Raw genomic sequence first — 57,671 nt, forward strand, 5'->3', positions numbered from 1 at the left:
ATTTTTATAAGCACGCCAAATGGCATAGCGATTATCAACCGCCACCGGATAAGTGACATTTAATTTTTGCGCAGCGTTTTTGATGTTATTGACATCACGCTCAAAAGCAAATTCAGGGGAGTGAACGCCAATAACAACTAAACCCTGATCCTTATATTTTTCTGCCCAAGCACGAATATAGGGAATGGTTCGCAAGCAATTAATGCAAGAATAGGTCCAAAAATCCACCAATACCACTTTGCCTTTAAGGTTAGCAAGGTCAAGCGGCGGTGAATTTAGCCACTCGGTAGCGCCGGTAAAATCGGGGGCTGCGCCTTCAATCGGTAATTGCGGCGTGGCACTTTGCTCACGATTGCCACTCATCATCATGGAATTATTGCCGGCCATCATTGCCGGATTTGCCGCCATCATGGCATTGCTTGCACCATCATTATTGGGCGCATTATTATCGAAGGTTTTATTACCGCTGGCAAAACGCGACATCAAATTTTGCTCAATCGCATTGGTGCTAGCGGTTGATATTTGGGTCAAATAGCCCGTATCAAGGCCGCTAGCAATCGCCCCCACCGCCAATAATACTACAATGCCAAGGACGCGCCGCGCCCAATCGGTAACGCCAAATGAACGCTTTAATAAGTTAACCAAACGGCCACCCACTAATAAAATAACTGCAAGCGATGTGATGGCCCCTAAAGCATAGGCAAGCAGCAAAATAGACGTATTGGCATTGGGGCCATTAATCGCCGCACCAGTAAGGATAAGCCCAAGTATAGGGCCCGCACAAGGCGCCCATAAAAGCCCCGTTGCCACACCCAAAAGCGCGGAGCACCAGATATTACCCTTTTTTGCATTATTGTCGACATCATTGGAAAGACGGTTGCCAAGTGCCACAAAGGGCGCGGCTAATTTAGTTGCAAGGCTTGGAAAAAGCAGCGTTATCGCAAAAAGGGCTAATAGGATAAGTGCAAATAAACGCCCATATTGATTGGCTGCAACCACCCAGCCACCCGCAACGGCCGCGAGTGACGCAACAATTGCAAAGCTTATTGCCATACCAAGCAACATGGGCAAGCCAGAGCGCATGAAAGGCTGACCGGTGCGCGTAAATACGAAGGGCAAAACCGGCAATATGCATGGGCTGATGACGGTTAAAACGCCGCCAAGATAGGCAATTACAAATATCAGCATATTTATCTCAATTCTATAAGTTAAAACAGTTATGATTGCATCCCTGTTTATGTCGCGTGTAGGCTTTCAACAAAATTGCAAAACCAATCGCGTATTAATTAGATCATATTGCTTTAAAGGTCATAGCATCGCCATTCATACAATAGCGCAAACCGGTTGGCTTTGGCCCATCATTAAAAACATGGCCTAAATGGCCACCACATTGCGCGCAATGTACTTCAACGCGCACCATGCCATAAGATGTGTCTTGTGTTTCACCAACCGCATTTTTAAGTGGCGCCCAAAAGCTTGGCCAACCTGTACCACTGTCAAATTTGGTGCTTGACGCAAAAAGATCACTTGCACATCCCGCGCAAGCAAAAGTGCCACGGCGGTGCTCGTCATTTAATGGGTTAGAATAAGGACGCTCAGTGCCATGTTGACGTAAAACTTGATATTGGCGATCATTAAGACGTTTTTTCCACTCATCTTCACTCATTGACACGGGGAAGGCGGCGGCACCTTGTGATGCCGCATTGGCCGAACGATTTACTTGCCACGCAAGACCAAGTGCCCCTGCACCAATAGCCCCGCTTAATAAAAAACCACGTCGGTTGATCATAGACTTTTCCTTTTAATAGGGCTTTTCCTAAATGTTTAGGATTGCCTACAATTAATTTGGCTGTTTCATATGATAGTAAGACTATTGGCGCGCGGTTTTATTCCCCATTAAAAAAATTTAATGGTCATTGGCGTTATTTTGGCAATTGATGGTATTTTAAAAATAAAAAGTGAGCTTTAATAAATATTTTGGATACAAATAGACCCGCAGAAACAATTTTTTAAAATTTGAAGCGGAGAATTTTAGATATTATTTGTTTATCGCTGAAGCGAGAAGCGAAGGGTGAGGGTAGCTTTTTGATGAAATTACCAACATAATTTGTGATCGAGTTTAATTTTAAATACTGGTTTGAGGCTCACTTTATAGAAAGCGGATCCATTATAATGCGGCATGTTTTAAAAGATACCCTTAAAATTTTAAATAAAATCCCGATTTGACAATTTCAGATCGGGATTTTTTATTTTTTTAAAAGCTATCCATTAATCTTCTTTTTTAAGGACAAAACGTCCATCCTTATCAAGATATTTAATTGCCAAATAGCAAATAGTAAGCCAAGCAAGCCAGATAAGGCCGACCCAAAGCGCAGCCCTAGTACTTTCCACTACGCCTAATAAAACAATGATAAATACCATGAATAAGATGGCGACAACTGGACCAATTGGCCAGAAAGGAATTGGATATTTAAGCGCAGCAGCTTCTTCCTTGGTCATTTTCATACGCATGAAGAATTGTGATAAAAGGATCATTAGCCAGACAAAAACCGTTGCAAAAGTTGCCATAGCCGCAATTAAAAAGAACAAATCATCATGGAAGAAATAATTAAGAACAACACCGGCAATTAACACAATAAACATCACGCTAATTGCTAATACTGGCACACCATTTGGTGCAACATGGCGCAAATGCTTCAGCGCATGGCCTTCTTCGGCAAGGCCATGCATCATACGACCTGCTCCATAAAGATCGCTATTAATCGCTGAAATTGCAGCAGTTACCACAACAATATTCAATATATTAGCTGCATAGCTTACGCCTAGGCTTTCAAAAATTAATGTAAATGGACTGCCGCCTAAACCAATTTGATCCCAAGGATAAATTGACATTAATACGGCCAAAGTCATAACGTAGAAAAGCAAAATGCGAAATGGAATGGCATTAATAGCTTTTGGAATATTTTTATCAGCATCTTGTGCTTCTGCTGCGGTAAGGCCAATAATTTCAATACCACCAAAAGCAAAAACCACAACGCTAAATGCTGCTAAAAAGCCAAACCAACCGTTTGGAAACCAACCGCCATGAGACCAAAGATTATGAATACCTGTTGGTTGTCCACTTGTGGTTGAAAACCCAAAAAGAATAATTGCAATACCACCAATAATCATTGCAACAATAGCTGCAACTTTAATAAATGAAAGCCAAAACTCTAGCTCACCAAATAATTTAACTGAGGTAAGATTTAAACCGCAAATAATCAAAGTGACGCCAAGTGTCCAAAGCCAAGGTGACACATCAGGGTACCAAAAAGCCATATAGGTAGCAAAAGCGGTAATATCAGCAAGGCATACAAGCGCCATTTCAAAAATATAGGTCCAACCAGTAACAAAGCCTGCCCAAGGGGAAATATAATTGGCTGCATAGCGGCCAAAAGAACCAGGTTGCGGTTTGCGCATAACCATTTCGCCAAGGGCGCGCATAACCATAAAAGCAATAAGACCTGAAATAATATAAGCAAATAAAACACTAGGGCCGGCAAGGTTAATGGCTTTAGCCGATCCGTAAAACAACCCCGTACCAATTGCCGAGCCTAGGGCAATGAAAAGTATGTGGCGCCGTGACAGGCCTTTTTTTAAACCATGATCGCTCATCTCGTCCTCCTCCTTGATAAATCAATAAACATGAATGGGAAATGAGCCGTGTGACTCAAGACTTCCGCATATCTTGCCGCCTTTGCCCTTAGCTTTTTAATCAAATTTGTTTAAAACGCTAGTGCGCTTGTGTATTTATCCGTTGACGGTTTGACGCAGTCTTTAAACCCTAGTCATTATTGATACAAGATCAACAAAATAATGAAACAATCCCTCAATCAAGTTGAACATGTCTTATAACAAGGATTACAGTTTGTTACGCCTTATCAAGATATATATTCAGTCTCCCTTGCGTTTAATGTATATACATAATTAAAAAGGCGCAAGTTTTTTACGATTTCGTTTTAAAATAAATTTAAAAGCAATAATGCGCGCTTCAAAAATTGTGGCAAAAATGAGAATAATTTTTTAAAATCAATGATTAATCATAGCTTGCCTAATGTGGAAAACTTAAAAAGGCCGATAGCGTCATGCTATAGACCTTTTAAATATTGCTAAAAATAAGGGTAGATTAAATATTTTGGCGAATTTGTCGGCGCACCTCATTAGCCAAGGGGTGCAATATTTGCGGATTTAATTCACTAACCACGCTATAACCAAGCCCTGCATCAGCCCACATGAAACCATGAATATTATCCATGCTAACTGCCTCCATATTGCTAACTTTTTCGCGCGGCATTGGCCGGGTTAAAATGGCTAAGCGATTACCATTTTTATTGCTATACATAAATAAAACCGCAGCGCCTTGCACAGTTGGCACCATTTGTCCGCCAATAAAATCATAACCAGTGCCAGTTAAATCGGGAATATTAAAAGGATGGCCGGTTGTATTGCTAACAAGGCTGATAAGCTCTTGCTTTTGTGCTGCATTTATAGTGCCAAAAGTGGTTTTTTCGGGGGCAAAAATATTATAGCTCACGGCGGCCATGCGGCTTAAATTTGGAAGATCACTTTTATTGGCCATCTCCATACCACGCATGGTCCAACCAGAAAGAGAGCCTATAGCAATAAAAAATATTGCCGCCGCAATTTTAGACCAATATCCGCTCCAATCGGGTAATTTCCACCAAGTGGATTTTATTTTTTTTACGCCTTTATGATTATACTTTGCTCTTTCTCCAATAAGCGTGCGCAAATTAAGAGCGCATGGGATTGGCTCATCAATAATTGGGGCAAGGGCTTGGCGCAGCACTGCCGCTTCTTGGCGAAAATGGGCAATATTATCAGCCATGTCGCTGTGTTTTGCCAAATAATCAGTAACTTCGGCTTGCCGCACGCCATCAAGGCGGTTGTCAATAAAGGCTTGCAGATCATCTTCAGTGATTGGAGTTGTGGGGCGATCTGTCATTTTATTCTCCGCAAATGGCTGTTCGCATCATCTTTTATGCTGTTTTGAAGAGTGCTTTTGGGAGCGGTTAATATTTTATGCAATTGAATGCGCGCCCGTGATAAGCGCGACATTACCGTGCCAAGTGGAATTTGCTGCATTTGCGCCACTTCACTATAAGAAAATCCTTCAACCGCCACTAATAATAAAAGTGTTTTATGTTCAGCGGTTAGTTGGTCAATCGCTGCCATGACATCCTTATAATAAAGATCATTTTCTTGGGCTGCCGCATAACTTGCACTATTTGCTTCATCTAATTTGATAAGATGGGGCTGGTTTTGCACGCGCTGTAACCGCGTGATGGCAAGATTATGCAAAATAGTAAATAGCCAAGCGCGTGCACTTTTATCACTTTGGCGTTGGTGCCAGCGGTCTATTGCGCGTTCAAGACAATCTTGCACCAAATCATCTGCGCTTTCCTTATTACGCATTAAAGCGCGGGCATATCGGCGCATCGCAGGAATATGCGGTTCGATTATGCCTATCATGTCTTCATTCATTACTGCAGCCTTACTATCATGCCCCAACGATGATCATCATATCGAAAGCATTGATTTAATTAGCCTCGTTAAAGGGTTAGACATTTTTTTGGTAATTTTATTCCCTAAGGCGGTATTTTTTGTAAATTATTGTTGTATTGAAAATGTGGAATGTATTTTTTAAATAGCCTATATATAGTATTAAATATCCTAAATATTTGTATTGAATGATATATTTTGTAATAAAATTACCATGATCGATATTTTATTAAAAATCTAGCTATTGTTTGATGTTAAAACTAAAATTTACGTGGTTTTTTATAATAGCATAGGCATTACAGCGCGTAAAAATGAAGCTGCGAAATGTTATAAATTAGCCGCTGATTAGGGCTATATAGCTACGCAAAATACTTCACAGTTTTCAAGGCGTGGATGCTTGATGGCATTGATTATTTAATTCTGCTTTGCATCTATGCGCTTTGTCTTTTGCCTTGTCGCGCTTTTGCCGGCGCGTATTGTCAATCGCTAGTTCATTTTGATAGTACCATTGGTTTCGTTAATAAATAGGCGTAAAAAATTCATGTGTCTTACATTTTTTATTTCATGTTAAGGCAAATTGGCAAATAAGGATATTATAAATGTATAAAAAAACCTGATAACCCTTGGCCAATATATTTAAGTGATGAGCGTTATTGCTATATTAATTCACCAGATGGTAAAACTAAACAATGGATTATTTTTTATGCTCGATCTTGTACTCATGATGATATTGAATGGAAGATTAAAAATGATATATTTGAACATTCGGATTTGCAATTTCAAATAGAAAAAATTGGTCGCCCATTACGAGATGACCTTTATTGGATATATACAGTGATGGCTTTTGTGGTGTGGAATAAAGACTATGATGACTATGATGACTATGACGTTATGATTGACGAAGCACCAGAAACAGAACCATTTTTCGTAAGAGACTATTTTGATGATTATCATGAAATGTTGGATTTCAAAAAAAACATATAAGCTTGAATTAGAGGATTTTGGTTTTCATGGTAATAAAAACTTTCCACGTGATGCACATTTTAGAGATTCATACCATGTTAATTACATATGATAATATTGTATAATGAAAGTCGTTGTATTTAGGCTTGGTTAATTCTAACTTGAACGATTGAGGGAAATCTATCCGAGCCACAAAAAAGGTTCAAATCTGCAATCGACAAAAATTCTACGATTAAAAAAGTTCCATAAGATATCTTATGTGATTTTTTTATTGTAAAATGACACGATTATTCAATCTCATAATTATAGATTGCGAATGGGTAAAATTGGACGAAGGCAATAGCGCCCCTGAAGCCCAATAATTGTTAAACGCTGATTAATGCCAGTAATTAGGTCGAGCAGATGTAGGATAATATTTTTGTTTTCAGTATAGAAAACAAATTCCAAAATCGTTTCGCTATCGCAATTATTGGTTACTTGACAAAGGCTTTGTTCACCATAATAAATAGATGACAGACAATCTAACACCGCATTGCCGTTATTACCAAAGCCACTAAAAAAGCCAAAGGCGTTATTAAGTGCTGTATAAAGCTTTTGCGCTGTATCGACATCGCGTAAATCAAGCTCAATAACAAGGTTTTGCGCGCTCATTTCTTTAACTTTGCACTTTGTTTGATTGCACCATTCATCGCATAGACAATATCACCCATGTCCCGCTCTACCCTTGCCGGCGCACCAATAAGCCCTATTGCACCGCGCGAAAAATGTTGTATTTTTTCACGCATTTTCACAAAAAAGCGGTCGGTAATAATAAATAAATTATCATCAATCATTAAAAAATCACACTTAAAATCAACAAATATTAACACATCGCCAAGATCAAAGCAGTGCCATTTTTCTTCATCAATAGTTTCAATAAAATATTTTTCTAAGCAATAAAAATTATCCCAAGGTCGCCCGATGAAGCCAAATGGAAATATTGGCGTAACATGTTGACCAATAAGCTTAGAAAAATTGAAGGGCATTTACGCGGTCCTTGCAAATATAAGGGAATAATTGGTCAATCAATGACCGATTTATGCCCCATAAATTGATTCAGCATCGAAAGCTGTACTGCTATTTAGTTTTAATATAGCCTCAATAAAATCGGTTGGCGGTAAATAATCATGGCAATCAACCAAATGATGAATGGTACCATAGGTGAAGTAAAAGCACCTATCATCTTTGGCTGATGGAATGATTATTTCCAAATGGTTAAGTAACATATCGTTAAAATAGTAAAGCTCGATCCATGGTGGATCAACAAGGCGTGGACAACACGGGCAATAATAATACCCGCGTATCCTACCGCTAATAATATTAACATTGGCAATTTTTCCTTGTATAAGCATCGCCAATTTTTCTTTAAATTCTTGCGATGTTTTACCTTGAGTAAAAGGCATGGTTTTATCAAAACGTCCAATATTAAGTAATTTGATATTTTCTTCTAGCGGAAACTCATAAGGGGTTAAATCCGCATAGTTCATCAAAACCGCTCCATTTCATTTTGGTTTTTTAAATTTTATTCGCTTTCATCAGTTACTCGATGTCCGTTTTGATCTTTTTGATCAATAAGTTTTTTTTGTAAAGTCAAAATCTGTTTAATAAATTGGTCATCCTCTTTGAAACCGTTGATTATTGAAACTTATAAATTAGTATATTAAAAAAATACAATTTTAAGAATGCTTTTTGATTTTCTCAAAAAGCAGAAAACTAGCTATTTGTTATCTAACCTAGTTCTCTCAAGACCGTCGGAAATACCTTCAAATTCAATCTCCTTCGTATTATATTTTCCCTTTAGAGATCCTTTTAAAAAACTATAAAAATCTCCAAACAATGTTAAGTGATCTTTTCCATCACCACAGACATAAGCTGAAACGAATCTATATATATTGGCATTCCCATCAACAAACATATCGGCTTCTGGAATCGCAAAACCTATTGGTGTCATTTGGAATAAACCATTATTTTTAAACCGATTAGAGTCATCCTCATCATATTCATTTGTCTTATAAAAATCAATCATGTATGTGGGTGTAGCAAAATTTCTCGAATTTTTTCCCATCTCTACGCCTGTAAAATTTTTTAATATTGGCAACGCGTAGGGACTAATGTCAATATAGTTTGCTGCCATATCTTTGATTATATCTTCAGCACAAATTTTTCTATCCGGATCCCAACCAAATTTTACAAGTTGATCTATTTCTTCAGCATTTAAGTCTAACTTTATATCATATATTTCAATAATTTTAGGCATATTCAATCACTCCTTTTTTCTTATAAAAACATTAAGGCGTTCTGTAGCCTTAACACAAAATGGACACCCAACCCCCGGTGTCCACACACCTCTACGAAGAAAGCCGCCACCAATATGACCCCCAGCCGATGGGATCCCTGCATTTTGGGCTTGCTGCATAATTTTAGCCTCGTAACAGGCCTTGTCGCAAATACTATTAGTAATCTGCGTAAACTAAAAAATATGAAAACTTGAGGCTATGCCTGCCTATTTTAAGGAGCCATAGATGCTAGCAAGATTAAAGAATAAATTATTTTATCGTGCAAGGAATGATTTCAAAGGTTGCCACTTTGATGCAATGATCATTATCCAGGCTATCAATTGGTATCTGCGTTATTGTTTAAGCTATGGAGATATTGAAGAGCTATTATTGGAACGCGGTATCAAGGTTGATCATAGTGCAATCAACCGTTGCTAATTGATAATGCGTTCAAACGTTGTTTAGCAGCATCAAATTGACCAGTACGGCGCTCAAGCTCAAGCGCAATTAGATTGGCATTAACCCATGGCGCATTTTCAAATAATTGAGCAGTGCTTTGGTTTTGTGCAAGCTCATCAATATATTTATTATACTCAGCAAGTGCTTCCTTCTGATACGGCACGGTTGGAGATTGCCAAGTAGCTTGCAGTAAAGTCGTTGCAATGTCGCCTGTTGGTTCTTTAAGCACTCTTTGCAATTGTGCAGCTCTATAATAGGTTGGTGTATCGATTATTTTTTTATATTCGGCACTTTCAACATAAGGCGTTAAAATTTTTAATTCTTCTTCAGTGAAATCGTCTTTAAAGATTACGAATTGATTATCGGGACAAACAGCGAGCGTCCAAGGCGCTGGAATTGGACCAATCGGCTTAAAATCTAGCATTTGCCCAAAAGATGTGCCACTGCCGTCCATTCGCGTGGAAAATTTTTCCCCTCCAATAGGGCAAACAAATTCTTGCATAAAGACTGTGCGGGCATGAACACCGGTTATACTCATTAATGAAATTAAAATTAGAGTTATTGCTTTCATCTTCATGGAAGTAATCCCTTTGTTTGTTCATTTTAATTAATCTAATTTAATCTTATATTTTATAGTCCTGGTTATACTGCCATTTTAAATAAACCCATTGTGGAAATATTATATACTTGGCTCACTATCTTTATTTATAATTTAAATACGTCAAAATTATTGTATAAATATGTGTCTAAAACTAACGGCTTTGATAATTCAATGCGAATATTGATTATTCCATGGCAGATAAGTTTTGATAAGCGGCTAAATTGGCAATATCATAGCAAAAGCGCTTCTATTTTGCCCCTGCCCCCAAATTTTGATTGATTATATTTCAAAAACTTGCACAAAATTAAAGCATTTTTTCCAAATATGACAAAAATATTGGCAAAAAGAGCACTGGCACCCTATTATATAAGTTTGGGGAACTTTTAAAAGCGAATGAAGTGAGATGACAAAACACTCAAATGAAACCAGACATCAGCAGATCCTGAATGATATTAGCGACAAGATATTGACGGGAAAATGGAGCCCTGGCTTTCAACTACCTTTTGAGGTTGATATGGCTGAACATTATGGTGTTTCGCGTATGACTGTCAATAAGGTGATGATGCAGTTAGTGGCTGCAGGTATGATTGAACGGCGGCGCAAAAAGGGTAGCTTTGTTCGTATGCCGCAAAGTCATGCTGCTGTTTTACCGATTAATGAGATTTCAATGGAGATTGAAAGCCTTAATCTTAGCTATAGCTTTAAAATCATCTCTGACACTATTCGCCAAGCTGATGCACATGATAGATTGCATCTTGATATCGGCAGTGAAAGCTTGGTGCGCGACATTAGCTGTTTGCATTTTGGTAATCATCACCCTTTTTGTTTGGAACGGCGTTTAATCAACCTTACAAGCGTTCCTGAAGCCAAAGACGCCGATTTTTCAACCATAGCGCCAGGTAATTGGTTGGTAGACCAAGTGCCGTGGAGCAGCGCCCATAATGAAATTAAAGCGTGCAATATCAATGCTGCAACCGCTAAAATCCTCAATATTGGCGAACATAGCGCTTGTCTTTGCGTTGAGCGTTTTACCAAAAATAATATTGGTGTTGTCACCTTTGTGGAGTTAACCTATCCGGGTGATCGCCATAGTATTATTGCAGAATTTACACCCAATGCAAACTAGCAGCAAATATTAACATCTGCGAAAGGCGGCAATATTTTATAGGTTTTTATCAAGGCAGCAAACTACTTGGCCTTTTCGCAAAGTTTAAATTTGACGCATTTAGACCTTAAACGCCGTGTTTATCAATTGCTCGATAGAGTTATTTCCCCAAATCTAACCCTTTAATCTTGATATCGCGCCAATAACAGCTACTTAATATCCCTATGGCTTAAACCATATTGAGATACTTGGCTGTCACTTGAATAATGATCCTTGCGTCGAAGTGCCTAACTCGTAAAATTGGCTTTAAAAGCATTCCTTGAGCAATTACTTTTTAATTGTTTAAATAATTTATTTTTTAATCTTTTGAGCCACTACAGCTTCCTATAATAGGCAAACCCAAGGGGTAGATAAGTCTCAAGGTTTTATATTTTTTACATTAACGCAATTTACAAATAATATTTGCTACAAGGCCTGAATATTTCAATCTGCTTTTGTTTCAAAAAAAGTTAGTTCTTCTAAGGTCCAATATTTTTCTTTATCAGGGATTAAATCATAAAATTCTTCATATAAACCTGTCCATGTTTCTGGGACATAGTTTTCAAAAGAAACCATATCACGATAATAAGAATATAAATATTTTTGATCAAAATCGATCAACAAAGAGGGTAAAAAAGAATAAAAATCATTTAAACTATTAATTTCTTTTTCTATTTTTTTTAATTTCAATTTTGTCTTATCATCAATTATATAACTTGAAGCACATTTTAAGAACACATTTAAATTATCTTCATTTAATATTTTAATTCCAAATCGAAACGAGAAATCAGTTATGATATGTTTATCATCTGCATTGCGGTTCCAAATGCTATAGTCCATATACCAAAAGTCTTTAGGCCCATGCATTAATATATATGAGTTTTTGTATTTTAGATAAACAAGAATTTCATTACCGCAATTTATATCATCCATAAAATTCATTCAAAATCTCCTATTTGCTTCTAATTTTAGCAAAGCCCTTTCGGGGGCTTTATTTTAAAAAACGTTATTTGATGTTGAAGAATTCAATGTTTAATAAACACTGACAAGCTTTTTATGTGCGAGGGTGAAGAATTTCATAAATCAGATATATAAATGATATCATCAAAAGCGATGATTTAGTAAAATTTGATAAAAGTGATTTTATTATTAGTTATGCGGCTAAATATTTTAAGCTTAATTTTGCAATATTTAGCTATCAAACCAATTGCTGGGTTAATTATTTAGCGCTTACTCATATTACCAATGAAAGAATTTGTAATATTCCGTGATTCTTTAAAAAACTAAATGTAGTCGCCACTCATCAATGGCGTGAATTGATGTATAAAGAGAATTTATGACCCGTAAATTTAAAAAAATTTGGCAAAAGTAAGGCAAGCTGCCTTATTTCAGGATTTCTATCATTTTTTAGTCATATTTTATTCGAATTTTGCTTTGCAAGTTGCCAAAGTTCCTCTAGTTTGCCAAAAAATGATTAACGAAACAAATGGAACTTTAAATGACAGCACCCACGCGTTCAGAAGTGATGAACAAGCGCGTTCTTGCCGCAAGTCTTATCGGCAGCGCCATCGAATGGTTTGACTATTTCCTTTATGCCACTATGGCAGCTTTGGTTTTCAACAAACTCTTCTTTCCAGAGTTTGACCCAATTGTCGGGCAAATGCTCGCTTATCTTACCTTTTCGCTAACCTTCTTTGTCCGGCCGCTTGGCGGTTTCATCTTCTCCCATATTGGTGATAAGATTGGCCGTAAAAAGACCCTCGTTCTCACTCTATCGCTTATGGGTATTTCAACCTTTGGTATCGGTATTTTGCCAACCTATGACCAAATAGGCGTTTGGGCGGCTGTATTGCTCATTGTTCTACGTCTTATTCAAGGCCTAGGCATTTCAGGGGAATGGGGCGGCGCATTATTGCTTGCTTTTGAGTATGCTCCTTCAAATCGTAAAGGTCTTTTTGGTTCAGTGCCTCAGCTTGGCGTGCCGCTCGGTCTCGTGCTTGCAACGGGTGCTTTGTCTTTGGTTAGCCTTTTGCCACAAGAACAATTTATGAGCTGGGGCTGGCGTCTTCCTTTCATTGGTAGTATTTTGCTGGTTTTTGTTGGACTTTGGATCCGTAAGGGTGTTGATGAAACACCTGCTTTCCGTGAAACCCAAAAGGCTGGTAAAATTGCCTCTGTGCCGATTGTTGATACATTCCGTGACCATTGGCGCGAAGTGTTAATCGCGACTGGTGCAAAAGTAGTTGAGACCGCACCATTTTATCTTTTCACCACCTTTATCATCAGCTATGCAACCAACCAATTAAATATTGAAAAGTTTTACGCAATTAATTCGGTGACTGTTGCATCTATTGTAACAATCCTCTTTATCCCTCTTATGGGGCTAATGTCAGATATATTTGGTCGTAAAAAAGTATTTCTTTTTGGCTGTGTTCTTATGGCAGCCTTTGCATTCCCATATTTTATGATCCTTGATACACGCACAATTACCGGTGTTTTTGCCGCAACAATTATTGGTGCAGGTATCGTATGGGCGCCGCTTACTGCAACCCTTGGTACTTTAATGTCTGAAATATTCTCAGCACGGGTGCGCTATACAGGTATTACTCTTGGCTACCAAATTGGTGCCGCCTTTGCTGGTGGTACAGCACCCTTTATTGCAACCATGTTGCTTTATAAATTTAATGGTGCATGGTTTGCCGTTGCCTTCTATATCATTTTCTGTGCAATAATCTCATTTGTATCAGTGATGTTTGCTCGTCCAATTAAAGACCCCCATCACACTGAAATTAAAGAAATAATTAAATAGCAACTAATCAAAAAGCCCCTTTTATTTAACGTAAAAGGGGCTTTTTTATATTGAAATTTTGGTTGATTAATGATTACAACGGTTCTGCCCTGCCCGTTTAAAGTATCAATTAAGGAAATTGTCCTCCCAATTTTATATTATGAATATTAGCAAGAGCTTGATTCCATATAGCTCTTAATGCATGATTTTCAAAAATGTGCTTGAAAACCAATCAAATTTTAGCCAATACCCTATAAAAATGCGCTTAAACATTGACATTTTTCGATAAATGTTGAAATCCGTTTGAATTGATATAAACAAGGACGCTATTGAGAATACAAGTAATGCTTAAAACAATATATATCGAGAAGAACAGAAAGGTTGGACCATGAGCATGTTTGCCTTTACGGGCGCCGTAGAGATGGGCTTCATACTAGCCTTTGTTGGTATTGGTGTTTACTTGTCTTTTAGGGTTCTAGATTTTCCAGATCTTACCGTAGATGGTAGCTTTGTGCTTGGTGGTGCGGTTTATGTTGCATTGGTTGTCGCTGGGTTTAACCCTTGGCTTGCTATGGTAGCGGCTTTTGCTGCCGGAAGTCTAGCAGGACTTGTAACAGCATTGCTTAATTTGCAATTTGATATTTTGAATCTTCTTGCTTCCATTTTGGTTATGACAGCCCTTTATTCGATAAATTTGCATGTTATGGGAGGCGGCAATTTACAAGTTGGTAATGCGCCTTCAATTTTTACGCCATTTGAAGGACTATTTGGCCTAAAACCATTTTATATGCGTATTATTGTCATTGGCATATTAGTTTTCATTACGGCTTTGATTTTTTGGCGGTTTCTTGCAAGTGAAACCGGGCTTGCTATTCGCGCAACCGGTATTAACAAAAAAATGGCGAGTGCCCAGGGCATTAATACCTCGTTTCAGGTCTATCTCGGTCTTGCTTTATCAAATGGCTTAGTGGCAATTGGTGGCGCTCTTTTTGCGCAAGTTAATCACGGTATGGATATTACCGGCGGTATAGGAACCATTGTTTTTGGTCTTGCAGCGGTCATTATTGGTGAAGCATTATTTCAAACCCGCAATCTTCTTGTTATTTTAATATCCTGTATTATTGGTTCAGTGCTTTATCGTATTGCTGTCTTTTTAGCTTTGGGCGGTATTTTGGGCGTAGACCCATCAAAAGATATGCAATTGGTCACCGCAACCATTGTGGCTCTCTTTCTTATTGTGCCTAAATATTTGGGAGCAAAAAAAATATGATTAAGCTTTCTCATATTGATGTTGTCTTTAAGAAAAACACTCCACTTGAAAAACGCGCCCTCATTGATATTAATCTTGAAATAGAGCGCGGCAGTTTTGTCACTGTTATTGGCTCCAATGGTGCGGGTAAATCCACTATGCTTGGAGTTTTGGCAGGCGATATTTTGCCAACCAATGGCAAAGTAATGATTAATGATAGTGATGTTACAAAAAAGCCAACGGCAAAACGTGCTAACCAAATTGCTCGTGTTTTCCAAGATCCGCTAGCTGGTAGCTGTGGCTCGCTTACTATTGAAGAGAATTTAGCACTTGCGGCAAAACGTGGTGAAAAACGCGGGTTAAAATCGGCAATTGGTAAAGAGCGTCATAAAGAATTTCGTGATCGCATTGCAGCCCTTGGTCTTGGACTTGAAGACCGTATTCAAAATCGCATGGATATGCTTTCTGGTGGACAACGCCAAGCAGTATCGTTGATTATGGCAACCTTGGCAAAAGCCGATATATTATTGCTTGATGAGCATACTGCCGCGCTTGACCCAGGCATGGCAGAATTTGTGATGAAACTTACCGACCGTATTGTGAGCGAAAATAAGTTGACCACCTTAATGGTGACCCACTCTATGCGCCAAGCACTTGATTATGGCAACCGTACTTTAATGTTGCATGGTGGTAAAATTATTCTTGACGTTGCCCATGAAGAACGCCAAGGCTTAGATGTACCCGATTTGCTAGATATGTTTGCCAAAGTACGTGGTGAAGCACTTGACGATGATAAGTTGCTGATGGACTAAACAAAAGCCGCAATAATATAGCGGCTTTTTTATTTTTATCGGCGCGAAATACTAATTAAGGCAGCAACTGCAGCAAAGCCAGCCGCGATAAACATAATATTTGCAATATTATCTACACCTGAAATTGCTAGAAACAATGCAACCGATGCAGCACCAAGCGATTGGCCAAGCAAACGCGCCGTACCAAGCATACCGCTTGCTGCCCCGCTTCGCGGCTTTGGTGCTGATGTAATGATGAGACGGTTATTAGGTGCTTGAAATAGGCCAAAACCAATGCCGCAAATAGCTAACCGCCAACAAATATCAATGATACTTGGCTCGGTTGGCAAAAAACCTATCAGCAACAAACCAATGGCTAAAACAACAAGACCAATAAACCCTAAAATGGCAGGCGAATATTGATCCGATAATTTGCCAGAAATTGGCGCAATGATTGCAAGGGCAATAGGCCAAGGCATCATCAAAAAACCCACTTCAATCGGTTTATAGCCATAAACCACCTGTAATAAAAATGGCAGTGATAAAAGTGCCATCATCTGCGCCAAAAACGACATGATCGAGGTGCAAAGCGAAAGGCTAAACACTGGAATGGCCAATAAATCCAAAGGTAAAAGTGGGTCACTTTTTTGCCGCGACCTACGAATAAGCCAAATAGCTGCCGTAATGATAATTATGACTTGCATCAATAAAAGCGGCACCGACATATGAGAACCGGCATTATCGATAGTGATAATTGTAAGACCAAGAACAATGGCGGTTAAAACAGCACTTAAATAGTCAAATTTTCGCGGCGATAGCGCATTAAACGGCAAAGTTTTTACACCCATGGCAATGGTTAAAATGCCAAGCGGTACATTGATGAAAAATAGCCAAGGCCAGCTTAAATATTGTAAAACTACGCCCGCAAGACTTGGACCAATAGTGGAAGAAAGCGCGACGACAAACGCGTTTAAACCAATGGCAGTACCAAATTTTGCTTGCGGCACACAAAATCTTAAAAGCGCAGTATTAACACTCATCAATCCAGCAGCTCCAAAGCCTTGAATAATGCGTGAAAGAGTAAGCATTTCAAGCGAACGCGAAAAAACACAAGCGATAGATGCAAGCGTAAACACGGCAACGCCTATAAGGTAAATACGCCGATAGCCGTAAATTTCGCCCAAGGCCGCAAACGGCAAAATGGTGATAACAATGGCAAGCTGATACCCATTAACAATCCAGATGGAGGCAGCAGGCCCAGCGGCAAAATCGCTGGCAATGGTTGGCAAAGCAACATTGGCAATAGTACCATCAAGTACGGCAAGCATGAGGCCAATCATCAGCGTTGCCCATGCCCAATAAATTTGCGGTGCGGGTAAACCATCTTGCGTCTGGCAATGCGATTTATCAAGGGTAGAAATTTGCGGCTTGGCCATAGGGTTCTCCCAAAATATCAAGGCATTTTAGTAAAGGGTGGATTTGCTTTTATTTGCACTCAGCTTTTAACCTTATAAAGATGGAAAGCCAGTTTAAAGTCAAGCGATTGCCAAAACACAAAGATTTTATAGGTAAAACAGCAGGCTATATTTAAAAATCCCCACCCAGAATATTTTAAAGCGTTTTTTAAAAAGTGTGAAGCGGTTTTCGGACAAAAAACGCGGTGTAAACAATGGATTAGAGCGCTAATCTGATCCAATCAGATCCAAATGCGCTCTAATATTTTAAAATGCGTTTGTTATGTTTGAAAGCTAACTATGAAAAAAATAACACCTATCTGCTGCAAATAAGGCTATGCGTAAATGCTAATTACCTATTTGTATTTTCTCAGGACTTTTCATATTAATTTTCCATGTCTTATCATTATTTGTGCGGCATAGAACAAAATCACCGACTAACATCGCGTCTTCAAATGGATTGGAAGTATTACAAAATAAAAACCATTTTAAAACATCATCTTCGCAAAGGACAATAAATCCGCTTGATCCGTGCCCATCACCCTGCCCCACATAAAGCCTATATCGTTCTGCTTCAATAATTTTTAATGGCGTGACAGACGCAAAAAGACAATCATTTAAATATATCGGATTATATTTCTTGGTTATCGTAATTTTATCATCAACCAAGTCAAATTCGATCACGCTATTATCGTGTTGGTAAATACAATCATAGTTAAGCAATTGATTGGTTGAAATAAAAAAATCAAGATTAATAATATTCATCAATAAGCGAACCATTGTTTACAATGGCTTTAGCATAATCAATTGGATTAACAATACAAGCCTTTGCTTTAATCTTTACAAGCACTTATATTTATGAGAACATAGAGTGAATGATATTTAACTAGCTAATGGGAGGGGGAATATATGCGGCTAGATCAACCAATTGATGTGATGGGCAAATTCTGCGTGTTAAAACAAGGCGAAGAAGATAGAGACACTGACCGCCTCACTATTGTCTTTGATGATTAAAAACAGGACTGAGACTGGTTAGCATCGAAAAAAGGTAAAAAATGAGTCATAACATCATTAAAAACTATTGTGGTGATTGCTGCAATAAGACTAATCATAGTATTTTGTTCGCGAAAGAGGACTTGCATAAAGGCGAATATCGATACGCGGAATCTTATGAAATAGTACAATGCTTAGGGTGTGATAAAAAATCCTTTCGGAAAGTGTTTTACGATATCGAGGCAGAGTACCTAACATTTGATGATGATTGGCAGATACCAGAAGATGTAACTATTTATCCCAAGGCTATTGAGGGTCATAAGAAAATAGATAGTTTATCGGAATTGCCAGATGTCGTAAGAATTATTTATTCCGAAGTAATTAACGCGTTGCAAGAAAATTCAAAAATTCTTGCTGGATTAGGGTTAAGAGCAACTGTTGAGGCAGTTTGCAACGATTTAAAGATATTGGGAAGGAACCTTGAACAAAGAATTAACAAATTAGCATCCAATGGATACATTTCAAAAACTGACGCAGAACGACTACATGGGATTAGATTTATGGGAAATGATGCAGCTCATGAGATCAAAACACCTAAAGATGCAACACTGTCTGTTGCGCTTCAAATAATCGAACATTTAATAGCTTCTGTGTATATTCTTGATAAAAAAGCAAACGGAAATATTGAAACAACAGTTTCCAAATATGAACTTTTCGAGGAATTACTTATTAAAGAGCTCCAAAAATTCAAAGGCGGCGATGAGTATCCTATTGCAAAATTTTTGAGCGAAAAGCTGCGCAGGGTTAAAGAAAATATTGAGACGTTAGAACAAGAACTAATCTCTAAAATCCAAAGCGGTCAGTTTACAAAGTTGTCAATAGGTAAAGTGGATACGTATCAAGGATCAAAAAAGCAATTACATCATTTTATCGTCCAATAGATTGATAATTCGATAATTATTAGCGCGATGTTAAACTTCCTTGATTGTAACTTAAAGTGATCTTAGAAGAGGTTCAAAAGGAATAATCTCCCTTTATCAGATCCATAGGATGATAATTTAAGTCCTGTCGAATTTATCATTCGTAATCTGCGTTAACATGAAATAAAAAAGCTTAAGACTATGCTGCCTATTTTATAGAGCATAAATGGCAGCAATATCAAAAAAATCGTTGCCACTTGAAACTACAATACACGATCATGGTATCGTAACAACAGCGCATGTGAAATCTGGTTATGATCTTTTTAAATTTAATGTTGCAAACTCGAAGCGTATTCAAACTGGTTGTGCTATATGAATTAGGTTTTAATTTAATAGAAATTAAAGATATTTTAAAACATAATTATATATGAAGACAGCAACTAAAATAACAAAAAGCCCCAAGGAGGGTAACCTTGGGGCTTTCCTTGGGAGGATTTTTACTCTAGTTATCCAAAATCGATGGCAAGCGAAGGTTATGTTCGCCGGCGCATTCAATCGCAATGTCATAACCTGCATCAGCATGGCGCATAACACCTGTTGCAGGGTCGTTCCAAAGCACGCGCTCAATACGGCGTTTTGCGTCATCACTGCCGTCTGCACAAATAACCATACCCGAATGTTGGCTAAAGCCCATGCCAACGCCGCCGCCATGATGCAAGGATACCCATGTTGCGCCTGATGCCGTGTTTAGCAATGCGTTCAATAATGGCCAATCGGATACCGCATCTGATCCGTCTTTCATGCTTTCGGTTTCGCGGTTTGGCGAAGCGACCGAGCCTGAATCCAAATGATCGCGGCCAATAACGATTGGTGCTGACAATTCGCCATTTTTAACCATTTCGTTAAAGGCAAGACCAAGGCGGTGACGGTCGCCAAGACCAACCCAGCAAATACGCGCCGGCAAGCCTTGGAATGAAATGCGCTCGCGGGCCATATCAAGCCAGTTATGCAGCTCTTTATGGTCTGGCAATAATTCCTTGACCTTTTGATCGGTTTTGTAAATATCTTCTGGATCGCCTGAAAGCGCAGCCCAGCGAAATGGTCCAATGCCACGGCAGAATAATGGGCGGATATAGGCAGGCACGAAGCCGGGGAAATCAAAGGCATTTTCAAGCCCTTCATCCTTGGCAACTTGGCGGATATTATTGCCATAGTCAAAGGTTGGGATACCGGCATGGTAGAAATCTAGCATGGCTGCAACATGCACTTTCATCGAAGCGCGGGCGGCTTTTTCGACTTCCTGTGGGGCGCTTTCGCGCTTTTCTTTCCATTGCGCCATTGTCCAACCAATGGGCAAATAGCCATTAATTGGGTCATGGGCAGAGGTTTGGTCGGTTACCATATCGGGACGGATGCCGCGCTTGACCATTTCTGGCAAAATTTCTGCGGCATTGCCAAGCAGCGCCACGGATTTTGCTTCGCCAGCCTTTGTCCATTTATCAATCATGGCCATTGCTTCATCAAGGGTTTCAGCCTTTGCATCGACATAGCGGGTGCGAAGACGGAAATCAATACTATCTGGATTACATTCAATGGCAAGGCATGAAGCCCCTGCCATAACCGCTGCCAAAGGCTGTGCGCCGCCCATGCCACCAAGGCCGCCCGTTAGCACCCATTTGCCTTTTAAGTCGCCATTATAATGTTGGCGGCCTGCTTCAACAAAGGTTTCATAAGTGCCCTGCACAATACCTTGCGAGCCGATGTAAATCCATGAACCAGCCGTCATCTGGCCATACATCATCAGGCCCTTGCGGTCTAGCTCGTTAAAATGCTGCCAATTAGCCCAATGGGGGACAAGGTTAGAATTGGCGATTAAAACGCGCGGCGCATCCTTATGGGTACGGAAAACACCAACCGGCTTACCTGATTGCACTAGCAAAGTTTCATCATCATTTAAGCTGCGCAAAGTTTCAACAATCTTGTCATAATCTGCCCATGTGCGAGCAGCGCGACCAATACCACCATAAACCACCAATTCATTGGGGTTTTCAGCAACATCAGGATCAAGATTATTCATCAACATGCGTAATGGCGCTTCAGTTAGCCAGCTTTTTGCGCTGATTTCACTACCATGTGGGGCGCGGATTTCGCGGATATTATGACGTGGATTACTGGTCATTTTTACTCCTCCAAAAGTATAAGATAATGGGTTTAATTTACAAAATTAAATTCAAATGCTTCTGCCTGATGCGTTTTCAAGCACAACAAATTAGGCACAACTGGCAATCACCGCTTCTAGCACCGCTTTTAGCGGCGTACGCAATGCTTTTGCCTTGGATTCATCATAGGCAAAGGGCAATGTTTCCTGTTGCAAATGGGTGCTTTGGGCAAGCTCCATTTGAATGGCAAACACCTTGTCTTGCGGCTTGCCATAATGGCGCGCTGTCCAGCCACCTTTAAAGCGGCCATTTAACACATGGCTATAGTTGCTTGCAGTTTTAAGCACATCCATGACCGCTTGTTCCATTTTAGCTGTGGTGGTTTGCCCCTCATTGGTGCCGACGTTGAAATCTGGTAAAATACCATCAAACAAAAATGGAATATGCGAGCGGATGGAATGGCAATCATATAGGATTGCATAGCCATGAATGGCTTTCACTCGTGCAATCTCATCAACTAAAGCATTATGATAAGGCGTATGGAATAGTTGCTTGCGCCTTTCCACTTCTTCCATATCGGGGGCATTTGTCCAAATATCTTTGCCATCAAAATCGGTTAATGGCACAAGGGTGGTGGTGTTTTGCCCAGGGTAAAGGCTAACCCCAGTTGGATCACGATTGGCATCAATGCAATAGCGATGAAATAGCGCGCGAACAGTGGTGACATTATCCACCAACCCATCATATAAATGGTGAATGTGCCAGTCGGTATCGGTGAGCAAGCGGCCGGTGTCGTTTAAATTGGCGGCGATATCATCGGGCACAAAAGTGCCCGTATGAGGAAAGGCCAAAATAAGCGGTGATGTGCCTTGTTTGACTTCAAAAACATCCATTGCACTTAGTCCTTTAAAATGGGGAATATTGTTTGGTCAAACAGACCAACCACTTCACCCGATGCAACAATGCGGCGGCATTCTTCAAGGTCTGGTGCCATATAATGGTCAACCTCAAGCGAAGTCACGCTTTGGCGCAAATGCGCAATTGCTTTTTGCAATTGTGGGCTAGTGGTTAAGGGGCCACGAAACTCAACGCCGCGCGCTGCCATTAATAATTCAATACCAAGGATTGAAAACAGATTTTCAGTCATGGTAAGCAAGCGGCGTGCGCCATGGCAAGCCATCGACACATGGTCTTCTTGGTTGGCTGATGTTGGGGTGGAGTCAACACAAGCAGGATGCGCCATTTGCTTATTTTCAGACATTAATGCCGCTGATGTTACTTCGGCAATCATCAGACCTGAATTTAAACCCGGCTTTGCAGCCAAAAAGGCAGGCAAGCCAAAGGAAAGCGCAGGGTCAACCATTAAGGCAATGCGCCGCTGTGCAATGGCACCAATTTCGCAAACGGCCAATGCAATTTGGTCGGCAGCAAAAGCCACTGGTTCGGCGTGGAAATTACCACCTGAAACAACGCTATTATCGCTTAACACCAATGGATTATCGGTAACCGCATTGGCTTCGATGACCAAAGTATTAGCGCAGTGGCGCAATACATCAACCGCCGCACCATTAACCTGTGGCTGACAACGAATGCAATAAGGATCTTGCACGCGCTCATCATTTTCCAAGTGGCTAACACGAATTTGCGAACCAATAAGCAATTCACGCACAGTACGTGCCGTGGCAATCTGGCCATAATGGCCGCGAAGTGTATGAATATCTGGATGGAATGGCGCAGATGAACCCATAGCAGCATCAGTTGATAAAGCACCAGTCACAAGCGCGGTGCAAGATGCGCGGTAAGCACGCAGCAAGCCAGCAATAGCAAGTGCGGTTGATGTTTGCGTACCGTTAATGAGTGCCAAGCCTTCTTTCGCTTGCAAAATAACTGGTCTTAAACCAGCAAGTGCCAAGGCTTTGGCGCCACTCATGCGTTCGCCCTTAAAGAAAGCTTCGCCCTCGCCCATCATGACCGCTGCCATATGGGCAAGTGGCGCTAGATCACCCGATGCGCCAACTGAGCCTTTTTCAGGAATAAGCGGCGTTACATCTTTTTCCAGCATGTCTTCAATGAGGCGGACAAGCTCAAGACGCACGCCAGAAGCACCACGGCCAAGCGACACCAATTTTAATGCCATGATGAGGCGAACAATGTCACGACTTAACGGCGCACCCATACCGCAGCAATGGGAAAGGATAAGATTGCGCTGCAAGGTTGCAACATCGCTTGCATCAATACGGATAGAGGCAAGCTTGCCAAAGCCAGTATTAATTCCATAAACAGGCTCATTACCTTGGGCAATTTCTGCAATGCGTGCCGCGCCTTTTTCAATTGCTGCATCAAAACTACGATCAAGTTTAACGCTTGTCCCGTTCCAGTAAATATCGCTAATTTGTTCAAGGGTTACTTCACCCGGTTTTAAAGTAATTGTCATTTTTACCTCCCGTCCAATTTGGACATTTTCTTAAAAATTTTGCTTTTGTAAATTTTGTTTATTGTGCTGAAATATAACGCGCATGAAGCGGATTTGCGCCAATGCGGTAAACAAGCTCGGCCGGTTCATCAATATTCCAAATAGCAAGATCGGCGCGTTTGCCCACTTCTAAGGTGCCACGGCTTTCCAATAATCCTAGGGCGCGGGCAGCTTCACGGGTTGCACCTGCTAAACATTCATCAACACGAATATCAAACAAGGTTGCCGCCATATTCATGGTTAGCAAGAGCGATGTTAAGGGCGATGTGCCGGGGTTGCAATCGGTTGCCACCGCCATTGGCACATTATATTGGCGCAGCAGCGCAATAGGTGGCTTTTTTGTTTCATGAATGGTGTAATAAGCCCCCGGTAAGATAACCGCTACCGTGCCGGATTTTGCAATGGCCGCAACGCCTTCTTCGTCCAAATGCTCAATATGGTCAACCGAAAGCGCCCCATAGGAAGCGGCAAATTTTGCGCCGCCAAGATTGCTCAATTGTTCGGCGTGCAGCTTTACGGGCAAGCCCAAGGCTACTGCCTCGTCAAAAACTGGCTTTAACTCTTGCGGAGAAAAGGCGATATTTTCACAAAATGCATCAACCGCATCAATTAAACCCTCGCTTGCGCCTTGTTCAAGTACGGGTAACACCACCTCGTCAATATAGGCAGCATTGCGCCCCTTATATTCAACCGGTGTTGCATGGGCGGTTAAACACGTGGTACGCACTTTAATCGGGCGTAAAGTTTCTAGCTTGCGGGCAGCCCGCAGCATATCAAGCTCGCTTTTAATATCAAGCCCATAGCCAGACTTTACTTCAATTGTGGTGATACCTTCATTTATCAATTGGTCAAGACGGGGCAGCGATGTTGCTGCCATTTCATCAACCGTTAACGCTCGTGTCGACCCCACGGTCGACACGATGCCCCCACCGCTGCGGGCAATTTCTTCATAGCTTGCGCCAGCAAGGCGCATTTCAAATTCTTTGGCGCGGTTGCCGCCGTAAATAATATGGGTGTGGCAATCAATTAATGCTGGGCTCATCCAACGGCCACCAAGATCAATAATATCATGATCGCTTTTGATTTCTGGCAAGTCATTTTCAAAACCAACAAAGGCTATCAAACCATCTTTTACAAAGATTGCACCATTTTTAATAATGCCTAAATGGGAATCTTGCGCGTTATCTTGGTGCGCAGATGCCCCAGACGAAGAGGCGACCATTGTCATTAAAGATACATTTTTGAAAAGAATATCATTGCCGGCAAATACATGATGTTGCGGCACAGAAGTGGTAAATGGAATGATTTTTCCCATTGAAGCCTCCCTATTTTTGTTATAATGTATATACATATTAAAAATCTGGCAAGTAGAAAGTTTTTAAATTCAAATCAAATTTATTTTAAAACCCTGCCAAAGTTTTAAAAAGTGAATATTTTAGCCACTATTGGCGTTAAAAATAACGCTGATACAAAAGGTTAAAAGACTGCGCTGACAAAAATATGAATGATACAAAATTGTGAACAAGTGGAGGATAGGATGCAAAAGATATTCGCAGATAGCGCATTAACGGCTAAGGGCTGGCAAAAAAATGTCGCGATCAGCTTTGAAAATGGCTCAATTACCGCGATTGACGAAAATGCCTATGATGGTAATCCGCAGCAAACAGGCGCCCATTATAAAGTGCTGGTAAGCGGCATGCCCAATTTGCATTCCCATGCTTTTCAACGTGCCATGGCAGGCTATACCGAGCGGCGCGGCGCAACGCCTGATAGTTTTTGGAGCTGGCGCAATGAAATGTACCGCCTTGCCCTTGCCATGAATCCTGACGAGGTGGAAGCCGTTGCATCACAGCTTTATATCGAAATGTTGGAAGCTGGTTTTACCCGTGTTGGCGAATTTCACTATTTGCATCATGATATTGACGGCAAGCCCTATAATGATATTGGCGAAATGGCCGGCCGCATCTGCAATGCTGCACAAAAAAGCGGTATTCATCTAACCCTATTGCCGGTCTTTTATGCTCATGCGGGTTTTGGTGGCCAAACACCGGTTGACGGGCAAAAGCGTTTTATTAATGACACGGCGAGCTTTGCAAAACTGGTTCAATCATGCCGGAGCCACGCAAAAAATCTTGAAAAAAGCATTGTCGGCATCGCGCCCCATAGCTTACGCGCCGCAACAGAAGATGAGTTAAAGGAAATTTTACCACTTGCTGATGGTAACCCAATCCATATCCATATTGCCGAGCAATTAAAAGAAGTTGATGATTGCGTTGCATGGAGTGGTGAGCGCCCAGTGGAATGGCTGTTAAACCGCTTTAAGGTTAATGAAAATTGGTGCTTGATCCATGCCACCCATTTAACAGAAGATGAAACCGTCAATATAGCAAAATCTGGCGCGATTGCTGGGCTTTGTCCGCTAACTGAGGGCAATCTTGGTGATGGAATTTTCAACGCCCTGCTCTTTAGGGAACATGGCGGCCGTTTTGGCATTGGCAGCGACTCTAATGTTAATATTAGCGTTGCTGATGAATTAAGCCAATTTGAATATTCGGTGCGCTTAAAAACCCATATGCGCAATGCAATCGCCAAACCTTTAGGCTCCAATGGTCGCCATTTATTTGATGAAGCGATAAAGGGCGGCGATCAAGCGCTAAAAAGCCAAAGCGCAATTAAATGCGGAAATAGCGCCGATTTTGTCGCCCTTGATTTAAAAGGTCAAGATTGGATTAAGGAAGACGCTATTTTAGACAATTGGATTTTTGCCCGAACGGTGGACGTTAAAAGCACTTGGGTTAATGGCGTTGAAGTTGTCCGCGATGGCAAGCACATTGCGCGCGATGAAATATTTAAAACTTATAGCAAAACCATGAACAAGCTTTTTGGCTAGATTTTTTTGGTTTATTTTTCCAAACAACCGCTTGCCAAAGCGGTTGTTTTATCAAAACTTAGTCTTGCGGCGAAGGCTGCCATTTACCTGGAAATCTATCAAAATCAGGGCAACCGCTTAAGGTGATGCCATCATTTTCTATTTTTATTTCACATTGCGAAGAAAAATCATATTCCCTAACTTCGAAATAGAGAATATTGTTCTTGATATGCCAAGCACCAAGTTCGCTGCATCCAAGATCGAGAAGACGGCGATTGTCTATAAGCGGGCCATAAAGTGAATCACAAAACATAAGCACATCAGGTTCAAAGCAAATCTCATAGCGCTTTCTGAGCTCTTCCTGTTCAAAGACGCGCTGCTCATAGCATTTACTCTCTGGGCTTAATGGAAAGTCGGCCGCATTGGTTTGTCCTACCATAAATGACACGGTCAACAACAAAATAGCTTGTCTAAAACAATAATATAACAATTTCATTTATTCACCTTGTGGCTTTAAGCGTTCTAACGCATCATGCGTGTCAGCAGCACTCAAATTTACAGCAATTTCATAATCCTTGATTGCCATTAATCTTGCGGAGATTAGTTGAAACTGCCACTTTGCTTCTCAAGCCTAATTATTAAACAAATAATAAAAAACCACTATTACTTTTAATTGCAATAGCGGGCTCAAGTTTTTTTCTAATCAACAAATTTATACACTATTTAAACTTAAACGGGCCCCCAATTCATTTCAACAGCAATGACAAGTACGACAGCAGCAATCAATCCCCAAACGATGACCAATGGCATAATAAATTTTACCCATTTGGTGAAGGATACTTGCGTTGTGGCAAGAATTGCCATCAAAACCCCTGATGTTGGATTAATACAATTAACAACACCCTCACCAAAGATAACGGCTTACACTGTAGTTTGGCGGGTAATGCCCAACACGTCGCCAATAAGCGTGAATACCGGAATAAGAACGGCAGATTAACCTGAGCCTGATGAAATGAAGAAATGAAGAAATGCATAATCATCGCACTTGCATACATGCCAATAGCTGTCATAGAGCGTGGCAATTCGTTAAGAAGACCAACAACATGATACACAATTGTATCCAAGATCAAACCTTGATCAAGAATAATCGATATAGCACGGGCAAGACCAACCACAAAAGCGCCGCCCACTAATTGACCACACCCTTTAAAAAGCCTAATGCAATGGCATCCGCCCGCATTTTGGAAATAATTCCAACGCCAATTGCCATGATAATAAACATGGCAAGCATTTCTTTTTCGCTCCAGCTTAATTTTACGGCACCGGCAATAAAAACACCAAGCCATAATGCGGTAAAGCCTAAAACAATTAGCTTAAAGCCTTTCATAAAATCTGAGCCTTAACATAAAATAATACCTTTGCCCTGTGGAAAAATATAGAGCTCATAACGGCGTGGTATAAAATTAACGCGTTAATTGTCGGCCTATTCGAAAGATATATAATTTTAGCAATTGCTAATAAAAATTTTTAATTTTTAAATTGTTGCATTATCATTTTATTATATTAATAGGTAAAACTATATAAATATTAGGAATGAGTGCATGAATATCGCAAATACTTTTAAACAAAAGGCTAAAACAAATTTTCTTAAGTTGTTTTATGGGGGATCCCTACTTGTTTTAAGTAAGAGCTTTGCACTTGGTGCTTATATTGGTGCTACTGATACAATAACAGTTTCCCCTACAGGAAATACATCAACACCTTGGGTGGTTAATGAAAATTTAGATATAGATGGGACGTTGAAGGTTGGAACAAGCTCAGCAGATACTGGTATTGTTAACCTCAATGCAACTTTCATATCTGGGATTAATTCACCCGCTTCTATCACTGTAACGGGTATAGGCTCGCAAATTAATATTAGCGACGCTCTTTATTTAGGTTGGGCAGCTGCTGGCAATAATACCACAATGTCTATTTTAGATGGTGGTTATGTACAAGCAAAATATGGCCAAATTGGCGTATTAACTGGCTCTTCTGGACATCTTACAATTTCTGACGCTGGATCAAAGCTTGAAATAAGTGGCAGCAATAATGATTTTTGGATTGGTAGCCAAGGTAATGGCCGCCTTGATATTCTTAATGGTGGCGAGCTGCAATTTAGCAATACGGATCAAAATATTATTGTTGGTCGCTCAGCCGGTATTACCGGTACAGTTAATATTGATGGCGAAGGATCTATACTAAACGTTAACAATGCAAATATTTTGGTTGCTCAAAGTGGCACTGGTATATTCAATGTCAATAATAATGGTGCGGTTTTTGTGCAAAATTTCTACACCGCACAAGAGGTTGGTGCCAATGCACAAATCAATTTAGATAATGGCGCACAGTTTAATGCGACTGGCGGGGCAGCTATTTCAATTGCTGGGCAGACTACTTTTACTCTTAATAATGCAAGTGTTTTTTCAACCGCTCATGATTTAATCTTTGCGGTAAATGATGGCAGTTCTGCAGATGCCGATATTGCTGGCGATGGTTCTGTTGTATCTTCTGCAACCAATATTTATATCGCAAAAGCTGGTACGGCAAGCGTAACCCTTCACGATAATGCAACGCTAAAAGCACAAGATACTATTTATATGGCAGCAGAAGGTGCGTCTTCTGCAAGTTTAAATATTGGTGCAAAAGCCGGTGATGCAGCAATTGCTCCTGGAATTGTTGACGCGCCAAACATTAGTCTTGGCAATGCAACACTTAATTTTAATCATAATGCTACAGATTATATTTTTAATAGCCAATTAACTTCAGCTGCAACGAGCATTGCTAAGGGAACAATAAATCAGTTTTCTGGTCGCACTAAGCTTACAGCAGATAGTAGCAATTTTATTGGTGAAACAAATATCACCGGTGGATCGCTTGTGGTAAATGGTCAATTAGGTGGCACAATTGACATTACTGCAGACGGCACGCTTGAAGGTTTGGGCATTGTTGGCAGCACTGTCAATAATGGCACAATTAAGCCAGGCGACAATAATATCGGCTTGCTGACAATTAATGGCGATTATACAAGCACAAGCGGCAAAATAATTTTTGATACGGTTCTTGGCAATGATGATTCAGCCACTGACTTTTTGCATATTACCGGTAATGCAAGTGGTGCAACAGATGTTTATGTTGTTAATCGTGATGGATTAGGCGCATTAACCACAGGTAACGGTATTCAACTTATCCAAGTTGACGGCACATCCCAAACAAGCAACTTTACACTGGCTGGAGATTATAGTTTTGAAGGAAGAGTGGCTGTTGCGGCAGGCGCTTATGCTTATTCACTTTATGCAGGAAATGTAGCAGGTAATTTTACTGGTGATTGGTATTTACGCTCGCTTTATACCACGCCAGAGCCAGAACCAAAGCCTGAACCCAAGCCAGAACCAAAGCCAGAACCAAAGCCTGAACCCAAGCCAGAGCCAAAACCTGAGCCTCAACCAGAGCCAAAACCAGTGCCCGAGCCTCAACCAGTGCCCGAACCAAGGCCTATACCTAGTCCTGTTTATTCACCAACAGTGCCAATATATGAAATTTATCCGCAAATTCTGCAGCGTTTAAATAATTTAGGTACGCTTGAACAACGCGTTGGCAATCGCAAATGGCTTTTGACCGATAGCAATCAAAGCTTTGCGGCAAAAACCGAAGAGCGTGGCTTTTGGATGAGGGCCGAGGGATTAACCGGCCATGTCAATTCGCATGTAAGCAAAACAGCGTCTAATTATGATATTGACTTGCTAAAAATGCAGTTTGGTTTAGATTTTTATAGTCAAAGCTTTACTAGCGGCCAACTTATTGGCGGCGTTTATTTTCAATATGGCAACGCAAAAGCAGATATCTCTTCGCGTTTTGGCACAGGTGATATCAAAACCACCGCATATGGTTTTGGTGGCACATTGACATGGTATGGCAATAATGATGTTTATATCGACAGTGTTGCTCAACTTATGTGGTTTGATAGCGATTTGCGCTCTAAATGGCTACAAAATCAAAAATTAGCAAATGGCAATCACGGCAATGGCTATAGTTTAAGCATTGAAACTGGTAAGAAAATTGCTCTAAGCAATCAATGGACAATAACGCCGCAAGCCCAACTATCCTATAATAGCGTTGATTTTAATAGCTTTTCTGATAAGTATCAAGGCTATATACAAAGCCGCGATGGTGATGCTTTAACCGGACGACTTGGCATGTCTTTTGATCATGCACAGGTTTGGAAAGCGTCAAATGGTGACATTCGCCGTTTTAAAACCTATGCTATTGGTAATCTTTATTATGAATTTTTAAATGGCACTGAAATCAGTGTGACAAAGGTTTACTTCCGCAATAACCCAGACCGGTTTTGGGGTGGCTTGGGCACAGGGTTCAGCTATAATTGGAAAGATGATAGCTATTCCATTTATGGGGAACTTGATGGCCGCACCAGCTTTAGCGATTTTGGCGATAGTTATACATTAAACGCCACTATAGGCTTTAGATCAAAATTCTAATTAGAGCGCATTTCGATCTGATTGGATCAGATCAGCGCTCTAATCCATTGTTTACACCGCGTTTTTTACCCGAAAACCGCTTCACACTCTTCGGAAAACGCTCTAATGTGAAATTTAATTGATCATATTAGTTTTATTGCCCCGTCATTGTTTGGAAAGACAAAAGCGGGGCAATGTAATTTGGGCTAATAATTGCTCTGCCATTGATATTCTATTATTGAAGATAAATCAAAATGGCTTATTTTAGTGACAATAGAAATCATTAACTGCAAATAAAACCTTTTGGCTCAATTTTGCAAGTTATTGAAAACATGTGATGCAAAGAGCGATTTTATAGCTTAATAATATGCATCTTTCACATTTGCTTTTTTTAAATATTTCTTATCTTTTAATTAGTCCTGTAGGTTTTGCCCCTAAGATATATGTCAATTATTTTAAGGCAAAGGGCTGCGGCGCAAGATTTGATAATCGCACCAAGTAAAAATGGCATAAAGCCATAAACAAAAGCAATTTGTCCGCCTTTTTGGCTCGCAAGCCATAAGGCACCGAGCGATAGGCAAAGCAGATTGCCAAGTAACATATTAAGAATGCATAATTTCAAATTACTGCCATTCCAACCCTTTTTGGCAAGCTGACCCGTTAAAAATGCAGAAAAAGGAAAAGCATAAAGATAGCCGGCAGTTATGCCATAAAAAGGTGCAAGGCCAGACTTTCCATCGGCAAGAAGTGGTAAACCAATGGCCGCACAAAAAAGCCATAAAATAACGGTGATGAAACCAAGGCGCGGTCCAAAAAACGCTCCTATAAATGTAACAATAAAAGTTTGTAAGGTGATTGGTACAGGTCCAATGGGTATTTGGACATAGGAGGCTAAATAGAGTGAAGTGACACCAAGAAAAATTGCAATCACTTGCGCAGCATAGCGCATATTTTCTAACTGATAGCATTGCGCATTAACCTGTTGCGTTTTATCCATGCAATGTGCCTTTATGCTTTTTTCGGTGTGCATTTTTGCACCCGCACTTCTTAATAATCTGTTGTTTAACCATCGTCTTTACGGAAAATAGCCAAAATTTGTAAAAAAGCAATTATTGAAATATTTTGCCATATGTAAAATTTCATAAATGCAATTGAATATAGGTTCATTACAGAAAACAAAACTAAAATTTTAGTAATATTTGATAAATTATACTGGGAATTTTGGATGATTACCTAATAGTTTAGCAGATACTATTAAAAAGGTGACGAAATGACACGCACAAAATGATTGGAAATAGAGCAATAATCTTGGCCAAACGCCAATTAATGAGCAATTATTGCCTTATGAATGAAAAAACAATAAAGCGATAAAGCATTAATAAAAGAAAAGGCAAATTTGCAAATGATAAAAATGCAACAACAGCAAAATGAGGGCAAGGCTTTGTCTTTTCAATCAAATGAAATTCGCCATGGGTTAACTGGCCTTGATTATTTTAGTCAAAACGCCAATAGTCTTGATGAGCAAAGCGACAAAGCCGATGAAATTTTACCACAATTGTTAAAAACTGGCGCAATTGGCATTGGCGTTACTAAGGATTTTGGCGGTGATGGTGGCACAATTTGCGATAGTGTTGAGGCAATTGCTGCCCTTTCCTACCATTCTTTAACTGCCGCCTTTGTGCTTTGGGTGCAAAAAACTTATGCTCATTTTTTAATTGAAAGCGACAATGAACAGCTACGAATAGAGCAATTGCCGCAAATTATCAATGGCAGTTTAGCCGGTGCATCGGCACTTTCCAATGCTATGAAATTTATGGCAGGTTTGGAAACATTGCAAATTAAGGTAAGTGCTGAAACAAATGGTAAAACTATTGTTGATGGTATCATGCCTTGGGTTACAAATTTGCGGCTTGGCAATTTTGTTATCGCTGCCGCGATTGAGCGCGCTGACAAAACCGCCTTTGTTGCGAGCTTTGCCGCTGATGATCTTGGCCTTACCCGCTCTGATGATTTGGACTTAACGGCTCTTCGTGCCAGCCATACCGCATCCATATCGCTTAAAAATGTGCAAATTGATCAAAAGCATATTATCTTCCATAATCTTGCCGCATCCATAGCACCCGTTCGGCCGGGCTTTATTGGTATGCAATGCGCTATGTCCTTGGGGCTTGCACGGCGCATTTTAGATGAGGCACAGCATAATCAGGGCGCAGGCCGCAATGTGCTGAACGCAGAAATTGACACATTAACAAGTGACCTTGTAAGCCTTACCAATGAACTACAGCAAGGGTTGATTGAACAGCAATTCATTAGCGATATTGCAGCCTTATTTCGCATTCGTATTCGCCTTGCTGATTTGGTTACTAAAGCCATTTGGCTTGAATTGCAAACATTAGGGGGCAAAGCCTATTTGCAAAAAACTGGTAGCGATTTTGCACGCCGCTTGCGTGAAGCAGCTTTTATCCCTATTATCACACCAAGCATCACACAATTAAAGGCAGTGTTACAAGCGCAAAACCAATAAAATAACTTAATTATATGAATGGAAATAATGTGGTCGGTCGATCCTTTACTCAATCCGCATTTCAAGATGAAGTGCCTCTCGTAGCTATGCCTATGGATAATATCCTTGATGCAAGGGAAGCTCCTCAACAAGGCGATATTGTGCTTGCAGGGGAAAATATTTCAATCAGCCATGATGGTAAAACCACCATTTTAACTGATTTTAACTTAACACTGCGACAAGGTGAGATTTTTTCCATTTTAGGACCAAGCGGCGTTGGCAAATCCAGCCTATTGCGGATTTTGGGTGGCCTTGAACGCGCACAAAATGGTGTGGTCAAAATTCATGGTGAGGAAATATCCAAAGTACATCCGCGCCTTAGCATGGCTTTTCAAAACCCTTGCTTGTTGCCTTGGCTTAATGTCTATAAAAATGTTGCCTTTGGCCTTAACTTTAAACATCAGCCCACATTAAAGCGCCAAGTGCGCCATCAGCGTATAGAACGTGCCCTGCGCGAAGTTAATCTTGAAGATGCAGGCGCATTAATGCCGGCGCAATTGTCTGGCGGCATGGCAAGCCGCGTTGCCCTTGCTCGCTGTCTTGCCCGCCAGCCAGATGTTTTATTACTCGATGAGCCGTTTGGCGCGCTTGATGCAATTACCCGAGGGCAAATGCAACAGCTTTTAATCAAAATTATTAGCGATTATCAAAGTGCCGCTTTGCTTATTACTCATGATATTGATGAAGCTTTAAGAGTGAGCGATAGGGTTTTGCTGATTGGCGGTACTCCGGGTCAATTGCTTGGCGAGTGGGATCTTACACACTTACGCCAAAACGGTAATGATAGTTCAATGGCGTTAGCCATCCAGAACGAGATAATGCAAAAACTAGCCCATTAAAATTGAATGGCTGATTGTAATTTTTACCCAAAGCGCGAGGACATATTATGAATGATGAGTTTTTTTCACGCCGCGATATTATGCGCCTTGCCACGCTTTTAACCGCAGGAGGGGCGGCTTCCATATTAAACACGCGTTTTGCCAATGCCCAAAGTGGCGCAAAACAAGATGAACCATTAAAAATCGGCTATTTGCCAATTACTGATGCCACCCCTTTGCTTGTAGCCCATGGCCAAGGCTTTTTTGAAAAACAAGGGGTTAAGGCAGAAAAGCCGGTGATGTTTCGTTCTTGGGCACAATTGGTTGAAGCGTTTTTTGCTGGACAAGTCAATGCGGTGCATGTTTTGTCACCAATTGCCGTTTGGGCGCGTTATAATAGCAAAGCACCGGTAAAAGTCGTCGCTTGGAACCATATGTCAGGCTCGGCATTATCGGTTGCTGAAAATATCAATTCGATTGATGATCTTGCCGGCAAAACCGTTGCCATTCCCTTTTGGTATTCAATTCATAATGTTGTTTTACAAATTTTGCTCAAAAAAGCCGGACTTACCCCTGTTTCAAAGAAAAGCGGCACCATTGGCGAGCGCGAGGTTAATCTTGTTATTCTTGCGCCATCTGACATGGTGCCGGCCCTTGCCAATGGCGAAATTGCTGGATACATTGTTGCGGAGCCATTTAACGCCCTTGGTGAACTTGCCGGCATTGGCAAAATTTTGCGCTTTACCGGCGATGTTTGGAAAGACCATGCCTGCTGCCTTGTTTTAATGAATGAAAGTGATTTGATGGAACGTCCGCAATGGTCGCAAAATGTCGTTAATGCTCTTGTTGACGCGCAATTATGGACAATTGCCAACCGCCAAAAAACCGCAGAGCTTTTGTCTAAGGATAATGCCAATCGCTATACTCCCCATTCGGTTGCTGCACTCACAAAAGTGCTGGTAGAAAATGCCAGTGATGATAGCGCCTATGTAAAAAGTGGTGCGATTAAACACCCAGAATGGCGCGAAAAGCGCATCGGTTTCCAGCCCTACCCTTTCCCGTCTTATACGGTATCATTGATCGAGCATTTAAAAACCACATTAATGCATGGCGATAATGCATTTCTTGACCATTTAGACCCAGAATTTGCCGCTAAAGACCTTGTTGATGATCGCTTTATCAAAGCAGCACTTCTCCAATTTGGCGGCTTACCGGCCTTTGGGCTTGAGCAAAATTTTGAACGCGTTGAGGTGATTGAAGCATAAATGAGCGTGCATTTAACCCAAACAAAATTACCGTTGAAGGCTTCCACGGCAAAATTGAAAGCCTTTTATCTTGGCATTTTAGGGCTGGCTATCCTTGTTTTTCTATGGTGGTTTGCTATTGATATTTGGGCAAAGGGCAATGGCTTTGCCGCGCGTTTTTCGCCAAGTCTTGCCTTTCCTGCCTTTTGGCATTTGTTACAAAGCCCAGATCTTATCTTGCATGTTGGTGCAAGTTTAAAGCGCATATTGTTTGGGCTGTTTTTTGCACTTATCCTTGGTATCCCTTTAGGGCTTATGATTGGCTGTTCAACAATTGCTGCTAAAACAGCATCGCCGTCATTTCAATTCTTGCGCATGATTTCACCCCTTTCTTGGATGCCGATAGCGGTCATGGTGTTTGGCGTTGGTGATAAGCCGATTTATTTTTTAATTGCCTTTGCTGCCATTTGGCCAATCTTGTTAAACACCGCAGCAGGGGTAAACCAGCTTGACCGCCATTGGTTGCAACTTGCCAAAAGCCTAGCTGCAACTAAAGTTGAAACCTTATTTTTTGTTATTCTTCCCGGCATTATTGGACAAATTTTTGTTGGCCTTCGCCTTGCTATTGGTATTGCATGGATTGTTATCGTGCCGGCAGAAATGTTGGGTGTTAATGCAGGGCTTGGTTATTTTATCCTCGATGCGCGTGATCGCTTGGATTACCCTGAATTAATGGCAATTATTCTGCTGATCGGTATCATTGGCTATAGTCTTGATAGTTTGGCACGCCTTGCCTTAAAATATTTTGGTGCTAGCAAATAATGATTGATAAAGAAAACCTCGCCTTTATAAAAAAACATATTGGCATGTTTTTTATTGATGAAAATAGCCAAGTCGAAATAACCAATTTCTTCTATGGCTATCTTTACGCCTATTCAAGGTGTTTGGCGGATAGTGAGCAAAGCCAAAAAAACTACAATGATGAATTGAGCGAATTTTTAAAAATGAAATATCAATATCAGTCGGCTAGACATTGGACTGCACTGATTGACACGCTTTATGAACAACATAAGCAAAATGACGAAAAATTTTATCAATTTTTGATTGATAACTTAATAGACTTCCAAACATTAAAGCAATTTGGCTAAAAAATGCAGATGGATTATCAACCAATGCAGCCAAATAAACAGCCATTCATAAATAACTTACTTCCAACAATTGCAGTTTCTACTCCATCGAACAAAATGATGATAATAGCGGATCAAAATCATGAATGCATTCGCCTTTGATAAATTTATAAATATGATATTTATATTCACCACTTGGTTCATCATCATAAAAACTAAAGATTCCATATGAACCGATTGCAACCGATTGGGTAAAAGTAAAAAAATCAAATAGATTTTGAAAAATATTGGTCTTTCTATTATTGCATCCTATAGCCGTAATTCGTAATAAGCCATTAAAGAAATCTAACTTTATAAAGCAATTATTTTCATGATAAACATTTTCATGTGCAAATTTATTTTTAAATTCAGCTTTAATCGTTTTTAATGCGGCTTGATAATCAAAGTCCTCTTCACATTCTTCTAACCAATGTCCACTTACAGTCATCCAGCCTTGATACTCAATCATTTTATAAACCCTCATTGTAAAAATTGGTTCTCTACTCTGCCTCTACCATATTCAATAAATTTACCCTTAGTAAAACTTTAAACTTGACTTAATACTATATCAAACTTGCGACGCGTTCATTTAAACTAGCCAAGTTTACACATTAAGATCTAGTATAGCTGCTTGACCCCATCTTTTTGTCGAATAAGAAAGACATTTTATGAAATATAAATTATTTGATATTGTCGTAGTTTTGGAAGATTTAGAAACTGAAAATTTACAAAAGGGCGAACGTGGAACTATAATAGAAATATTTTCAAATCCGTGCATAGCCTACGAGGTAGAATTTATCGACGACCGTGGCGTAACCTTTAAACAAATACCTCTTTTACCAACGCAAATTTCGCCATGGTCATCCGATTAATTTTAACATTAAATTATTGCGAATAATTTGACATCAAATGATCCATATTTGTGAATTTAGAACATCGCTTTGTAATAAAACTCTTGTGTTTAATAAAACTCTAAGGCTTTATAAAGTTTCGGGCTTTATAAAAGATTGTCATAAAGCATCAGATCATAATGCATGATAATTAAGTGTATCGATACAATTTTTAATGTAGGGTTTTTCAATCGCATAAAACATTGTGCTCAATAAAATACTCGATGATGAATAACACGCAAGAAATGACATTCCATATATAAATGCGTAATCTTTGTAATTTTTAACTTGGCAGTTATTAAAAGCATATTCAGCAAGAGTTGATCAAGTTTTGCGTTTAGACAATGCGCCAAAACTAAGAGTTTTGCGCATGTGTTGCCTTTCAGAAAAGCCAACATGCTCTTCAGCATAAAAGTGATTGATCGTCTTTTCATTTAAGTATAGAAAACTATTCTTTATTTTCAAGTTTATAGTCTATGGGCTTTTAGGGGAAAGCATGGGTAAACAAGATTTATTGACTTGAACCACATTATTTTACGGGAAGAGGGAGATTCATGGTTGAAATTTCAAATGTAACGGCAAAAAAATCGTTAGCAAGCATTGAGCAAAGCGCCATACGCAAAGTATCGCTGCGCTTAGTGCCTTTTTTGATTATTGCCTATTTTATGGCCTATCTTGACCGGGTCAATGTTGGTTTTGCCGCATTGGAGATGAATGCAGATTTAAGCTTTACACCAACAATTTATAGTATTGGTGCTGGCATATTTTTTGTGGGCTACTTTCTGTTTGAAGTGCCTAGCAATTATTTTATGGAAAAATTAGGCGCGCGGCTGTGGATTGCCCGCATATTAATCACTTGGGGGCTGATCTCCTGTTTCATGGCGCTCATTGTAGGCCAATGGAGTTTTTATGGCTTGCGCTTGCTGCTTGGTCTTGCGGAAGCTGGGTTTTTTCCCGGCATTTTGCTTTATTTAACCTATTGGTATCCAAGCCGTTACCGCGCCCGTATTTTAGCAGGCTTTGTGATTGCAGTGCCCATATCAACCCTGATTGGCGCACCAATTTCAGGCATTTTGCTTGAAATGCACGGATTTTGGGGCTTGCGCGGTTGGCAATGGCTTTTCATCATTGAGGGGGTGCCAACAGTCATTCTTGGCATTATTGCTTGGTTTTATCTAACCGATAGACCAAGCAAAGCCAAATGGCTGACAAATGACGAAAAAAATTGGCTTGAAAATGAAATTGCCATGGAAGCTGAAAAAGGGCGCAAAGTTGGTAGCGATCATTCGTTTATGGCAGGGCTTACCTCGCCGCGCGTATTAATTTTGTGCTTTGTTTATTTTAGCTTTGTTGCAGCACTTTATGCCATGAGTTTTTGGTTACCACAAATTATCAAGGCTTTTGGTTTAAGCAATGTGGAAACGGGTTTTGTTACTGCTATTCCTTATTTCTTTGCCGCTATTGCTATGGTGCTTTGGGGCATTCATTCCGACCGCACTGGTGAGCGTATCTGGCATGTGATCTTGCCATTTTTATTAGCCTCTATCGCCCTTATTACCGCAAGCTTTTTGCAAGAGCCGATTATTCTTATGGTTGCACTAACCTTTGCAGCTATTGGTATTTTTTGTTGTTTTTCACTATTTTGGACACTGCCAACCGCGTTTTTAACTGGTAGTGCTGCCGCAGCAGGTATTGCGCTGATTAATTCGGTGGGCAATCTTGCTGGCTTTGGTGGTCCTTATCTCATGGGTTGGATTAAGGAAACCACCAGTAGCGCATCATTGGGCTTGTTAATCCTTGGCATTTTACCACTATTTGGGGCAGCGCTTGTCTATTACCTTGGCAAAACCAATCGCCATATGTTGGATGCCCATAAATAAAATTCCAAATTTTTTAAAACAAAGCACGCTTTGGTAGATCAAAATCATAGCGTGCTTTTAAAAGCAGCAAACTTTGCAAATGTTAAATATCATTGGTGTTGACCCTAATCACCTATTTCTAGCATAACTTTAAAAATTACCTTTCAACTTTTATGTTCAATATATTTGTGTAATAATCATGCGATATAATAATATTACAAAAATTCTATCAAGCTATAATCCATCTTCCTAAATATAGTTTTGTAAAAATAGGGATATGCGATGTCCAATATATATTATAAATCAATTATATTACCTCAAGAAATATATAATGAAGGCAATTTTCATTTGGATAATATAGCTGATTTTTGGCAAGATGATTACAGCGCTTTATATCAAAAATTGATTACTTATCTTAAACTTCATAACTATCATGGTCGATATTTAAGCAATAAAGCTCTTACGTTTCATAAACAGGACCATTCTATTATTTTTGAAGAATATTATGGCGATGTGATTTTTAAATTGCACATAAGAATGATTGATCTTATTGATTTAAGACATATATTTGAATTTTTGATAACCAATAATTGCATATTAATAAACTATTATAATGACAAATATTTGGGTAATGACATAAATAATTACATTAATAATGTTCTCTATTTTTCAATTAATAAAAATATATCCTAAAATCACATCAATGCAAAAAGCTATGAAGTTAAGCTGGGCGAATACACCATTAGACGCTTATGTGAGATAAAATGCATAATTTCCATTTACCTCACATAAAACCGTTTTTTTAATATTAGCGTTCAATTATTCACCTAATGCATTTAACATTTTACGTGCTCTACCATCGCCTTGTTCTGCAGCAAGTTTAAGCCATTTGATTGCTTCTAGTCTATTCTTTTTTACACCCTCACCATAATAATAATTATATCCAAGATTAAACTGTGCTTTGTCGTGTCCTTGCTCTGCAGCCAGCCTATACCATTTGGTAGCTTCTACCTTATCCTCAATAACACCTTCGCCGTCATCATAAGCAACACCAAGGTTAAACTGCGCTTTAGCGTAACCTTGTTCAGCGGCAAGCCTATACCATTTTGCAGATTCAGCCTTATCTTCAGTAACACCTTCACCAAGATCATAAGCAACGGCAAGGTTAAATTGCGCTTTAGGATTATCTTGATCAGCGGCGAGTCTATACCATTTTGCTGCCTCGACCTTATCCTCTGCAACACCTTCACCAATGTCGTAACTAATGCCCAAATTATATTGTGCTTTGTCATGACCTTGCTCGGCAGCGCGCCTATACCATTTTACAGCCTCTGCCTTATCCTGTGCAACTTCATCGCCATAATCATAATGAATACCTAGATCATACTGTGCATTAGCATCACCTTTTTCAGCCTTTTCTAGTAGTTGGGCAATTGTTTCAGCGCCATGGCTAAAATTTACAAGAAAAATACTAGTGATGAAGATAAAAAATAACCGGATAATATAATGCTTCAATGTAAGCTCCTATTGATTTCTTAGACTATAATTCTTCCACATATGCTAAAAAGGCATCTTGTAAATCTTCATTAATGGTTTCACCCTTATAAATAAGCTTTACATCAGCAATATTGCCATCCTCTTCAATTAGATTAAAAATGCTGGAAAGTGTATCAATCATGACTTGCTTCATAATCATTAACAACGTTTCTTTTTCATCTGTATCTAAATTTTTTATAAGGTTAACCACATTCTTGCCGTAATTATCCAAAGAGGGATCAGCTTTTATATCAAGATAACTATCACGATATAATTCAATATTTTCATCAATAATAGACTTATATATTATTTCAACAAAATTATGCTTATTATCTATAGACATTTTCCCTCCTATTTTTTTGCAGTATAAATGTAAATTCTATATCCATATTCGCTATATTTCAAAACATTTAAAACTATTTAATTATAATTCGAAATATCTACTAAAATGGGAATTATTTGGATATTTTAGTTAAAGAGTTATCATTAACAACATAATCGCAACCTTTAATGCTCGTACAATATATTCATACCAATTATGATTTTGCGACATTAATCGATGACAAAAATTCCTTAACGGCAAGATCCTAGCCTGCGAGTTTTTAGCGCTTTGCAGTTTGTATAAATAAGACGTGGCGGTTTTTCTGTTTACGCCTACTATAACAGCAGCAGAAAAAGCTATTGGCACCAATAGCCTTTTTCAATTATCGATGCGAACCCCTCTTATTGTTGCCATAAAACTTTAGCACAGTTTATTTTTGATATTTCCTTTGCACATTAGAGCGCATTTCGCTCTGATTGGATCAGATCGGCGCTCTAATCCATTGTTTACACCGCGTTTTTTGTCCGAAAACCGCTTTAAATATAACCAAACTAACATATAAGGTTTATAAATAATGGATTTAGTTGGCTATCTAGCACCCAATTTTATTGAAAATTCGCAGATTGAAGGCTCTTTTGCTTTTGTAAAAGATGCTGATCATTATACACTATATACCCATAAGAATCCGCGACATTTCGCTATAATTTATTATCCAAGCCATCCGGAATTTAAGAAAATTAAAGATATTTATCCTCAAGATTATATGTTTAATGAAATAAAATGTGCCTTTTAAAATAGTGAATTTAAAGGTGAAATTATAAATCCTCCCTATATCATTCAACAACAAAGTTTTGAAAGTATTTATTATAGTGAAGATAAAAATGGCTATAGGGTTATATATGAAAACTCATGCTTAGAAAAATTAAGAACATACGTATTTTACGAATTACGGTTAGGTTTTACTATCAAAATGATATTGGAGCATCGGAAAACACAGTGAGTACTATTTTTGAAAGCAAATAAAATAGAACAGCAAATGCAATTTATTGGCAACTCTTTTGCGGCAGGAAATTTCAAGCCACCAATTTGTGTGGCAGAAGCCCTTGCTTTTGCTGAATGTATTTTTGAATATTTTCCAGTAAAATTACAAAACACAACAATGGCTATAAAAAGCCAGCTTGCCAAAACTGAGCTTGATGGATCAAAGATATTTGCAGATTATTGCGATAGGTTAAACATTTATAGCAATTTAAGTTACCATGATGCATTGGACATATTGATGATTTATCATGACCGATTAGCCCTTGAAATTTATAAGGACTATTATCCGCTAGGCGACTTTTCTGGCGTTTTATCGATGGATGATAAGTTTTTCGAGTTGATAAGCGATCACAAACTTGCAGCCCAAGAATGCATTCATCGCTATAAAAAACGTGAAATGATAAAAATTGGTAATAAGCAATTTCGTCCAATACAACATCAGCGACTTAATGATAAATGCGCGATGATCATTGGAGTTAAGCTCTAAGCCTTCTTGGTGATGGGTAACCTTGGCTGAAACAACATTATATTTAATAAAAAATGAGCTGCTTTGTTGTTTTTAGTTGATAGTAAAAACTATTCAAATTTTAAGTACCAATTTTCAGTTTGACATTGTTGGCTTTCAAGATTTACCTCATCTTTAGTCGCAAAACTAAAATATTTTGGTGGATTTAATGTACGGTATGAAAAAAACACTTTTCCAGAAGATGTAATATAAGAGCCTATTTTTTCCTCATCCTTAACAACATAGGCATTATTATGGTTTTTGATATTAGCACTTTGCTCAAGGGTTAATTCTTCGCATAATATATGTGTAATATGACGCAATCGAAATATATAAACTATCTTCAGTTTTACCATTATTATAGCATCCCTCAAACCAAACTCATTTTATTTAGAAATATTCAAAATCATATATAGTGAATAATCTTAATTCAAAACGAATTTTTCGAAAAATCTCTTAATAAAAATATATACTATATTGTGAAGTTTTTTGAAAAATGTAATATTCTTATCCAAATTGTGACTTTAGTATTTTTAATTGAAGACATTAACAAATTTATGGGCGAGTTATGGCATTTTTTAAAGCAATTTATTCTTTTTTCGCAAAAATCTTGAGCCTTATTTTTGGTAATGTTTCATGGGTGCCGCCTTTTTGGCTAAGACCCATTTGCAAATTATTTTCTCTCATTGGTTGTTTTTTTAAAAGATATACTAAAAGCGCTATCGCAAGTGTATTCGTTCTGATTGTCGCCATTGGTGCAGGAATCGGAGGCTGGATATGGTACCAGAACCAACCGCTGCCCTATATGGTAAGTTATGATTATTCTAATCCACCTTTATCCGATTATGATAAAAAGGGTGTCAAAACCTATCCTTTAACTATCGAATTTTCAGATTCTGTTGCTCCTATTGATAAAGTCAATACAACAATTGAAGAGGGCGTAAGCCTATCACCACAAATCAAGGGTACATGGCATTGGTCTAATGACAAGGTCTTAACTTTTAAGCCGCAACAAGATTGGCCAATTGACCAAAAATATACTGTAAGCCTTGCGCAAAAAGGCTTGTTTACTGACGGCATATTGCTAAAAGATTATAGTTTTGATGTAACCACTAGTCCATTTGCTATTTCGGTTAATAATTCAAAGCTTTATGAAGATCCGCAAGATCCTAATCAAAAGAAGATGGTAGCGGAAATTAAAGCAAGCCACCCAATTGATCAAAAGACTTTTGCAAAACATATATCATTTGAATTATCGCGCGGTCTTACTTATCAAAACAAGACTAATAATAATCCGCAAATTTTCTTTTCTGAAGATGGTTTAACCGCGTCTGTTCAATCAGCAATTTTAAGCATGCCGCTTGAAACCTCTACCGTTAAATTGAAGGTGTCAAAAGGCGTGACGTCAAATCTTGGCGGTAATGCTAGCACTGAGGAATTTAGTGCTAGCATTGATGTACCGGGACGTTATCAGTTAAGTTTTGGTGACGCAAAAATTGATTTTGTGCGCAATAATAATGGTGAGCCAGAGCCGATTTTCATGTTTGAAAGCTCAAAACCGGTAAGCGACACTAACATTGATGGACAAGTGACAGCTTGGGCTTTACCACAGCGTAAAAATGAATCTGGCGATCGCATTAATTGGCGCGACAATGAAATTACCGATAATTTGCTTGCTCGCTCGCGCAAAATTCCACTTATTCAAATTCCTAGTGATAGCGCTCAAAATAGCCTTCATTCATTTAAGCTTAATGCTGAGCCCGGTGTGCAACTTTATGTGCGCATTAATGGCAAAATCCAATCTCAAGGCGGTTATTTATCGCGTGATGCGCAAACACTTTACACATCAAATATGCCCAATTATCCCAAGACTTTGCAATTCATGTCAGAAGGCGCTTTGCTTGGTCTTCGTGGTGAACGCACCCTTGGCGTTATGGCGCAAGGTGTAAGTGGCGCACAAGTTGAAATAGCCCGCGTTCTGCCAAAGCAGCTTCACCATTTGGTTAATCAATTGGATGGTAATTTTGTTCGCCCTGATATGAGCGAAAGCGAATTTGATACTTTAGTCGAGCGCGAAAATATCGATTTTGATCTTCCTGATATTGCCGTCAATAAAATGCAATATAGCTATGTGGATCTTGCTCCTTACCTATCAAGTGAAGATGGACGGCATGGTATTTTTGTGGTGCGCATGAGTGAAAAAGGTAGCTATGATCGCCAAACCCTTGGCGAAGTGACATCAGCGCGTGACATACGCTTTATTGTCGTCACCGATATTGGCATTATTGCCAAGCGCGACAGCAATCGCGGCCATGATATTTTTGTGCAATCCATCGAAACAGGTTTACCAATCGATAATGCCTTGGTGGAAGTTTACGGCGTTAATGGTCTGCCGGTTGCGCAAAGCTATAGCGATGAAACAGGCCATGCTTATTTTGGTGATTTAAGCGAATTATCTCGTGAAAAGCGCCCGCTCATGTATGTGGTCACCAATGGCGAGGATCAATCTTTCTTGCCGATTAATAATGAAGGCCGCCAGCTTGACCTATCGCGCTTTGCTATTGGCGGTTTAATGGCAGATGGCAAAACAGATACATTACGCGCTTTCATGTTTAGCGAGCGCGGCCTTTATCGCCCCGGCGAAACCGTGCATCTTGGCATGATTGTTCGCCGTGATGACTGGCATGGTAACTTGCAAGGCTTGCCTGTTGAGCTTACCATTTATGATCCTGCCCGCCGCGAAGTAAAGACCGAGAAAATGCAGCTATCGGCAGAAGGCTTTGAAAGCTATGATTTTGCGTCCGATCCTGCAATGCCTGCAGGTACCTATACGGCAGAGCTTGAGCTTGCCAACAAAAGTGGTGGCAATTATTCGCTTGGTAGCGTTTCATTTTCTATTCGTGATTTTGAACCAGACCGCATGAAAGTAACAGCTAGTCTTTCGCCAACGCCAATTAAAGGCTGGTTAAAGCCAGAAGAAGTTAAGGCAAGTGTCAAAGCAATGCATCTTTTTGGTGCGCCGGCAGGTGATCGGCGTACAAGCATGACCATGCGCATGGAACCCGCTTTTGTTGGTTTTGATAGCTATCGCGATTATCGTTTCTATCTTGAAAACACCTTGGACGAAAGCCATGTTGAAGACTTGGCAGACCAAAAAACCGATGAAAATGGCATTGCCAATTTTAATCTTGATTTAAACCGCTTTACTGCAAGCGGTTATAAGCTGCAAGTTTTGGCACGGGTTTTTGAAGCTGATGGCGGGCGTAATGTTGCAGCAGACGCAAGCGCCCTTGTTTCCCCAGCTGATTATATGGTGGGTGTAAAGAGTGATGATAATCTTGATTATGTCAATAAGGGTACACAACGGCGCGTCAACTGGCTTGCGGTTAATGCCAATTTGAAGCCAATTGGTATTAATGGCCTTAGACGCGAAGTGGTGGAAGTGCGCTATGTATCGGTATTGGTAAAGCAATATGATGATACCTATCGCTATGCTTCGCGCAAAAAAGAAGTTGTGCTTGAAAATAAACCATTTTCTATTACTGAAAATGGCACAATTGATACACTCGACACCAGCAATCCGGGTGAATTTATTGTTAAAATTAAAAATGGCGATACGGTTTTAAACCAGCTCAATTATAGTGTTGCAGGTGATGCTAACCTATCACGCTCGCTAGATCGTAGCAGCGAACTTACCCTTAAACTTAATAAAACCTCTTATAAGCCGGGCGAATTTATTGAAATTAATATTCGTGCGCCTTATGTCGGAGCAGGTCTCATCACCATCGAGCGTGATAAGGTCTATGCCCATTCTTGGTTTAAAACTGATACAACATCAAGCGTTCAATATATTGAATTGCCTGAGGGGCTAGAGGGCAATGCTTATATTAATGTGCAATTTGTCCGCTCGCCGCAATCGGATGAAATTTTCATGTCGCCACTTTCCTATGGTGTTGCGCCTTTTGCCATTAGTTTAGATAATCGCACGACTAATATTGCGGTTACAACACCAAAGACGGTTGAGCCGGGTGATGATATTGCCATTAAGGTCAACCTTAACCGCCCATCACAAGTGATGGTTTGGGGCGTTGATGAAGGCATTTTGCAAGTGGCACGCTATAGCCAGCCACGGCCATTGGATTTCTTTTTCAAAAAGCGCGCTTTGGAAGTTGAAACCACTCAAATTCTTGATTTGATCTTGCCTGAATTTTCAAAATTATTTTTGGCGGCTTCAGGCGGTGATGATGAAGGGGCGTTGTCCAATCATTTAAATCCATTTAAGCGCAAAAATAAGCCACCTGTTGTCTATTGGAGTGGCATTCAAGATATGCCGAAGGGTGAAAGTGAACTTAATTGGCAAGTGCCTGATTATTTCAACGGTAAAGTACATTTCTTTGCGGTGGCAGTTGATCAAAACCATATTGGTATTGCCCAAAGCTATACGGAAAGTAAGGCACCAATTGTCCTCACCCCAAATGTGCCGGCTTTTGTTGCTCCTGGCGATGTAGTCAATGTGTCAATGGGCGCATTTAGCAATCTAGCTTCGCAAGATGTGGTAAGTTTGACCATTGAGCCAAGTCGGGCTTTCGAGATTATTGGTGACAAGACCCAGCAATTCACTGTTGATCCACTTAAAGAAGCAACCGCTAATTGGCAGTTAAAAGCTTCCAATGATAATGATGGCAACAAATTAGGTGCCCATGATATAAAATTTGTTGCAAAACTCGCTGATGGCCGTAGCTTTACTATGGTTGAAAATGTTTCTGTCCGTCCACTATCTGAACGGCGGGTGCAGCTAAGCGCTAAAATCACCAATGATAAGGTTATAACGCTTGAACCAACACGCAAACTTTATTCGCAATTAAGCAAGGTAGAGGCATCTTTTGGCTATTCACCGCTTAATTGGGCAACCGGCCTTAATCAATATCTTGATAATTATGCCTATGTTTGCACCGAGCAAACCATTTCTAAAACCATGCCATCAATTATTTTTGGCAAAGCAGAAGACAGTGATGCGGCAAAAAATGTCGCCAATACATTGACAATATTAGGCCAACGCATGAATAGTTCTGGTGGTTTAGGGCAATGGAATGCAACACCCGATAGCGATATTTTCGCAACGCTTTATGCGGTTGATTTTATGCTTGATGCGCAAGAGCGTGGTTTTTATGTAGCGAGCCAAAATTTTGAACGCACAAGAGCTTTCTTGAAAGACATTGCAGAAGAACCACCTTTTGAAGGAATGAACGGCTTTCGTTTGCAAGCCTATGCAATTTACTTGTTAAACCGCCAAGCACAAAGCCTTGGCATTAGTCCTAGTTTCAACGAGCTTGCTAATCTTCGCGAGCGACTTGACACTTATTATGAAAAAAAGGATTGGCAAAAAGATACCACCGCTGTTTATATGGCGGCCAGTTATTTGATGTTTAAGCAAAATAAAGAAGCCAATGCCTTGGTAAATTCCATTGATTGGCAATTGCTTAAAAATAATGAAGATAGTCAATATTACTTTGATGATGCTTTAACGCATGATAGCGAAACGATCACCATACTTGGTCGCTATTTCCCTAACCAATTATCAAAAATTCCAAATGAAGTTTGGCAAAAAATTGCCGATAATTTACAAAGCCAACGCTATAATAGTCTTTCATCGGCATTGCTTATTCGTGCAGCATCAATTTACGAAAATTCTGTGCAAAATAGTGGTGCCTCAATCGAAGCTGCTGTCAAACAAAATAATGATCAAACATCAGGTGTAACATTAGAGGGTAGCCCATCAAAAGCCATTTTACCTTTTGATTTTAAATCCTTGACATTAACAAAAAGCCGATCCGACTTACCAGGTTTTGTGCTGTTAAGTGAAGCTGGTTATGATATTAACAAAAGCCAAGAGCCACGCAATAATGGCATTGATATCTTCCATGATTATACCGACCTGAAAGGCAACAAGATTGATAAGGTCAATGTTGGCGATGAATTCTTGGTGCGGGTAAGAATGCGCAGCACAGGGCAAAATTATGTCGGTGATGTCGCGATTGTTGATCTTTTACCAGGTGGTGTTGAACTTGTTTATCGCCAACCCAATCATTCGCAATCTTCTGATGACGATGAAAGTGGTGATGAGAATGGCGATGAGGGTGATGATGGCAATGAATATGATAGTGAAGGCGATGAAGAACAGGCATTGCCAGCCGTTGGCGAGCCAGACCAAAGCGATTGGCAGCCTCACTTTATTGATCCACGTGACGACCGCGTTGTGCTTTACGGCAGCTTAGATAAAGAAGTTGGCACATTTACCTATAAGGTACGCGCTATCAATGCAGGGCAATTTACCATTCCGGCCGCTTTTGCTGAAAGCATGTATAATCCGCAAATTAATGGTGAAGGTGCTATTGGTAAGCTGATTATTGAGGTAAAATAGTAAACCGCATAAATTGCGATAAACCATAACAAAATACGCCATGATGATATCATGGCGTATTTCATATGAAGACTTAAAACTGGTATGGCTTAAATGCGGCGGCGTTTTTTTACAAAATCAAGATTGCGGCGATATTTACGCATTTTTCTTTATAGCTTTGCTTTTTTAAGCTTGGTACTTATCGCGCTGCGCCTTTGGCCGCATACACCGCTTAAAGAACAATTTTCCTATTCAAAGCTTGTTAGCGACCAAAATGGGCAAATTTTGCGCTTAACCTTGAGCAAAGACGATCATTATCGACTTTTTGTGCCGCTTGAAGACATGTCACCGGTAATGGTCGAAGCCATTATGCTAAAAGAGGATCGCTATTTTTATTCCCATTTTGGCGTTAATCCTTTTGCGCTGTTTCGCGCCAGCCTTGCCACTTATATTGGCGGCAATCGCCAAGGCGCGTCCACCCTTACCATGCAATTGGCGCGCAAAATTTACAATATTAATTCGCGTTCAATCTCAGGTAAAACGCAACAAATATTGGCAGCCCTTTGGTTAGAAGCGCGTTACAGCAAAGCGGAGATTTTAGAAGCCTATCTTAATCTTGCGCCAATGGGTGGCAATATTGAAGGCGTGGAAGCAGCCTCGCAAATTTATTTCCATAAATCTGCGCAAAAATTATCCCTAAATGAAGCCCTGGCCTTAGCCGTTATTCCGCAAAGCCCGACAAAACGCGCAAGTTTTGGACTTGAGACCCAAAAAGCGCGGCTATTATTATTAAATGATTGGCGCGACGCCAATAAAAATGATCCGCGCAGTGCGGCATTAAATGATTTACCAATCACTGCTTATACAAGGCGCGATTTGCCATTTTTAGCCCCCCATTATAGCGATTATTTGCTTGCCAATTACCCTGAAGACCAGTTACAGGGCACGCTAGATTTGAAATTGCAAAAGGCAATAGAGGCAATTAATAATGGCTATATTAAAGATCGCAGCCGGGTAGGTATCCGCAATAGCGCAATTTTAATCATTGATAGCCGCGATATGGGCATAAAGACCATGATTGGTTCAGCAGATTTTTTTAATGAAAAAATCCATGGCCAAGTCAATGGCACCATAGCCGCGCGCTCGCCGGGATCAACAGTAAAGCCGTTTTTATATGCTTTGGCGATTGATCAGGGCATTATCCACCCAATGACCATGCTTAAAGATGCGCCAACTATGTTTGGATCATTTCAGCCTGAAAATTTTGATGGCCGTTTTGTCGGGCCACTATCGGCGCAAGAAGCGCTTATCCGTTCGCGCAATGTGCCTGCCGTTTGGCTGGCCAGCAAAACACGAAAACCAAGCCTTTATCAGTTTTTAAAAAATGCCGGCATTACTGGTCTGCGGCCTGAAGAAAGCTATGGACTATCCATCGCCCTTGGTGGCGGTGAAATGAAAATGTTGGAACTTGCCAGCCTTTATGCCAGCCTTGCCAAAGACGGCAAAAGACAGTTTCCGCGCTTTTTAAAAACCGAGCTTTATCATGAGGGTGAGGCACTTATATCACCAGAAGCGAGTTTTATCACCCGCCAAATGCTTTATCAAAACCCGCGTCCTGATGGTTTGCCAAAAGATCGCCGTGGAAAAGATTGGCCTGTTGCATGGAAAACCGGCACATCATGGAGTTACCACGATGCTTGGACAAGTGGCATGATTGGCCCCTATATTGTGGTGGTATGGATTGGCAATTTTGACAATAGCGGCCCTACTGCCTTTATTGGCGTGCGTTCTGCAGCGCCGTTATTCTTTAAAATTGCTGATGCTTTGCCAATTTTAAAGCCTAATGAAAAGCAATTAGTACAATTGTCGCCTAAAAATGTGGTGCGCGTTGATGTTTGTGCAGCCTCTGGCGATCTACCCAATGAATATTGTCCAAAACGAAAGCAAACTTGGTTTATTGCCGGCGTTTCGCCAATTAAAATTTCCAACCTACATCGACCATTAATGATTGATACACGCAGCGGCGAAATTGCCTGCCCACCTTATGATAAGCCCTATATTAAACAACAAATTTTTGAGTTTTGGCCAAGTGATTTAAATGCATTATTTGACACGGCTGGCTTGCCACGGCGTAAACCACCCACGCAAAAAACATGTGGCATTACAGTTAAATCTGACAATATATCCCCACCGCAAATTCGTTATCCGTTGGTGAATGTCACCTATGTTTTAAAACGCGATGATGAAAATGATCATATACGCTTAGAGGCGGACGCGCCGGCCGGCGTAAAACGACTTTATTGGTTTGAAAAAGACCGCTTCCTTGGCGTTGTAACTCCAGGAACAAGCCTTGATTGGCGGCCAAAACAAGCAGGGCGCATGCAATTGCGAGTAAGTGATGAAAATGGCAATACGACCTTGCGTACAATTAATGTCAATTTTAATTAAATTTGTTAAAAATTAAAATATTTTATTTGCCATTAATACAAAATACTAAATTTTAAGAGCGTTCAACAATAAAGAGACGTGCTTTAGATGTATAAAAGCAAGCAAGTGCTATTTACAATTTTTACCTTATGGCATTTACATTAAATCTGTGCATATGAGCCAGTGTAAAACAGCTTTGTTATTGGTTAAATAATAGGGATTAAAAATGAGCCGTATTTTAAAATTTGTAATGAATATTTTTTTCATTGCCATTAACGGCGCAATTGCTTTTGTTTTTATCTATTATCCCGATCATCATGTCACGCGTCTAAAAGCCGATCTTGGCGACAGTCATGCCCAAGTTAAACTTGGTATGCTATATTATACGGGTGATACTGTCAGCCAAGATTATGACATAGCAAGGCACTGGTTTACGCTTGCGGCAGAGCATAATAATGCTCAGGCACAATTCAACTTGGGTGTTATGTATAAGCAAGGGCTAAGCTTTGCCCAAGATGATGCCAAAGCTCGCGAATGGTATGAGCGTGCGGCTAAACAAAACGACCCAAACGCCCAAAACAATTTAGCTTTGCTCTATGTGAATGGTCAAGGTGGCGCAAAAGACATAGAAAAGGCGATTGAATTGTTTAAAAGCGCCGCTAATCAAGGTCAAGCTAACGCGCAATTGCAGCTTGGCAGCTTCTATTATAGTGGAAGCGGTGTTGAAAAAAATTTTAACGAGGCGTTTAAGTGGTTTGAATTAGCAGCAAAACAAGGTTATGCACCGGCGCAATTTATTATGGGCGTTATCTATGATGAAGGCGATGGCGTTGCACAAGATTATGCCAAGGCGCGCGTGTGGTATGAGCGTGCGGCTAACCAAAATGACCCAGACGCCCAAAACAATTTGGCTTTGCTCTATTTGAATGGTCGAGTTGGTGCAAAAGACACAGAAAAGGCGATTGAATTGTTTAAAAGCGCCGCCAATCAAGGTCATGTTGACGCACAACTGAGCTTGGCGCAATTATATTATGACGGCAAAGGGGTACGCCAAAATTACAGTGAAGCTTTTAAGTGGTTTGAACTTGCAGCACGCCAAGGCAATTCTAAAGCACAATTTTATTTAGGCTATATGTATGAAGAGGGCGATGGCGTTGCACAAGATTATACCAAGGCGCGTGAATGGTATGAGCGTTCGGCTAGCCAAGATGACAGGAATGCAAAAAATGCTTTGGCATTGCTTTATATTAATGGCAATGGCGTGCCAAAAAACCTAGAAAAAGCCATTGAATTATTTGAAAAGTCAGCCAATCAAGGTAGCCTTTCGGCACAAATAAATTTAGCGCGATTATATTATGAAGGCCAGATGGTTCCGCAAAACTATGATACGGCAAAAAAATGGCTTTCTATGGCGGCAAACAAAGGCCATGCCGCATCGCAATTAAATCTTGGTAATTTATATTATGAAGGTAAAGGTGGAAAGATTGACAAGGCGGAAGCGATAAAATGGATAAAGCAAGCGGCAGATCAAGATTTTGGACCAGCCATTCAAAAATTAAAACAAATTGAGCCTTAATTTTACAAGATTTTTCCGGTAATCGTGTCGATATTGACCTCAATCTAGTAAATATTACCTAATTGCCAATCTGCTATTTGGAATAGGCAATTGATAATAAAGTAGATAAAATACAAATAATATTTAAATATTTATACTCTAACGTCATCAGTAATAAAGTCTATGCTAATGTATTGATTTTTCGGGTATTTTTATTTTTGATGAAGCTATATCCAATTCTTGTGCTAAATTTAAATCATCTTCGTTTCATGGAGTGATAAAATGAAAAGAACATTAGCACTAACTGCAATTGCAATGATAATTTCTAGTCCACTATCTGCCAAGACATGGGTTTTAACCAGTACTGAGAACAATATTGAAGCAGGCAATTGGCAAATTTCCAGTCAAGACTTGGCTATCAAGGATAAAGAATTCACGGTTGAGCAAAAACTTCTCCATGGTGGCAAACAAGAAGGCAGCAAGATTATAACCATCACGAGTAAAGATGGGCTTACAATAACGCTTATTCCGACACGAGGCATGAATTTATTGCGTGTTGAAGGTTTTAATACGCGCATGGGATGGGATTCACCGGTTAAGGAAGTGGTTAATCCAGCTTTTATAAATCTTGAAAGTAGAAATGGCGTTGGCTGGCTTGAAGGTTTTAACGAAATGATGGTTCGTTGTGGCTTTGAATGGACGGGCCACCCAGTAACTACAGATGGCCAAATTTACACATTACACGGTAAAGCTGGCAATACACCAGCTTCACAGGTTGAAGTTGAAATTGATGAAAAAGCCCCTTATGAAATCCGTATTCGTGGCCTGGTCAAAGAAAGCACATTTAAAAAAGCAGATTTACAAACTATGACAGAGTTGCGCTATATACCGGGCAGCAATAGTTTTACCCTTCATGATGTTTTAACCAACCATGCTGATTATCCTCATGATTATCAAATCATCTATCACAGCAATTTTGGTACACCTTTGCTCGAAGAAGGGGCGCGTTTTATCGCACCAATGACAAAAATTAGCCCATTCAATGATTATGCAAAGGCAGGTTTGAAAACATGGCAAGATTTTGCCGGCCCAACAAAAGACTTTGACGAAATGGTGTTTAATATTGAACCACTTGCCGATAAAGACCATAAAACCATTGCAGCCGTGATTAATAAAGCCGGCGATAAGGGCGCGGCTATTCAATTTGATATTCGTGAATTGCCTGTTTTAACCCTTTGGAAAAATACAGATACGCAAAAACAAGGCTATGTAACAGGGATTGAACCTGGAACAAGCTATGCTTATCCAGTAACGATTGAAAGGGAGCAAAAGCGCGTCAAGCAATTACAAGCCGGTGAAAGTACTATTTTTGACTTAACTTATACAGTGCTTCATAATAGTGAGCAGGTGAAAGACACTGAAGAAAAAATTAAAAATATTCAAGGCGATGTTCAAATTATTGAAAGCGATACGCCAATCGCCACAGAATAACATGAGTAAAATAATATTAAAGCTTTTTGCCACGAATTGAACAACGCAATTAGAGCATGTTGACAAGAGTTTATTTCAATTGAGCGTGCTCTAATTATTGATTTTATGTATTTGTGAAAGCAAATAATGGCATATTTTCAAAAACATTCGGCGCAAAACCTGTTAATGCAAACGAAATGCTATGGAGAAATTACCATCAGTAAAACCTGTCTATTTGAAATTTTAAGATAGGTTTAAAATTTAAAATAGCCAAATTTGGTCGTTTGATTGTTTATTTTGTCATGGAAGAGTTTTCCAAGATCAAAATCATCTGCCATGACCAATTTGATCTTGGAATTATCGCGACCTAAAATTTTAACGCATTAATTGCGCATAAAACAATATATTCTTTCAAAGTTAAAAGTTGTTTTTTCAAAAATAATAGCTGCTTTAATTCAAACCAAAATTATTGATATGTTCGCGTTTTACCCTAGCAAAAGCTAAATTATTCACCCAATTGCTTTAAGGCTCGATATGCATCCTCATCACCTTGTTGAGCCGCAAGCTTGAATAGTTTAATCGCTTCTATTTTATCACTGGCGTACAAAATAACACCAAGATTATATTGCGCTGCAGCATAGTCTTGACTGGCAGCACGCTTGTACCATTTGATGGCTTCCGCCTTATCTTGTTCAACGCCTTGACCATTTTCATAGGCAACGCCAAGGATATATTGAGATGCAGCATAGTTTTGTTCGGATGAACGTGTAAACCACTTTATTGCTTCCGCATTATTTTGATTAACTCCATCTCCATCAAGATAAGCGCGAGCCAGATTATATTGAGCTCTTGCATGGCCTTGTTCGGCAGATAAACGCAACCATTTTACGGCTTCAAACGGATCACGTTCAACGCCAAAACCAGTTAAATAGGCAAGTCCTAAATTATTTTGGGCCGTTGCAGATCCTTGTTCTGCTGCAAGGCGCAACCATTTTATCCCCTCAGCCTTATCTTGTGCAACACCTTCACCCTTAAGATACATCGTGCCCAAACTATATTGGGCATTAACATCACCTTGCTCGGTTTTTTTATGAAGATCTATAATAGTTTCATTGCTGTAACCAAAATTGACAAGCAACATACTTGCCATTGCTATTAATAAAATTTTGATTATGTGCGTTTTCAATGACAACTCCTATAGCGGTTTAATAACCATAATGGCTTTAGATTTATACCTTATTTACCCAATTGTTTTAACGTATCTTGGGCAAATCCATGGCCTTGAGCCGCCGCAAGCTGAAACCATTTAACAGCTTCATCCATATTTTTTTCCACCCCTTCGCCATGCATATAATTACAACCAAGGTTAAATTGCGCATCAGCATATCCTTGATCGGCAGACCGCCTATACCACTTTGCCGCCTCAACCTTATCCATGTTGACGCCCATTCCATTATAATAGATAATTCCTAGATTATATTGAGATTTAGCATCCCCTTGCTCGGCAGCAAGTTTAAATAGCTTAATCCCCTGCTCTCTATCCTTATTAACCCCTTCGCCAAAGAAATATATGTTTGCTAAAGCAAATTGCGCATCGACATAGCCCTGATCTGCGGCAAGTTTAAACCACTTTATGGCTTCCTGGGTATTTTTAACTTCACCCTCACCCGTTAAATAGGCGGTAGCAACATTATATTGAGATCGAACTTCGCCTTGTTCTGCTGCTCGTTTAAACCATTTTACAGCTTCCAGCTTATTCATTTCAACGCCATCACCAAGCAAATATTTAACCGCTAAATTAAATTGAGCTTTTGAAAACCCTTGATCGGCTGAAAGGCGATACCATTTAACAGCTTGCACCTTATCTTGTGCAATGGCTTTGCCGATATCATAGGCTGCCCCCATTTCAAATTGAGCAATTGCATCGCCCTGCTCGGCTTTTTGGCGAAAATCTGCAATAAGGTCGTTACTGTGAGCAAAATTGACGAAAAACATACTGGCTATTGCAATAAAAAAAAGTTTTATAATCGGCGTTTTCAATAACCGCTCCTATAGATGTTTAGGGGCAGCCCCCAAATAGATAATCTGTTTTTAGTTACAGCAATAGCACTAATTATTTAAATACTATGCCAGCTTATCGAGCAAATCGGCGTAAAGCAAGTTTGGCATCAGTATCGCCCTGTTCAGCCGCTAGCTTAAACCATTTGATAGCTTCGGCTCTGTTTCTTTTTACGCCCTCACCATTTATATAGCTAACACCAAGAGTATATTGAGCGTCAGCATCGCCTTGTTCAGCCGCAAGCATAAACCATTTAATCGCTTCCACCTTATCTTGTTTAACGCCCTCACCATCTCTTAGACAAATACCATAATTATATTGACCATCTGAATCGCCCTGCTCTGCAGCAAGCTTAAACCATTTTGCTGCTTCTACTTTATTCTTTTCAACGCCTTCGCCATTGTCATAAGCAATACCTAAATTATATTGGGCTTCGGGTGAATCTTGCTCAGCTGCAAGTTTAAACCATTTTACCGCTTCTGCTTTATCCTCTTCAACACCCGCACCTTCATAAAATGCAACGCCAAGGTTGTATTGAGCGTCCATATCGCCTTGTTCTGCAGAA

50 protein-coding genes and 1 pseudogene (2 of these 51 cut by a window edge) are annotated in these 57,671 nt (G+C 39.8%); 22 read left to right on the forward strand and 29 right to left on the reverse strand.

Translation table 11 applies throughout. From position 1 onward, the window contains the following. From N6B01_RS14040 to N6B01_RS14060, 5 genes are all read right to left on the reverse strand, one after another. Positions 1-1,188 carry the 5' portion of a cytochrome c biogenesis protein DipZ gene (locus N6B01_RS14040; RefSeq protein WP_262080867.1) on the reverse strand. The gene continues 645 nt to the left of window position 1, outside the view, so 1,188 of the gene's 1,833 nt are visible here — the first part of the coding sequence; it begins with the start codon at positions 1,186-1,188; its stop codon lies off the left edge, out of view. A 103-nt stretch (positions 1,189-1,291) separates the two neighbouring features. Beyond that, the gene (msrB, locus tag N6B01_RS14045) at positions 1,292-1,789 is read right to left on the reverse strand and encodes a peptide-methionine (R)-S-oxide reductase MsrB (RefSeq protein WP_262080868.1); all 498 of its coding nucleotides are present in this window, start codon (positions 1,787-1,789) and stop codon (positions 1,292-1,294) included. A gap of 479 nt (positions 1,790-2,268) precedes the next feature. Then, positions 2,269-3,654 carry an amino acid permease gene (locus tag N6B01_RS14050; protein WP_262080869.1) on the reverse strand — a complete coding sequence of 462 codons (1,386 nt, stop codon included), beginning with the start codon at positions 3,652-3,654 and terminating at the stop codon, positions 2,269-2,271. A gap of 511 nt (positions 3,655-4,165) precedes the next feature. Beyond that, a complete protein-coding gene (locus tag N6B01_RS14055; protein ID WP_262080870.1) occupies positions 4,166-5,002 on the reverse strand; it encodes an anti-sigma factor family protein in 837 nt (278 codons plus the stop codon). Next, positions 4,999-5,541, reverse strand: coding sequence for an RNA polymerase sigma factor (locus N6B01_RS14060; RefSeq protein WP_262080872.1), 543 nt, complete (start codon positions 5,539-5,541; stop codon positions 4,999-5,001). Before N6B01_RS14060 ends, N6B01_RS14055 begins: the two co-directional genes overlap by 4 nt. 852 nt (positions 5,542-6,393) lie before the next feature. On the opposite strand from N6B01_RS14060, the gene N6B01_RS14065 reads away from it, so the two are divergent. Then, positions 6,394-6,543, forward strand: coding sequence for a hypothetical protein (locus N6B01_RS14065; RefSeq protein WP_262080873.1), 150 nt, complete (start codon positions 6,394-6,396; stop codon positions 6,541-6,543). A 282-nt stretch (positions 6,544-6,825) separates the two neighbouring features. On the opposite strand, the gene N6B01_RS14070 is transcribed toward N6B01_RS14065, so the two are convergent. The 4 genes from N6B01_RS14070 to N6B01_RS14085 form a co-directional block, all read right to left on the reverse strand. Next, positions 6,826-7,173, reverse strand: coding sequence for a barstar family protein (locus N6B01_RS14070; protein ID WP_182419933.1), 348 nt, complete (start codon positions 7,171-7,173; stop codon positions 6,826-6,828). After that, positions 7,170-7,547: a hypothetical protein gene (locus N6B01_RS14075; RefSeq protein ID WP_262080876.1), complete on the reverse strand. Its 378-nt coding sequence runs from the start codon at positions 7,545-7,547 to the stop codon at positions 7,170-7,172. Before N6B01_RS14075 ends, N6B01_RS14070 begins: the two co-directional genes overlap by 4 nt. A 51-nt stretch (positions 7,548-7,598) precedes the next feature. Next, positions 7,599-8,048 carry a DUF7919 family protein gene (locus N6B01_RS14080; RefSeq protein WP_262080878.1) on the reverse strand — a complete coding sequence of 150 codons (450 nt, stop codon included), beginning with the start codon at positions 8,046-8,048 and terminating at the stop codon, positions 7,599-7,601. A gap of 230 nt (positions 8,049-8,278) precedes the next feature. Then, entirely contained in the window at positions 8,279-8,818 is a 540-nt protein-coding gene (locus tag N6B01_RS14085; RefSeq protein ID WP_262080880.1) for an SUKH-3 domain-containing protein, read from the reverse strand. 265 nt (positions 8,819-9,083) lie between these two features. On the opposite strand from N6B01_RS14085, the pseudogene N6B01_RS14090 reads away from it, so the two are divergent. After that, a pseudogene (locus tag N6B01_RS14090) lies at positions 9,084-9,269 on the forward strand (IS6 family transposase); the annotation flags it as partial. Here N6B01_RS14090 and N6B01_RS14095 read toward each other — a convergent pair. Further along, complete coding sequence (locus N6B01_RS14095) at positions 9,262-9,873, reverse strand: hypothetical protein (RefSeq protein WP_262080881.1); 612 nt, start codon at positions 9,871-9,873, stop codon at positions 9,262-9,264. The pseudogene N6B01_RS14090 and the gene N6B01_RS14095 sit on opposite strands and share 8 nt — an antisense overlap. A gap of 427 nt (positions 9,874-10,300) precedes the next feature. Here N6B01_RS14095 and N6B01_RS14100 point away from each other — a divergent pair, with 427 nt between their 5' ends. Beyond that, positions 10,301-11,023, forward strand: coding sequence for a histidine utilization transcriptional repressor HutC (locus tag N6B01_RS14100; RefSeq protein ID WP_262080882.1), 723 nt, complete (start codon positions 10,301-10,303; stop codon positions 11,021-11,023). A 462-nt stretch (positions 11,024-11,485) separates the two neighbouring features. On the opposite strand, the gene N6B01_RS14105 is transcribed toward N6B01_RS14100, so the two are convergent. Beyond that, a complete protein-coding gene (locus tag N6B01_RS14105) occupies positions 11,486-11,983 on the reverse strand; it encodes a hypothetical protein (RefSeq protein WP_262080884.1) in 498 nt (165 codons plus the stop codon). Positions 11,984-12,539: 556 nt separating this feature from the next. Between N6B01_RS14105 and N6B01_RS14110 the strand changes: the two genes are divergently transcribed. From N6B01_RS14110 to N6B01_RS14120, 3 genes are all read left to right on the forward strand, one after another. Beyond that, positions 12,540-13,850, forward strand: a complete 1,311-nt coding sequence (locus N6B01_RS14110; protein ID WP_262080885.1) for an MFS transporter — start codon at positions 12,540-12,542, stop codon at positions 13,848-13,850. A gap of 367 nt (positions 13,851-14,217) precedes the next feature. After that, entirely contained in the window at positions 14,218-15,099 is an 882-nt protein-coding gene (locus N6B01_RS14115; protein ID WP_182419940.1) for an ABC transporter permease, read from the forward strand. After that, a complete protein-coding gene (locus N6B01_RS14120; protein WP_182419941.1) occupies positions 15,096-15,890 on the forward strand; it encodes an ABC transporter ATP-binding protein in 795 nt (264 codons plus the stop codon). The genes N6B01_RS14115 and N6B01_RS14120 overlap by 4 nt, the downstream gene beginning before the upstream one ends. 35 nt (positions 15,891-15,925) lie before the next feature. Here N6B01_RS14120 and N6B01_RS14125 read toward each other — a convergent pair whose 3' ends face one another. Further along, a complete protein-coding gene (locus N6B01_RS14125; RefSeq protein ID WP_262080888.1) occupies positions 15,926-17,305 on the reverse strand; it encodes an MFS transporter in 1,380 nt (459 codons plus the stop codon). A 366-nt stretch (positions 17,306-17,671) separates the two neighbouring features. After that, positions 17,672-18,088: a hypothetical protein gene (locus tag N6B01_RS14130; RefSeq protein ID WP_262080889.1), complete on the reverse strand. Its 417-nt coding sequence runs from the start codon at positions 18,086-18,088 to the stop codon at positions 17,672-17,674. A 290-nt stretch (positions 18,089-18,378) separates the two neighbouring features. Here N6B01_RS14130 and N6B01_RS14135 point away from each other — a divergent pair, with 290 nt between their 5' ends. Next, positions 18,379-19,257, forward strand: coding sequence for a DUF4145 domain-containing protein (locus N6B01_RS14135; protein ID WP_262080891.1), 879 nt, complete (start codon positions 18,379-18,381; stop codon positions 19,255-19,257). Between the two features lie 481 nt (positions 19,258-19,738). On the opposite strand, the gene hutU is transcribed toward N6B01_RS14135, so the two are convergent. The 4 genes from hutU to hutI form a co-directional block, all read right to left on the reverse strand. Then, a complete protein-coding gene (gene hutU, locus N6B01_RS14140) occupies positions 19,739-21,415 on the reverse strand; it encodes a urocanate hydratase (RefSeq protein WP_262080892.1) in 1,677 nt (558 codons plus the stop codon). A 90-nt stretch (positions 21,416-21,505) separates the two neighbouring features. Further along, positions 21,506-22,288, reverse strand: coding sequence for an N-formylglutamate deformylase (gene hutG / locus N6B01_RS14145; protein WP_262080893.1), 783 nt, complete (start codon positions 22,286-22,288; stop codon positions 21,506-21,508). Positions 22,289-22,293: 5 nt separating this feature from the next. Then, positions 22,294-23,829, reverse strand: a complete 1,536-nt coding sequence (gene hutH, locus N6B01_RS14150) for a histidine ammonia-lyase (protein ID WP_262080894.1) — start codon at positions 23,827-23,829, stop codon at positions 22,294-22,296. Between the two features lie 58 nt (positions 23,830-23,887). After that, complete coding sequence (gene hutI, locus N6B01_RS14155) at positions 23,888-25,090, reverse strand: imidazolonepropionase (protein WP_262080912.1); 1,203 nt, start codon at positions 25,088-25,090, stop codon at positions 23,888-23,890. A gap of 315 nt (positions 25,091-25,405) precedes the next feature. Here hutI and N6B01_RS14160 point away from each other — a divergent pair, with 315 nt between their 5' ends. Next, entirely contained in the window at positions 25,406-26,758 is a 1,353-nt protein-coding gene (locus N6B01_RS14160) for a formimidoylglutamate deiminase (protein WP_262080895.1), read from the forward strand. 58 nt (positions 26,759-26,816) lie between these two features. On the opposite strand, the gene N6B01_RS14165 is transcribed toward N6B01_RS14160, so the two are convergent. The 4 genes from N6B01_RS14165 to N6B01_RS14180 form a co-directional block, all read right to left on the reverse strand. Then, a complete protein-coding gene (locus N6B01_RS14165) occupies positions 26,817-27,233 on the reverse strand; it encodes a hypothetical protein (RefSeq protein ID WP_262080896.1) in 417 nt (138 codons plus the stop codon). A gap of 233 nt (positions 27,234-27,466) precedes the next feature. Continuing rightward, a complete protein-coding gene (locus tag N6B01_RS14170) occupies positions 27,467-27,601 on the reverse strand; it encodes a hypothetical protein (RefSeq protein ID WP_262080897.1) in 135 nt (44 codons plus the stop codon). Next, positions 27,601-27,927, reverse strand: coding sequence for a hypothetical protein (locus N6B01_RS14175; protein WP_262080898.1), 327 nt, complete (start codon positions 27,925-27,927; stop codon positions 27,601-27,603). Before N6B01_RS14175 ends, N6B01_RS14170 begins: the two co-directional genes overlap by 1 nt. After that, on the reverse strand, positions 27,927-28,124 hold the full coding sequence (locus tag N6B01_RS14180; RefSeq protein WP_262080899.1) for a hypothetical protein: 198 nt from the start codon (positions 28,122-28,124) through the stop codon (positions 27,927-27,929). Before N6B01_RS14180 ends, N6B01_RS14175 begins: the two co-directional genes overlap by 1 nt. Positions 28,125-28,338: 214 nt before the next feature. Between N6B01_RS14180 and N6B01_RS14185 the strand changes: the two genes are divergently transcribed. After that, complete coding sequence (locus tag N6B01_RS14185; RefSeq protein WP_262080900.1) at positions 28,339-31,272, forward strand: autotransporter family protein; 2,934 nt, start codon at positions 28,339-28,341, stop codon at positions 31,270-31,272. A 388-nt stretch (positions 31,273-31,660) separates the two neighbouring features. On the opposite strand, the gene N6B01_RS14190 is transcribed toward N6B01_RS14185, so the two are convergent. Next, positions 31,661-32,248, reverse strand: coding sequence for a biotin transporter BioY (locus tag N6B01_RS14190; RefSeq protein WP_262080901.1), 588 nt, complete (start codon positions 32,246-32,248; stop codon positions 31,661-31,663). Between the two features lie 405 nt (positions 32,249-32,653). On the opposite strand from N6B01_RS14190, the gene N6B01_RS14195 reads away from it, so the two are divergent. The 5 genes from N6B01_RS14195 to N6B01_RS14215 are packed head-to-tail and all read left to right on the forward strand — an operon-like array spanning position 32,654 to position 37,024. Continuing rightward, positions 32,654-33,775, forward strand: coding sequence for an acyl-CoA dehydrogenase family protein (locus N6B01_RS14195; protein WP_262080902.1), 1,122 nt, complete (start codon positions 32,654-32,656; stop codon positions 33,773-33,775). Positions 33,776-33,804: 29 nt separating this feature from the next. Then, a complete protein-coding gene (locus N6B01_RS14200; protein WP_262080903.1) occupies positions 33,805-34,653 on the forward strand; it encodes an ABC transporter ATP-binding protein in 849 nt (282 codons plus the stop codon). A gap of 47 nt (positions 34,654-34,700) precedes the next feature. Then, on the forward strand, positions 34,701-35,897 hold the full coding sequence (locus tag N6B01_RS14205; protein ID WP_262080904.1) for an ABC transporter substrate-binding protein: 1,197 nt from the start codon (positions 34,701-34,703) through the stop codon (positions 35,895-35,897). Then, positions 35,898-36,698, forward strand: a complete 801-nt coding sequence (locus N6B01_RS14210; protein ID WP_262080905.1) for an ABC transporter permease — start codon at positions 35,898-35,900, stop codon at positions 36,696-36,698. It abuts the gene before it with no gap. Continuing rightward, positions 36,698-37,024, forward strand: a complete 327-nt coding sequence (locus N6B01_RS14215; RefSeq protein ID WP_262080906.1) for a hypothetical protein — start codon at positions 36,698-36,700, stop codon at positions 37,022-37,024. Before N6B01_RS14210 ends, N6B01_RS14215 begins: the two co-directional genes overlap by 1 nt. Positions 37,025-37,103: 79 nt before the next feature. On the opposite strand, the gene N6B01_RS14220 is transcribed toward N6B01_RS14215, so the two are convergent. After that, positions 37,104-37,511 carry an Imm7 family immunity protein gene (locus N6B01_RS14220; RefSeq protein WP_182419957.1) on the reverse strand — a complete coding sequence of 136 codons (408 nt, stop codon included), beginning with the start codon at positions 37,509-37,511 and terminating at the stop codon, positions 37,104-37,106. Between the two features lie 199 nt (positions 37,512-37,710). Here N6B01_RS14220 and N6B01_RS14225 point away from each other — a divergent pair, with 199 nt between their 5' ends. From N6B01_RS14225 to N6B01_RS14235, 3 genes are all read left to right on the forward strand, one after another. Next, entirely contained in the window at positions 37,711-37,914 is a 204-nt protein-coding gene (locus tag N6B01_RS14225; protein ID WP_262080907.1) for a DUF4926 domain-containing protein, read from the forward strand. Positions 37,915-38,486: 572 nt separating this feature from the next. After that, positions 38,487-39,812 (forward strand): MFS transporter, encoded by a 1,326-nt coding sequence (locus N6B01_RS14230; protein WP_262080908.1) that lies wholly within the window; start codon positions 38,487-38,489, stop codon positions 39,810-39,812. Positions 39,813-40,073: 261 nt separating this feature from the next. Then, entirely contained in the window at positions 40,074-40,484 is a 411-nt protein-coding gene (locus tag N6B01_RS14235; RefSeq protein WP_262080704.1) for a hypothetical protein, read from the forward strand. Between the two features lie 126 nt (positions 40,485-40,610). On the opposite strand, the gene N6B01_RS14240 is transcribed toward N6B01_RS14235, so the two are convergent. Beyond that, entirely contained in the window at positions 40,611-41,306 is a 696-nt protein-coding gene (locus tag N6B01_RS14240) for a tetratricopeptide repeat protein (RefSeq protein ID WP_262080705.1), read from the reverse strand. Positions 41,307-41,331: 25 nt separating this feature from the next. Further along, the gene (locus tag N6B01_RS14245) at positions 41,332-41,670 is read right to left on the reverse strand and encodes a hypothetical protein (RefSeq protein ID WP_262080706.1); all 339 of its coding nucleotides are present in this window, start codon (positions 41,668-41,670) and stop codon (positions 41,332-41,334) included. 1,015 nt (positions 41,671-42,685) lie between these two features. Here N6B01_RS14245 and N6B01_RS14250 point away from each other — a divergent pair. Continuing rightward, a complete protein-coding gene (locus tag N6B01_RS14250; RefSeq protein WP_262080707.1) occupies positions 42,686-43,177 on the forward strand; it encodes a hypothetical protein in 492 nt (163 codons plus the stop codon). A gap of 89 nt (positions 43,178-43,266) precedes the next feature. On the opposite strand, the gene N6B01_RS14255 is transcribed toward N6B01_RS14250, so the two are convergent. Next, positions 43,267-43,551 (reverse strand): hypothetical protein, encoded by a 285-nt coding sequence (locus N6B01_RS14255; protein ID WP_262080708.1) that lies wholly within the window; start codon positions 43,549-43,551, stop codon positions 43,267-43,269. A gap of 212 nt (positions 43,552-43,763) precedes the next feature. Between N6B01_RS14255 and N6B01_RS14260 the strand changes: the two genes are divergently transcribed. The 4 genes from N6B01_RS14260 (at position 43,764) to N6B01_RS14275 (ending at position 55,068) form a co-directional block, all read left to right on the forward strand. Next, complete coding sequence (locus N6B01_RS14260; protein ID WP_262080709.1) at positions 43,764-49,616, forward strand: alpha-2-macroglobulin; 5,853 nt, start codon at positions 43,764-43,766, stop codon at positions 49,614-49,616. A 93-nt stretch (positions 49,617-49,709) separates the two neighbouring features. Then, complete coding sequence (pbpC, locus tag N6B01_RS14265; protein ID WP_262080710.1) at positions 49,710-52,043, forward strand: penicillin-binding protein 1C; 2,334 nt, start codon at positions 49,710-49,712, stop codon at positions 52,041-52,043. Between the two features lie 205 nt (positions 52,044-52,248). Further along, positions 52,249-53,598: an SEL1-like repeat protein gene (locus N6B01_RS14270; RefSeq protein ID WP_262080711.1), complete on the forward strand. Its 1,350-nt coding sequence runs from the start codon at positions 52,249-52,251 to the stop codon at positions 53,596-53,598. A gap of 261 nt (positions 53,599-53,859) precedes the next feature. Beyond that, the gene (locus N6B01_RS14275; protein ID WP_262080713.1) at positions 53,860-55,068 is read left to right on the forward strand and encodes an aldose 1-epimerase family protein; all 1,209 of its coding nucleotides are present in this window, start codon (positions 53,860-53,862) and stop codon (positions 55,066-55,068) included. 484 nt (positions 55,069-55,552) lie between these two features. Here N6B01_RS14275 and N6B01_RS14280 read toward each other — a convergent pair whose 3' ends face one another. From N6B01_RS14280 to N6B01_RS14290, 3 genes are all read right to left on the reverse strand, one after another. Further along, the gene (locus N6B01_RS14280) at positions 55,553-56,233 is read right to left on the reverse strand and encodes a tetratricopeptide repeat protein (protein WP_262080714.1); all 681 of its coding nucleotides are present in this window, start codon (positions 56,231-56,233) and stop codon (positions 55,553-55,555) included. A 50-nt stretch (positions 56,234-56,283) separates the two neighbouring features. Continuing rightward, positions 56,284-57,087: a tetratricopeptide repeat protein gene (locus N6B01_RS14285; RefSeq protein ID WP_262080715.1), complete on the reverse strand. Its 804-nt coding sequence runs from the start codon at positions 57,085-57,087 to the stop codon at positions 56,284-56,286. 94 nt (positions 57,088-57,181) lie between these two features. Then, on the reverse strand, positions 57,182-57,671 hold the 3' portion of the coding sequence (locus N6B01_RS14290) for a tetratricopeptide repeat protein (RefSeq protein ID WP_262080716.1). It continues 308 nt past the right edge of the window; only the last 490 of its 798 coding nucleotides appear in the window; its start codon lies beyond the right edge, outside the window; the stop codon is at positions 57,182-57,184.

Source organism: Bartonella sp. HY406, from assembly GCF_025449315.1.
GTDB lineage: Bacteria > Pseudomonadota > Alphaproteobacteria > Rhizobiales > Rhizobiaceae > HY038.

What these genes read in the sequence shown, in the direction of transcription:
- N6B01_RS14195 (WP_262080902.1), top strand. Translation starts at nt 32,654, where the DNA reads ATGATAAAAATGCAACAACAGCAAAATGAGGGCAAGGCTTTGTCTTTT.
- N6B01_RS14270 (WP_262080711.1), top strand. Translation starts at nt 52,249, where the DNA reads ATGAGCCGTATTTTAAAATTTGTAATGAATATTTTTTTCATTGCCATT.
- N6B01_RS14215 (WP_262080906.1), top strand. Translation starts at nt 36,698, where the DNA reads ATGATTGATAAAGAAAACCTCGCCTTTATAAAAAAACATATTGGCATG.
- N6B01_RS14110 (WP_262080885.1), top strand. Translation starts at nt 12,540, where the DNA reads ATGACAGCACCCACGCGTTCAGAAGTGATGAACAAGCGCGTTCTTGCC.
- N6B01_RS14235 (WP_262080704.1), top strand. Translation starts at nt 40,074, where the DNA reads ATGTCCAATATATATTATAAATCAATTATATTACCTCAAGAAATATAT.
- N6B01_RS14230 (WP_262080908.1), top strand. Translation starts at nt 38,487, where the DNA reads ATGGTTGAAATTTCAAATGTAACGGCAAAAAAATCGTTAGCAAGCATT.
- N6B01_RS14165 (WP_262080896.1), bottom strand. Translation starts at nt 27,233, where the DNA reads ATGAAATTGTTATATTATTGTTTTAGACAAGCTATTTTGTTGTTGACC.
- N6B01_RS14125 (WP_262080888.1), bottom strand. Translation starts at nt 17,305, where the DNA reads ATGGCCAAGCCGCAAATTTCTACCCTTGATAAATCGCATTGCCAGACG.
- hutH (WP_262080894.1), bottom strand. Translation starts at nt 23,829, where the DNA reads ATGACAATTACTTTAAAACCGGGTGAAGTAACCCTTGAACAAATTAGC.
- N6B01_RS14190 (WP_262080901.1), bottom strand. Translation starts at nt 32,248, where the DNA reads ATGGATAAAACGCAACAGGTTAATGCGCAATGCTATCAGTTAGAAAAT.
- N6B01_RS14160 (WP_262080895.1), top strand. Translation starts at nt 25,406, where the DNA reads ATGCAAAAGATATTCGCAGATAGCGCATTAACGGCTAAGGGCTGGCAA.
- N6B01_RS14260 (WP_262080709.1), top strand. Translation starts at nt 43,764, where the DNA reads ATGGCATTTTTTAAAGCAATTTATTCTTTTTTCGCAAAAATCTTGAGC.
- N6B01_RS14050 (WP_262080869.1), bottom strand. Translation starts at nt 3,654, where the DNA reads ATGAGCGATCATGGTTTAAAAAAAGGCCTGTCACGGCGCCACATACTT.
- N6B01_RS14135 (WP_262080891.1), top strand. Translation starts at nt 18,379, where the DNA reads ATGAGTCATAACATCATTAAAAACTATTGTGGTGATTGCTGCAATAAG.
- N6B01_RS14245 (WP_262080706.1), bottom strand. Translation starts at nt 41,670, where the DNA reads ATGTCTATAGATAATAAGCATAATTTTGTTGAAATAATATATAAGTCT.
- N6B01_RS14080 (WP_262080878.1), bottom strand. Translation starts at nt 8,048, where the DNA reads ATGAACTATGCGGATTTAACCCCTTATGAGTTTCCGCTAGAAGAAAAT.
- hutI (WP_262080912.1), bottom strand. Translation starts at nt 25,090, where the DNA reads ATGGTCGCCTCTTCGTCTGGGGCATCTGCGCACCAAGATAACGCGCAA.
- N6B01_RS14180 (WP_262080899.1), bottom strand. Translation starts at nt 28,124, where the DNA reads ATGAAAGGCTTTAAGCTAATTGTTTTAGGCTTTACCGCATTATGGCTT.
- N6B01_RS14130 (WP_262080889.1), bottom strand. Translation starts at nt 18,088, where the DNA reads ATGAATATTATTAATCTTGATTTTTTTATTTCAACCAATCAATTGCTT.
- N6B01_RS14225 (WP_262080907.1), top strand. Translation starts at nt 37,711, where the DNA reads ATGAAATATAAATTATTTGATATTGTCGTAGTTTTGGAAGATTTAGAA.
- N6B01_RS14100 (WP_262080882.1), top strand. Translation starts at nt 10,301, where the DNA reads ATGACAAAACACTCAAATGAAACCAGACATCAGCAGATCCTGAATGAT.
- N6B01_RS14070 (WP_182419933.1), bottom strand. Translation starts at nt 7,173, where the DNA reads ATGAGCGCGCAAAACCTTGTTATTGAGCTTGATTTACGCGATGTCGAT.
- N6B01_RS14060 (WP_262080872.1), bottom strand. Translation starts at nt 5,541, where the DNA reads ATGAATGAAGACATGATAGGCATAATCGAACCGCATATTCCTGCGATG.
- pbpC (WP_262080710.1), top strand. Translation starts at nt 49,710, where the DNA reads ATGCGGCGGCGTTTTTTTACAAAATCAAGATTGCGGCGATATTTACGC.
- N6B01_RS14075 (WP_262080876.1), bottom strand. Translation starts at nt 7,547, where the DNA reads ATGCCCTTCAATTTTTCTAAGCTTATTGGTCAACATGTTACGCCAATA.
- N6B01_RS14095 (WP_262080881.1), bottom strand. Translation starts at nt 9,873, where the DNA reads ATGAAGATGAAAGCAATAACTCTAATTTTAATTTCATTAATGAGTATA.
- N6B01_RS14275 (WP_262080713.1), top strand. Translation starts at nt 53,860, where the DNA reads ATGAAAAGAACATTAGCACTAACTGCAATTGCAATGATAATTTCTAGT.
- N6B01_RS14205 (WP_262080904.1), top strand. Translation starts at nt 34,701, where the DNA reads ATGAATGATGAGTTTTTTTCACGCCGCGATATTATGCGCCTTGCCACG.
- N6B01_RS14085 (WP_262080880.1), bottom strand. Translation starts at nt 8,818, where the DNA reads ATGCCTAAAATTATTGAAATATATGATATAAAGTTAGACTTAAATGCT.
- N6B01_RS14185 (WP_262080900.1), top strand. Translation starts at nt 28,339, where the DNA reads ATGAATATCGCAAATACTTTTAAACAAAAGGCTAAAACAAATTTTCTT.
- N6B01_RS14255 (WP_262080708.1), bottom strand. Translation starts at nt 43,551, where the DNA reads ATGGTAAAACTGAAGATAGTTTATATATTTCGATTGCGTCATATTACA.
- N6B01_RS14220 (WP_182419957.1), bottom strand. Translation starts at nt 37,511, where the DNA reads ATGATTGAGTATCAAGGCTGGATGACTGTAAGTGGACATTGGTTAGAA.
- N6B01_RS14170 (WP_262080897.1), bottom strand. Translation starts at nt 27,601, where the DNA reads ATGGCAATTCTTGCCACAACGCAAGTATCCTTCACCAAATGGGTAAAA.
- msrB (WP_262080868.1), bottom strand. Translation starts at nt 1,789, where the DNA reads ATGATCAACCGACGTGGTTTTTTATTAAGCGGGGCTATTGGTGCAGGG.
- N6B01_RS14105 (WP_262080884.1), bottom strand. Translation starts at nt 11,983, where the DNA reads ATGAATTTTATGGATGATATAAATTGCGGTAATGAAATTCTTGTTTAT.
- N6B01_RS14210 (WP_262080905.1), top strand. Translation starts at nt 35,898, where the DNA reads ATGAGCGTGCATTTAACCCAAACAAAATTACCGTTGAAGGCTTCCACG.
- N6B01_RS14115 (WP_182419940.1), top strand. Translation starts at nt 14,218, where the DNA reads ATGAGCATGTTTGCCTTTACGGGCGCCGTAGAGATGGGCTTCATACTA.
- hutU (WP_262080892.1), bottom strand. Translation starts at nt 21,415, where the DNA reads ATGACCAGTAATCCACGTCATAATATCCGCGAAATCCGCGCCCCACAT.
- N6B01_RS14120 (WP_182419941.1), top strand. Translation starts at nt 15,096, where the DNA reads ATGATTAAGCTTTCTCATATTGATGTTGTCTTTAAGAAAAACACTCCA.
- hutG (WP_262080893.1), bottom strand. Translation starts at nt 22,288, where the DNA reads ATGGATGTTTTTGAAGTCAAACAAGGCACATCACCGCTTATTTTGGCC.
- N6B01_RS14250 (WP_262080707.1), top strand. Translation starts at nt 42,686, where the DNA reads ATGCAATTTATTGGCAACTCTTTTGCGGCAGGAAATTTCAAGCCACCA.
- N6B01_RS14055 (WP_262080870.1), bottom strand. Translation starts at nt 5,002, where the DNA reads ATGACAGATCGCCCCACAACTCCAATCACTGAAGATGATCTGCAAGCC.